The sequence below is a fragment of the Agriterribacter sp. genome (assembly GCF_035444585.1).
In the GTDB taxonomy this organism is placed as follows: domain Bacteria; phylum Bacteroidota; class Bacteroidia; order Chitinophagales; family Chitinophagaceae; genus Agriterribacter.
Genome location: NZ_DAOMOZ010000002.1, coordinates 1 through 57134, shown reverse-complemented (window position 1 = coordinate 57134; position 57134 = coordinate 1). Strand labels below are relative to the sequence as shown.

General features: G+C 42.8%; 40 protein-coding genes. 29 read left to right on the top strand and 11 right to left on the bottom strand.

What is annotated here, in order from left to right; translation table 11 throughout:
• On the bottom strand, positions 1-2278 hold a 2278-nt coding region (sov, locus tag PLH26_RS00480; protein WP_324584003.1), incomplete at its 3' end, for a T9SS outer membrane translocon Sov/SprA.
• Between the two features lie 33 nt (positions 2279-2311).
• The gene (gene ruvA / locus PLH26_RS00475; protein WP_324584002.1) at positions 2312-2896 is read right to left on the bottom strand and encodes a Holliday junction branch migration protein RuvA; all 585 of its coding nucleotides are present in this window, start codon (positions 2894-2896) and stop codon (positions 2312-2314) included.
• Positions 2897-3209: 313 nt separating this feature from the next.
• Between ruvA and PLH26_RS00470 the strand changes: the two genes are divergently transcribed.
• On the top strand, positions 3210-4202 hold the full coding sequence (locus PLH26_RS00470) for a beta-ketoacyl-ACP synthase III (protein WP_324584001.1): 993 nt from the start codon (positions 3210-3212) through the stop codon (positions 4200-4202).
• Between the two features lie 109 nt (positions 4203-4311).
• On the opposite strand, the gene plsX is transcribed toward PLH26_RS00470, so the two are convergent.
• The 3 genes from plsX to PLH26_RS00455 all read right to left on the bottom strand — a co-directional run bounded on the left by plsX (position 4312) and on the right by PLH26_RS00455 (position 6209).
• Positions 4312-5256 (bottom strand): phosphate acyltransferase PlsX, encoded by a 945-nt coding sequence (plsX, locus tag PLH26_RS00465; RefSeq protein ID WP_324584000.1) that lies wholly within the window; start codon positions 5254-5256, stop codon positions 4312-4314.
• A 210-nt stretch (positions 5257-5466) separates the two neighbouring features.
• Entirely contained in the window at positions 5467-5658 is a 192-nt protein-coding gene (gene rpmF, locus PLH26_RS00460; RefSeq protein WP_324583999.1) for a 50S ribosomal protein L32, read from the bottom strand.
• An 11-nt stretch (positions 5659-5669) separates the two neighbouring features.
• Positions 5670-6209 carry a YceD family protein gene (locus tag PLH26_RS00455; RefSeq protein ID WP_324583998.1) on the bottom strand — a complete coding sequence of 180 codons (540 nt, stop codon included), beginning with the start codon at positions 6207-6209 and terminating at the stop codon, positions 5670-5672.
• Positions 6210-6427: 218 nt separating this feature from the next.
• Between PLH26_RS00455 and PLH26_RS00450 the strand changes: the two genes are divergently transcribed.
• Together PLH26_RS00450 and PLH26_RS00445 are read left to right on the top strand one after the other, a co-directional pair.
• Positions 6428-6817 (top strand): hypothetical protein, encoded by a 390-nt coding sequence (locus PLH26_RS00450; RefSeq protein WP_324583997.1) that lies wholly within the window; start codon positions 6428-6430, stop codon positions 6815-6817.
• On the top strand, positions 6810-7430 hold the full coding sequence (locus PLH26_RS00445; RefSeq protein ID WP_324583996.1) for a SprT-like domain-containing protein: 621 nt from the start codon (positions 6810-6812) through the stop codon (positions 7428-7430). Before PLH26_RS00450 ends, PLH26_RS00445 begins: the two co-directional genes overlap by 8 nt.
• Before the next feature lie 18 nt (positions 7431-7448).
• Here the strand turns inward: PLH26_RS00445 and PLH26_RS00440 are convergent, their stop codons facing one another.
• Together PLH26_RS00440 and PLH26_RS00435 are read right to left on the bottom strand one after the other, a co-directional pair.
• Positions 7449-7925, bottom strand: coding sequence for a DUF5004 domain-containing protein (locus PLH26_RS00440; RefSeq protein WP_324583995.1), 477 nt, complete (start codon positions 7923-7925; stop codon positions 7449-7451).
• Positions 7926-8280: 355 nt separating this feature from the next.
• Complete coding sequence (locus PLH26_RS00435; RefSeq protein WP_324583994.1) at positions 8281-10299, bottom strand: T9SS type B sorting domain-containing protein; 2019 nt, start codon at positions 10297-10299, stop codon at positions 8281-8283.
• A 487-nt stretch (positions 10300-10786) separates the two neighbouring features.
• Here PLH26_RS00435 and PLH26_RS00430 point away from each other — a divergent pair, with 487 nt between their 5' ends.
• The 4 genes from PLH26_RS00430 (at position 10787) to priA (ending at position 22312) form a co-directional block, all read left to right on the top strand.
• Positions 10787-17122 carry a fibronectin type III domain-containing protein gene (locus PLH26_RS00430; protein ID WP_324583993.1) on the top strand — a complete coding sequence of 2112 codons (6336 nt, stop codon included), beginning with the start codon at positions 10787-10789 and terminating at the stop codon, positions 17120-17122.
• A gap of 345 nt (positions 17123-17467) precedes the next feature.
• On the top strand, positions 17468-18637 hold the full coding sequence (locus PLH26_RS00425; RefSeq protein ID WP_324583992.1) for an acyltransferase family protein: 1170 nt from the start codon (positions 17468-17470) through the stop codon (positions 18635-18637).
• Positions 18638-18674: 37 nt separating this feature from the next.
• Positions 18675-19748, top strand: coding sequence for an acyltransferase family protein (locus PLH26_RS00420; RefSeq protein ID WP_324583991.1), 1074 nt, complete (start codon positions 18675-18677; stop codon positions 19746-19748).
• 74 nt (positions 19749-19822) lie between these two features.
• Entirely contained in the window at positions 19823-22312 is a 2490-nt protein-coding gene (priA, locus tag PLH26_RS00415) for a replication restart helicase PriA (protein WP_324583990.1), read from the top strand.
• Between the two features lie 72 nt (positions 22313-22384).
• On the opposite strand, the gene PLH26_RS00410 is transcribed toward priA, so the two are convergent.
• The gene (locus PLH26_RS00410) at positions 22385-23407 is read right to left on the bottom strand and encodes an HTTM domain-containing protein (RefSeq protein WP_324583989.1); all 1023 of its coding nucleotides are present in this window, start codon (positions 23405-23407) and stop codon (positions 22385-22387) included.
• A gap of 68 nt (positions 23408-23475) precedes the next feature.
• Entirely contained in the window at positions 23476-23994 is a 519-nt protein-coding gene (locus tag PLH26_RS00405) for a hypothetical protein (RefSeq protein WP_324583988.1), read from the bottom strand.
• A gap of 85 nt (positions 23995-24079) precedes the next feature.
• On the opposite strand from PLH26_RS00405, the gene PLH26_RS00400 reads away from it, so the two are divergent.
• Complete coding sequence (locus tag PLH26_RS00400; RefSeq protein ID WP_324583987.1) at positions 24080-24832, top strand: EcsC family protein; 753 nt, start codon at positions 24080-24082, stop codon at positions 24830-24832.
• Between the two features lie 14 nt (positions 24833-24846).
• Here PLH26_RS00400 and PLH26_RS00395 read toward each other — a convergent pair whose 3' ends face one another.
• Positions 24847-25137: an ATP-dependent Clp protease adaptor ClpS gene (locus PLH26_RS00395; RefSeq protein ID WP_324583986.1), complete on the bottom strand. Its 291-nt coding sequence runs from the start codon at positions 25135-25137 to the stop codon at positions 24847-24849.
• A 193-nt stretch (positions 25138-25330) separates the two neighbouring features.
• On the opposite strand from PLH26_RS00395, the gene PLH26_RS00390 reads away from it, so the two are divergent.
• Positions 25331-27475 (top strand): cation:proton antiporter domain-containing protein, encoded by a 2145-nt coding sequence (locus PLH26_RS00390; protein WP_324583985.1) that lies wholly within the window; start codon positions 25331-25333, stop codon positions 27473-27475.
• A 158-nt stretch (positions 27476-27633) separates the two neighbouring features.
• Positions 27634-28509 carry a cupin-like domain-containing protein gene (locus PLH26_RS00385; protein ID WP_324583984.1) on the top strand — a complete coding sequence of 292 codons (876 nt, stop codon included), beginning with the start codon at positions 27634-27636 and terminating at the stop codon, positions 28507-28509.
• Between the two features lie 4 nt (positions 28510-28513).
• Here the strand turns inward: PLH26_RS00385 and PLH26_RS00380 are convergent, their stop codons facing one another.
• Positions 28514-29419 (bottom strand): transglutaminase domain-containing protein, encoded by a 906-nt coding sequence (locus tag PLH26_RS00380; protein WP_324583983.1) that lies wholly within the window; start codon positions 29417-29419, stop codon positions 28514-28516.
• A 292-nt stretch (positions 29420-29711) separates the two neighbouring features.
• Here PLH26_RS00380 and PLH26_RS00375 point away from each other — a divergent pair, with 292 nt between their 5' ends.
• The 19 genes from PLH26_RS00375 to PLH26_RS00285 all read left to right on the top strand — a co-directional run bounded on the left by PLH26_RS00375 (position 29712) and on the right by PLH26_RS00285 (position 57111).
• Complete coding sequence (locus PLH26_RS00375; protein ID WP_324583982.1) at positions 29712-30293, top strand: RNA polymerase sigma factor; 582 nt, start codon at positions 29712-29714, stop codon at positions 30291-30293.
• A 114-nt stretch (positions 30294-30407) separates the two neighbouring features.
• Positions 30408-31643, top strand: coding sequence for a FecR family protein (locus PLH26_RS00370; RefSeq protein WP_324583981.1), 1236 nt, complete (start codon positions 30408-30410; stop codon positions 31641-31643).
• Positions 31644-31867: 224 nt separating this feature from the next.
• Positions 31868-35206: a TonB-dependent receptor gene (locus PLH26_RS00365; protein WP_324583980.1), complete on the top strand. Its 3339-nt coding sequence runs from the start codon at positions 31868-31870 to the stop codon at positions 35204-35206.
• A 24-nt stretch (positions 35207-35230) separates the two neighbouring features.
• Complete coding sequence (locus PLH26_RS00360; protein WP_324583979.1) at positions 35231-37027, top strand: RagB/SusD family nutrient uptake outer membrane protein; 1797 nt, start codon at positions 35231-35233, stop codon at positions 37025-37027.
• A 22-nt stretch (positions 37028-37049) separates the two neighbouring features.
• Positions 37050-38093 carry a glycoside hydrolase family 71/99 protein gene (locus tag PLH26_RS00355; protein ID WP_324583978.1) on the top strand — a complete coding sequence of 348 codons (1044 nt, stop codon included), beginning with the start codon at positions 37050-37052 and terminating at the stop codon, positions 38091-38093.
• A 9-nt stretch (positions 38094-38102) separates the two neighbouring features.
• Positions 38103-39311, top strand: coding sequence for a glycosyltransferase WbsX family protein (locus PLH26_RS00350; protein WP_324583977.1), 1209 nt, complete (start codon positions 38103-38105; stop codon positions 39309-39311).
• Between the two features lie 15 nt (positions 39312-39326).
• Positions 39327-40820: a glycoside hydrolase family 99-like domain-containing protein gene (locus PLH26_RS00345; RefSeq protein ID WP_324583976.1), complete on the top strand. Its 1494-nt coding sequence runs from the start codon at positions 39327-39329 to the stop codon at positions 40818-40820.
• A 3-nt stretch (positions 40821-40823) separates the two neighbouring features.
• Entirely contained in the window at positions 40824-41990 is a 1167-nt protein-coding gene (locus PLH26_RS00340) for a glycosyltransferase WbsX family protein (RefSeq protein ID WP_324583975.1), read from the top strand.
• Positions 41991-42093: 103 nt separating this feature from the next.
• Positions 42094-43266 carry a glycoside hydrolase family 99-like domain-containing protein gene (locus PLH26_RS00335; RefSeq protein WP_324583974.1) on the top strand — a complete coding sequence of 391 codons (1173 nt, stop codon included), beginning with the start codon at positions 42094-42096 and terminating at the stop codon, positions 43264-43266.
• A 26-nt stretch (positions 43267-43292) separates the two neighbouring features.
• Positions 43293-45464 (top strand): glycosyl hydrolase, encoded by a 2172-nt coding sequence (locus PLH26_RS00330; RefSeq protein WP_324583973.1) that lies wholly within the window; start codon positions 43293-43295, stop codon positions 45462-45464.
• A gap of 53 nt (positions 45465-45517) precedes the next feature.
• Positions 45518-45655 carry a hypothetical protein gene (locus PLH26_RS00325; protein ID WP_324583972.1) on the top strand — a complete coding sequence of 46 codons (138 nt, stop codon included), beginning with the start codon at positions 45518-45520 and terminating at the stop codon, positions 45653-45655.
• 33 nt (positions 45656-45688) lie between these two features.
• Positions 45689-46288, top strand: coding sequence for an RNA polymerase sigma factor (locus PLH26_RS00320; protein ID WP_324583971.1), 600 nt, complete (start codon positions 45689-45691; stop codon positions 46286-46288).
• Positions 46289-46360: 72 nt separating this feature from the next.
• Complete coding sequence (locus tag PLH26_RS00315; protein ID WP_324583970.1) at positions 46361-47518, top strand: FecR family protein; 1158 nt, start codon at positions 46361-46363, stop codon at positions 47516-47518.
• Positions 47519-47703: 185 nt separating this feature from the next.
• Entirely contained in the window at positions 47704-51126 is a 3423-nt protein-coding gene (locus PLH26_RS00310) for a SusC/RagA family TonB-linked outer membrane protein (RefSeq protein ID WP_324583969.1), read from the top strand.
• 22 nt (positions 51127-51148) lie between these two features.
• Positions 51149-52909, top strand: a complete 1761-nt coding sequence (locus tag PLH26_RS00305; RefSeq protein ID WP_324583968.1) for a RagB/SusD family nutrient uptake outer membrane protein — start codon at positions 51149-51151, stop codon at positions 52907-52909.
• Positions 52910-52960: 51 nt separating this feature from the next.
• The gene (locus PLH26_RS00300; RefSeq protein WP_324583967.1) at positions 52961-53929 is read left to right on the top strand and encodes an IPT/TIG domain-containing protein; all 969 of its coding nucleotides are present in this window, start codon (positions 52961-52963) and stop codon (positions 53927-53929) included.
• A gap of 66 nt (positions 53930-53995) precedes the next feature.
• Positions 53996-54961 carry a hypothetical protein gene (locus PLH26_RS00295; RefSeq protein WP_324583966.1) on the top strand — a complete coding sequence of 322 codons (966 nt, stop codon included), beginning with the start codon at positions 53996-53998 and terminating at the stop codon, positions 54959-54961.
• Between the two features lie 109 nt (positions 54962-55070).
• Positions 55071-56204 carry an SGNH/GDSL hydrolase family protein gene (locus PLH26_RS00290; protein ID WP_324583965.1) on the top strand — a complete coding sequence of 378 codons (1134 nt, stop codon included), beginning with the start codon at positions 55071-55073 and terminating at the stop codon, positions 56202-56204.
• A 376-nt stretch (positions 56205-56580) separates the two neighbouring features.
• On the top strand, positions 56581-57111 hold the full coding sequence (locus tag PLH26_RS00285) for a gluconate 2-dehydrogenase subunit 3 family protein (protein ID WP_324583964.1): 531 nt from the start codon (positions 56581-56583) through the stop codon (positions 57109-57111).
• Positions 57112-57134 lie beyond the last annotated feature (23 nt).

Below are 57134 nucleotides of genomic sequence, written 5' to 3'. Positions count from 1 at the left end.
CGCTCAGTCGTACTGCCGTGGCGCCGATGGTGAGATTTTTGTTCGCGAGGTAATCCAGGCGAAGTCCCATATAATTGCGTTGCTGCATGCCAAAAGCCGCCTGGTTCTCGAATTGTACATCTACCGGTATGCCCGAGCTGAGAATGGCCTGGTTAAGTATTTTAACTGTGCCCAAGCTGTAATTTACCTCGTAATCGGCGCCTTCCTGCAATTGGCGCCCTCCGGCAGTAACCGTTACAGAGCCCTGGGGTACATTAAAGGCATTCAGCGATATTTCGGACTGACCGAGTGAAGAAGCCTTCGCCACTCCTTTCATCACAAAGCGGTTAAGATTGGCATAAGTTTGAGCGATGGCCTTAATGGTATCGTACAGCGGGAAGTAAAGATATTTTTGTTGCAGCGCCGGATCGCTGAACGCAAAGGCCAGATCTCGTCCAAAGGGTTCCAGCACGGGAAATATGATCTGGGCTTTGTCGGACATTACCGTATAACCTTCCATAAAGTCAAAAACACCATCGGGCTGGGGGTCGTTCTGATTGTTCAGCCGGTCGAGGTTCAGCAGCGTGAGCAGGGGCACACCCGCCTGGTCGCCTTCCGGTAAGTATCTTTTTTGCCCCCCGCCGGGTTCATCATATAAAACGTTGAGTTGGAAATCAGTGCGGTCTAACGAAGAGAGATAATCACCGTTATCGCTTTTAAGTGTATAAATATTTTTCATCATCAGGTCCCATATCGGGAGCTGCGTTCGGGCCGATGTGGCTTTTAATAATTTCAGGAACAGCACTTTCTGAACGCCGGAGGTGGAATCTACCGGGATATCCTGCGAAAACTCGCCTACCTGGTATACCCGGCCGTTGTAGGAATATTGAAAGGCTACGGCCAACACTTCGTTGGGTTGCAAGGCCCCGTTAAGCGACAGGTAACCCAACTGCGGATTATAAACATACTGGCTTGAATCGAGCTTACGGGCAAAGGTCTTTTCAAAATCCTGTACCTGGCGCAGGCCCATCCCGGTAAGGTTGCCCACTACCAGAGAAGGGTTCCTGTTGGCCTGGTTACCGGTGATCTGGCGGTAAAGGTTGTTGGCGTCGTTGCCCGGCAGCTCAAGATCATTCCCTGATCCTCCCCAGGGTCCATATGGATTGGGCTCGCCGATATCCATCAAACCCACAATATCCCTGGTGTCGGTAGTGGTGCCCATCCTGTTGGTTACCCAAACTTCAAGTCGCATTACCTGCACCTGCGAGCTTATTACCGGCATGGTTTTCATGGCGTCGTTGTACTTTTTGTTGAAGTACTGCGCTAATAAAAAGTGCCGGTTTTCATCATAATCATCACCCCTCACTGTAATTTGTGATGTGGATGCGCCGCCCTGGAGGGCCCTGGATTGTCTTTGCGACTTTTGGGTGGCAAATACGCCGGTTACCCAAAGCTTGCCGAACTGCAACTGTGTTTTTATCCCGAAAAGCGATTGTGCACCCGGTATTAAAGTGCCCTTTGATGCGAAGCTGGTATTGCCCAGCTCAATTTTTTTAATGATCTCATCTGTAGTGCCCGTATATTCTAATTTCAACTGGTTTTCCCAATCGAATGTGGATTGTGTGTTATAGGAAATGGGAAGCTTTACTTTACTGCCAATATTGGCGATCACGTTAAGATTGGCCGCCATGTCAAAGTCAAAGCCGCCATTTTTCCTCGCTCGTTCAGGCAATGTAGGGTTTTTAATGTTTTGCCCCTGGTAACCGGCAGTTATGGTTACATTGCCCTGGGGCCGGATATCTATTTTACCGTTTCCAAACAAGCGGTTGAACAAATCATCGGTAGCGGTGAGTTTGGGGCGGAGGAGGCTCCTGTTCATTAAGCTGATGGTATTGGCACGCTGCCTGAAATAATCGTTTTCCTGCTTTCTTGCCCGTATCCTGTTGAATTCATCAAAAGTGAGGGATGTGGGTTTCCGGTAATATTTGTTGCCTATTTTTTCAATGATGTAATATTTCTTTTCTTTAGGGTCGTAGATCACCGAATCGGTGATGTTGGCGGGGTCCTGCAGATCGAAGCCGCGGAGCCGTGATGAAGTAAGCTGATCGCCCCGCCTGTCTGATATAGGGTATTTTAGCGAATCCAGAAGTGGCAGTGAGTCCTGTGTTGAGGGTACAGTATCTCCGGGCTGGTAAGCATTACCGGCATGCAGAGGTGAAGCATATACCCCGATGCCAAACATTAATAGTGCAGCAACACATACTGTTATACAAAGTATGTTCCGGTTTCTTAAAGCCAATTTTCCCTTCTTGTTTAGTAGGTAAATTTTTTCTCAAATAAGCTGTAATGCTTTTTTAATTAATGTTTCCAGATTTTCGGTAGGGGGGGCGGATGCGGCGGCTTTTTTAACTGCATTCTCTGCCATATTGCGTGCAATGCCCAATGCCACCAGGGCATTTAACGCATCCTGCTCCAAAGTATTGTTTATGAGCGCAGAACCGGTGGTTTCGGAGCTGGTTTTGCCCATTTTATCTCTCAGCTCAAGCACGATCCTTTCTGCTGATTTTTTGCCTATTCCTTTTATTTTTTCCAGGCGCAGGGTGTCTCCCTTTATAATGGCCTGCGCCAGTTCAGCAGGCTGCATAGCCGAAAGCATCATCCGCGCCGTAGAAGTACCTACTCCATTTACGCTGATCAACTGGGTAAATATATTTTTTTCGGCCATGTCAAAAAAGCCATACAGCGTATGTCCGTCTTCTTTCACATGCAGCCAGGTATACAGGGAACCTTTTTCGAGCGATTGTATTTTTGAATATGTATTGAGGCTTACCTGCACTTCATAACCCACTCCGTTAACGTCCACATGCACTACTGCAGGAGATTTATATACAAACTTGCCTGTTACAAAAGCTATCATCTTTTAATCAAAGAAGGCAAAGATAAAGGATTGTGTTTGCAGAAAAAGACCTGATTCATATTTGTAGCTTTATAAAAAATCAATGCACAACAGCGTTTCTTTTTAAAATCGGTATATCCCATGTACCCGCTCAATTTTTAAGCCGGAATTTTTGGAGGAAGCTATTGTTTGTATTTTTTGAGGACGGAATATTTAAAAAGCACTGTAAAGCCGGTTAACTGCTTAAAATATAATTAACCAAAAAGCCGTATCCTGAGATTTGGTTTATCACTATAATTGTATTTTCGTGCCCAATTTTGAAATACAAGTGAATATGAGTTCAAAAATTACTGCCGCCATTACTGCTGTTGGTGGTTATGTTCCTGATTATCGCCTCACCAATGCCGAACTGGAAAAAATGGTAGATACCAATGACGAGTGGATACGTACCCGCACAGGAATAACGGAAAGAAGGATATTGAAAGGTAAAGATCTTGGCACATCTGATATGGTGGTTCCGGCGGTACAGGAAATTTTAAACAAAAGGAAAATAGGACCCGAAGAAATAGATTGTTTGATTGTGGGTACTGTTACACCCGATACAATTTTCCCCTCTACTGCAAATATTGCCTGTTATAAGCTGGGGGCGGTAAATGCGTGGGGATTCGACCTTGCGGCTGCCTGTTCGGGGTTTTTATATGCTTTAACTACGGGGGCTGCTTTAATAGAAAGCGGGCGATACAAAAAAGTAATAGTAGCCGGGGGGGATAAAATGAGCGCCATAGTTGATTACAGCGACCGCACTACCTGCATTATTTTTGGTGATGGTGCGGGGGCTGTTTTACTGGAGCCCGATACGCAGGGATTTGGGGTACTGGACAGTATTTTAAGAAGCGATGGCGCAGGCGGACATCACCTGCACATGAAAGCAGGGGGTTCTCTTAAGCCTGCCTCCATAGAAACCGTTACCAATAAAGAACATTATATATACCAGGAAGGACAGCCTGTATTCAAGCATGCCGTAAGAGATATGGCAGATGTGAGCTATGAGCTGATGCAGCGCAACAACCTCAGTGCAGATGATGTGGCCTGGCTGGTTCCGCACCAGGCCAATAAACGTATCATAGACGCTACAGCCAACCGCATGGGACTTCCGCATGAAAAGGTGATGCTCAATATTCAAAAGTTCGGCAATACAACTGCAGGCACTATCCCGCTTTGTTTGTGGGAATGGGAGGAGCAGCTAAAAAAAGGTGATAATATTGTACTGTCTGCTTTTGGCGGAGGCTTTACCTGGGGAGCCACATTGGTGAAATGGGCGTATTAAATTATTTATGGTTTTTTGTTTATGGTTTATTGTTACGCTCATGTGGGCTATGGAATATTTCCGGTAACCTCACCTGTACTTATTGAGACAGCGACTGGTCTGAAATCCATTATTGTGATCTGAAGCTTTTCCTGATCTTTTCAATAAGGTCTATTTCAATGATTTTTTGAGCCAGCAGGATCATGTTCTTAAAAGATGGCCCGCGTGATATGCCATGCCCGATGATCACAGGCTTATTGACACCCAGTACCGGAACTCCGCCATACTGCTCAAATTCGAAACGATCAAAATACGCATCATGAATATTGCGGCGTTTTACTATGTCGTAAACGCTCTCGGCCATTTTAAGCATTACATTGCCTGTAAAGCCTTCACAAACGATCACATCTGCTTTGTCTAAAAAAACATCACGTCCCTCAATATTGCCAATAAAGTTGATTAAAGCGTCTTCCTTAAGCAGTGGATAGGTGGCCTGCGCCAGCAGATTACCTTTGCCTTCTTCTTCACCGATATTGAGCAGGCCTACCCTGGGGTGCTCAACATTCCATACATGCTGTACAAACAGGGAACCCAGAACGGCGAACTGGCTAAGGTTTTCGGGCTTACAGTCGGCATTGATCCCTGCATCTAATAAAAGCCCGAGACTGCCATTTTCCCGGGGCATATAGGCGCCTATGGTTGGGCGGCTTACGCCTTCTATGGGTTTAATGCTGTACAGTGCCCCAACCAGCGTAGCGCCGGTATTGCCCGCGCTGATGAAGGCGTCTGCTTTTCCGGAAGCCAGTAAATGAAAACCGATGGCTATAGAAGATTGTTGTTTTTCTTTAAGCGCTTTTGTGGGATGTTCGTGCATGTCAATTATCTGTGCTGCATGAACAATGGTAAAGTTTTCCGGCTTTAAGGGGTATTGCTGTAAAAGCGCCTGCAATTGAATTTCATCTCCGATCAAAAAAAGATGGGCAGGGGCGGGCGCTTCCCACAGGTATGCCGATGCTCCTTTAATGGCTTCAAGGGGGGCGAAGTCGCCACCCATCATGTCTAAGGCGATGTTCATGCAGCAAATTTGGGGAAAATCTGAAAAATACAAATCCCAAATCCAAATAATAATAATTTATCCGGAATTGGGAATGATGCCGGCTGTTCGGTTAATTGTAATACGTTGTATTGTTGTTAGAGGTGAAATGTAAGAAGTGAATAGTAATTCATCCCTATCTCTTTCACAAAGGATACAACCATACTTATGGGTAACTTATTATCGGGAAAGCTATTTGACCGGCGATTTTTCTACTACTACTTTGCCTTTGTAATAGAGCTTCCCTTCGCTTACATGCGCACGGTGGCGTACATGCGTTTCGCCTGTAGCGCTGTCTTTGCTTAATGTCACTGTCTCAGCGGTATAATGTGTTCTTCTTTTTGCGCTGCGCTGCTGAGAGTGTCTGCGTTTTGGATTGGGCATAACACTAAATTTTAATTGTTTCTGAATTTGTCCAGATCTTTCCAGATCGGGTTTTCATTTTCTGTTTTGCGTTCGTTCAATTTTCTGAGCATATCCAGCGCTTCCCGGTTACATTTTGAACTGCCGTCCGATTTTTTTTCGCAGGTGCGTTGTAATGGAATGCTCAGGTTGATAAATTCATATATCCAGCCTGCCACATCAATATGGCTTTCGGTTCTTGATATATAATATACATCCGGATCCTCTTCAGAGGCATTCATTTCATCGGGGTCGTCTGCCATTTTCACCAATACTTCAAAATCATCCCACAGATCTTTTTCCAGGGTATTGCCACACAAGTCGCACAACAAGGTAACGGTTCCCCCGATCTCAAATTTAAGCATGAGAAAAGAGGTTTTTTTATCCAGGGTCAATTTTACGGTAACGTGGGTATCTGTAAAATCCTGTGGCTGGTGCTCTGCAAAGAACCTGTCATCGATCTCGTAAACATATTCATGCCTGCCCGGCTTTAACCCCACAAAAGCAATCTCATATTCATGCCGGTTTATCATGCTTTCTGTTTTAAGGTTTGCAAAGGTAGTAAAATCAGTTGAAATAATGCAATGATAACGCATACCGGGAGTAATATTTTCTTTACATTGAAATTCATTGATTAATAGTATGTTATATAATGTATTTTCCCAATATAAACATACAGAACCACAACATCGCCTGCCGAAATTGGCTTTCGTTCAGCTTGTTGTAGATTTGCCTCCGGAGTACTAAAATTATGAGAGGATTAAAACCCTTTTTGCCTTCGGGTTTACTTTTTTTGCTGCTCAATGCACTGTTAATGCTTTTTCAGCAAATGCTCACCGGGTATGGCTTTAATGTGCGGGTGCTGCTGTTGGGAAATGTGTTTTTATTCGGGTTAAGCATCATTTCGTTTTTGCTTCAGCAAAAAGCCGCGAAATCTACTTCGCCACAGCTCCTTATCCGTTACTTTTATATTTCTTTCCTGGTAAAGCTCATACTGGTGGCTGCAATGGCTTTGGTATATGCAAAAACCACCGCTAAGGTAAACAGGGCATCTGTAATAGCCTGTATGGTGTTTTACATGTTGTATACTTTTATTGAAATAAGCATATTGCTCAAAGCCGGTAGGCAAAAAAATGCGTAAAAAAAAAGAAGCCCCGCTTGGTACTTTAAATCACTATCTGCCCCCCGGCGCCTATCATACGGTAATGCAATATCTGCAGCATTACAAAGTGCATCTTACCATTACCAAAGAGCGGAGAAGTGTTTTAGGAGATTACCGGTTCGCTGTGCACGGCAAAAACCACCGCATTAGTGTAAACGGCAATCTGAATGCTTTTGCATTCCTGATCACTTTATTGCATGAGCTGGCGCATCTCATAGCTTTTGAAAAATACGGAAACCGGATCGCATCTCATGGTAAAGAGTGGAAAATGGTATATGGAGAGATCTTACACCAATTTTTACTGCTTGATCTTTTCCCGCCCGATATTGCCGGCGAAATAAAAACAACCATGCACAGTCCTGCGGCCGGCAGTTGCGCCGAAGATGGTTTGATAAGAGTGCTGAGAAAATATGATCAGAAAGGAAACAATAAAAAGCTTGTGGAAGAAATTGATGTCAACGGGTCATTCCAAACAGATGATGGCAGGATATTCAAAAGAGGTGACCGGTTGCGGAAGCGGATCAGGTGCTTAGAAATAAAAACGGGCAAAATATACTTATTCAGCCCGGTATATGAAGTAACGCCTGTATAAAATTCCTGTTCTCCCGGGTTAAGCCTTTTCCAGAAATACGGTATAAGTTCCATCGGCACCGGGTATCCCCGTACCCGTAATGGCATAAGCTATCGTTAACGTTGTGGCATTTACGTCAATAAGCGTTAAAATTAATGGGTCGCCGGTAGTTTGGGCAAATTCAATTTTGGTTTCATTATCGGTCAGCTTCCATGTGCCCGATTGAGCAGTGGAGGGATCGCATACTTCGGCGCCTTCGTCAATGGTATAGGTGTCATCTGTCTTGAGCGTAAAAATATTATCTTTCAGGCATACGATCTGGGAAACAGGAAAATCAATAACGCTGGTTCCGCCGGCATTTTTTACATCGGCTACCTTCCATTTATTAGACAACAGCTCTTTTTTGGTTGGCGGGGCGGGTTCTTCATCTTTTTCTTTTTTGCAGGAAGCAAATACAAGAGCAGAGAACAACAGGAGGAACAATGCGTATTTTCCAAACAAAAGGCTCTTCTTCATAAAAAGGGTTTATAACATTAAAAAAGCTGTACCGTTTTGCCATGCGTGGCATAAATGAGTGTAAAGATAATGAGACGGATCAACTCAGCATAGCCATAATCCCATAAAGAATAAAATAACTTAAGGCAACAAAGGCGAAGAAAAGTTTTTCTGCATTTTTCATAAATGGCACGGTTTATAATTAAAAATTAAACGGTTTCCCGGTAATTAATGTTGTACAAATAGTGGGTTTTTCTTTGAAAGCGGCGATGCACACCCTGAGGCTAACCGGTTTTACATAGCAACGGGCCATATAATTCATATTCCATGCCAGATATGAATGATCACAGGTGAAAAGAATGTAAAAAAAGAAAAATTACCTTATGAGTGTGGTGGTTCCTTTTAAATGGAACACGCGGCCGGTATCGGTATGCATGTATTCTAATGTCCATACATAAGTGCCGCTACCCAGCATTTTTCCGTTCATTGTGCCATCCCATTTTTTAACGCGGTCAGTAGTTTCAAATACTCTTTGTCCGTACAGGTTATATACCCTGAAAATAAGGTTGGCGGCTTTATAAGCGTTTAGGGGATAGAGGTAATCATTAAGATTATCGCCATTAGGGGTAAACGCAGAAGGGATGTCAATATAACAACTGCTTACCAGTTTAACCTTTTTCACTGCAGTATCCATGCAGCCGTGGTTATTGGTAACAATAAGCCGGATATCGTATTGCTGGTCTGTTAGTGGTGCAGAATAAGATTGTGCGGGAGGCAATTTGAGAATGCTGTTTGTACCATTGCCCAGGTTCCAGCTCCAGTGCAAAATATTACCGATACTGGCGTCTTTGTATATTACCGGATCCCGGGGGCATATAAATTCCGGAGCTTCAAAATCCGCTTCCAGCTCGTTATCCAAAAAAACATCAGCAGATACGGTATCGCTGCAAACGCCATTTGAAACAATGAGCGTTGTATTCTTATGACCCGGAGTTGGGTATGTTTTCTGAAGCTGGCTGCTGTTACCTGAAGTATGATCATCAAACAGCCATTCCCATTTGTTAACCCCGTTAGCGCCATTATGTGAATAAATAACGGCATCAGCTTCACAGTCATATAAAATAGAGAAGTCAAATGCAGCAGAAACAGTATCTTTTGTGGAGAAGCTTAAAGCGGCTCCGGCAGGCGTTTCTTCTCCGCATTCATCAATAATGGTATTGCCGTCACTTCCTTTCTTCAATATTATCGTGTAAGATCCATTTGTTAATGCAGGAGCCGAGAGTTTTACGTGAATTACACTGCTTAGCCCCTCATCATTGCATTGGCCGGAAGCGGCAGCAATGGTTATGCCCGGCGATCCGTTTATGATAAAGTCGCTTCCGTCTGCAGCGATTGAATTACAACGTATTGGTTTTTTAAACACCAGTTGTAGGAGGTTTGGAGAGCAGCCCGGGGTGGTTAAGCTATCCATTGGGGTTGGCTGAACGGGTAAAACGCTGAATGGAATGCTTTCTCCTTCTTCAATGCCGCGGTCGCAATTGTCGAGCAGGGTATTGTTATCTGACCCCTTTTTTATGGAGAGTGAATAATCGCCCGGTGGCAGGGGGTTGTTGAGGGTAATGGTAACAGAGTCCATATCAAAACCGGTAAGACAGGCTGCTGCAACTGCTCCGGTAACGGCAGTGCCTCCATAGGAAACAGAAAAGTCGCTGCCGTCAGCCGCAAGGGTATTGCATCTCATTTTTTTGTTCAGCTTCAAAATAATATTTCTTCCATCGCAGTAAGCCCTTGCATCTGAGAGATGCGGAACTTTTGGATCTGTTATATTGGCTGTACCACCTTCAAAACTAAGTTTATACCCGCTTTGATTGGTTATGGTGAAATGACTCACCAGCAAAAGATACTGGTGTCCTTCAATAAGTGCGGGCATTTTACTTGTATTGGGATAATCAAACCCGGCGCAATTTGTAAATGAGCCGGCATTGGTTGCGGTGCCGGTTGCACCGGGATGGGCCGACCAGTTGCTTGCAACATATAAGCTACGGTCTGTATACACATCGGCCGGATCGCGACCTGTAATATCGAACAATTGCCAGTCATAATCATCTGATGCGGTGAGCGGAGTAATGGTGAGCCCGAGGGTACCTGCGGAAAAACAGGTGAACTTATACCAGAACGGGTTAAGATCACCGTAGGCCGCATTATCATTTTCACAGCCCGGAACAGGGATTGTGCGGCCACCGCAGGCAGGAACCGTTTGTTGTGCAAAAGTAGATGTGCCACATACCGGGAACGCCGTACCCGGATTTTGCCCCAGGTTAGTACAGACTTGCGCAGAGACACTGCTCAACAGGGTGATACAGATAAAAATAAGAAGAACAGTTTTCCGGCGCATTGTCGACAAATGGTGATATTATTTACAGTGAGATGAGCAATAAATATGGAGAAACGCTGCATTCGCTTGTTGTTTACAATTATACCGTTATAGCTACAGGTAACAAAATCAAATTATACTGTTTTGATCTGTGGGACTTTAAATGATTTCTTTGGCCGGCAATGAATGAGCATAGTTTTGATAAATGATAAAGGGGAACGTCCTTAATATGTTGGTTTTGAATGCATGCTTGTTAGATAAAAATTATTATGTTAAGATATTGCGTAATCAAAAATACTTTTATACCTTGCAGTCCCTTGTGATGTTGTAAAGTCTGTTTTCGGCATCAGTCTCTTTCCAATCGTCTTTTGACAAACCTGTTTCCATTTTTTTTCGTATAATAGTTAAAGAAGATCAAAGCCGTTGATTTTATCTTATAAAAGGCCAATGAAATTCTTCTACACCCAATCTCCTCCCTGGAACCTCTAAACAGTTACAAAAAACTAATATGAACCGATTCGTACGCAATTTAGTTTGGGGTTGTCTTTCGTTTTTTATGACAGGCGCGATTGTGTCAACCAGGGCGCAATCTGTTTTTAACCCCAACGATCCCGTAGTAGTTTACAATCCTTCCAACCCTCCGGCTGAACCAGCTTTTGGTCAGCCTGGTAAGTGGGTGAAGAGGAATCGGGTCAACTGGAATACATCTTCATTTAAAGCTTATATATATAAGGGAATACAATTTAGATTAAAATGGCCTAAAAATTACGACGCTTCGGGAAATACTAAATATCCCTTGTTCATCTTTTTTCATGGCAGAGGTGAATGGGGATCCAAATATGACAATGAATACCAACTATACCATGGCGGAGAACTGCATAAGAACGCGGTAGATAATGGGCAGTTCAATGGATTTCTTTTGTATCCGCAATCTACCAATCCGCAAGAAACCTGGGTTTCGGAACAGCGACAGTATATAATGGAGCTGGTAGAGGATTTTCTTATACCTCAGCTTTCTATTGACCCGTTTAGAATATCAGTTGACGGGCTTTCGGCGGGAGGGCTCGCGACCTGGAAATTTTTTCAGGCGTATCCTAGATTGGTTGCTGCCTGTTTGCCGATAAGCAATGCATCGACCAGTTTTAACAGTTTTATAATAGACAATAAGTTTACACCAATCTGGCTATTCCAGGGATCCCTGGATCAAAATCCCAAGCCGGCTTCTTCTCAATATCTTAAAGCAGTTGCAGATAATGCAGGGGCTAATTTCACTTATACAGAATATCCGAATTTAGGGCATGGTTGCTGGTATGCTGCCTGGGGAGAACCGGATTATTTTCCCTTTTTAAGTCGTGCAAACAAAGCCAATCCCTGGCCTTTATATGGCAGAACTGAATTTTGTAATACAGGACCCGGATCTATCAATACAATCATTGGTGTAACTGCGGGGTTCAACGAATATCAATGGCGGAGGAATGGTGAGTTGCTCACCGGCCTGGGAACCTCCTCTAATACGCTTACAGTGACGGATGTTGGTGTTTATTCCTGCCGTATCCGAAAAGGAACAACCTGGTCGGAATGGTCACCGATACCGGTTGAAATAAAATACAAGACAACTACTATACCACCAACTATAAAAATAAGCGGGCTGGCAAGCAGAGTGTTGCCCGCTCCGGATGGAAAAACAACAGTGAATCTGGAAGTGCCATCAGGATATGGAGCTTATAAGTGGGAAAAAGTAGGAAGCACCACTACCATTGGTACAACTAATATACTTAGTGAAGCGAACGTGGGTGATTATAAAGTTCAGGTTACAGAACAGTTTGGTTGTTCGGGGGCATTTACAGAGCCCTTTAAGGTTATTAATGCTGATGGTCCCAACAAACCGGATCCCGCAACGGGGTTGATCGTTAGTCCACTTTCCTATACTTCTTTGAAATTGAACTGGAGCAGTAATCCCAATCCGGTTTACCCTCAAACCGGATTTGAGATATATCAGGCAACACGGTCCGGAGGACCTTATCAGTTTGTAAGTCTTGTTGGCGGGGATGTATTTTCTTTTGTAAAGGAAGGACTGGTCCCTGGAGTTAAATATTATTATATCGTTAGAGCTGTTAATAATACTGCCGCTGCCCCGGTATCAAATGAAGCTTCTGCTTCTACCCAAAAGGATACCGATCCACCAACAGCTCCCGGAAACTTGCATCTAACGGGATCAACCAGGAATTATATATCTCTTGCCTGGGGTGAATCAACAGATGATGTGGGTATGGATCATTATGAGATTTATATCAATGGTGTCAAATCCTATGTTACGTCGGAGATGGAGTATACGGCATATGGTTTGGATTTTGGTAAGACATACAACTTTTTCGTTAAAGCAGTTGATATTGCCGGCAATAGGTCTGCGGCCAGCAACCAGGTAACTGCTCAACCCCTCGCTAAAGGGCTAACTTTCAAACACTACACGGATAGCTGGGATAATTTGCCGGACTTCAATTTACTTACGCCCATTTCCACCGGAGTAGTGCCCAATGTAACGCTGGCAAATGCCAGCCAGGCTGAGAATTACGCTTTCCTTTGGGAGGGATTTATCCATATCCCCACCAACGGGTATTATGTTTTTAGCAGCACTTCGGATGATGGCAGCAAGATATATCTTGATCTCAATAGCAGTCATAGCTCATCTCCTTACAATCATTCGGCAACAGCGCTTGTGAATAATGATGGGCTGCATGGCAGTCAAACGGTAAACAGTTCGCGAATTTCACTTTCGGCCGGCGTATATCCGATAGCTATTACTTTCTTCCAAAAAGGAGGTGGGGCAAACATGGAAATATCATGGAGAAGGGTTAGCCAAAATGGTTTTACCACTTTTTGGTCTGGCACAATCCCTGATTCAGCCTTTGTTGATCCTCCGACTACTCCCCCTGCGGGAAGTCTTCCTCTAAAGCCATCGGATCTGACAGCTACAGCGGTCTCTTTTAAAAGGATTGATCTTACCTGGAGCGACAATAGCAACAATGAGAAATCTTTTGAAGTTTACCGCTCTACAAATCCTTTGGAAGAGTTTGTTACAATCGGAGTATTGCCTGCAAATTCCACCAGCTTTGCAGATACATTGGCAGAGCCTTCTACGACTTATTATTATAAAATAAGAGCGACAAATCAATATGGGGAGTCTGACTTTGATAAAATCGGGCCGGGTGTAAATTATGCTTACTACGAAAGAACGGGAATGTCAGTGATACCTGATTTCACTTTTATGACACCTTTGAAAACAGGGAGGGTAAGTACATTTGGCCTTGGGATGCAGATGCGGGAGAATAATTTCGCATTGAAGTTTGAGGGCTCTATTAATATTGTTACTGGTGGAAACTACACATTCTATTTAAAGTCTGATGATGGGTCAAGATTGGATATTGATGGTGATTTGGTGGTGAATAATGATGGCGCGCATAATGCTGATAATGAAGTATCCGGGTCGGTCATGCTCACTCCCGGCACGCACTCTATCGTGGTAACATTTTTTGAAGCAACGGGGGATGAGGTATTGATTGTGAAGTATCAGAGTGCTGGGATTGACAAACAAGACATACCGGCTGATGTTTTAGGAGATGTTCTCGCAAGCGCAACAACTTTAGCTTCACCTCCCGCACCATCAGCTCCTGGTAATTTAACTGCTCTGGGAATAAGCAATTCCGCTATAAAAGTGGGATGGATAAACAGTACTACAAATGCCAATGGTATTGAGTTATTCAGATCATATAATAACAATACAGATTATGTGTTGCTGGCGGTGCTTCCTGCAAATGCAACATCCTATAACGATACGGAGTTGTACCCCAGTTCTCTATTCTATTATAAGGTAAGAGCGGTAGGTGAAGGTGGCAATTCTGCTTACAGCAATGAAAAGGATGCCAGAACTTTAGGAGTTATACCCTCTATATTGCCTATTGAGAATGTATACATGCGGTTTAACAGTACGATGAACCTGAAAGTAGAAGCAACATCGGGTTCGCCTGTGGATATTACTCTCCAGGTAAGCAATCTGCCTGCATTTGCCGTGTTTAATCAAACCGGTAATGGAAAGGGGGTAATTACTTTTAGTCCCTCTGCATCTGACGCAGACCGGACGTACACCAATATTTCTGTGACTGCATCCAATCCGCAGGGGAATGCTAAATCGATTCAGTTTAATCTTACAGTTAACGATAATTACGTGCCGCGCATTAACGCTATCCCCAATGCAACTGTCAAAGAAAAAGAAACATTGTCGGTTAATTTGTCTGCAACAGACGAAGATGCGGGTGATCAGCTGATGTGGTCTTATTCCGGACTTCCCGGTTTTGGAACGGCGGCCTCCTCAAACAGGTCGGCCGTATTAACTTTCAAACCACAGTACGGAGATGAAGGAGAATACCGTATAAAAGTATATATTAGCGACACCCGGAACGGCAAAGACACAACTTCGTTTATTCTAAAGGTTACTCATGCGGATGTGACCAATCCTAATGATGGAACGGCTCCGCTTAATCCTAAAAATGTATCAGGACTGTTTGTAGACACCTTAAACGGTGTTAAGATAACATGGGCAAATGCAGCTTACAATGCGCTCAGGAATGAAGTTTACCGGTCAACTTATATGACGGGGGGATATACCATATTGAATCCTGGCGCAACCAATAAAGATGATACGTCTTATGTGGATTACAACGTTACCGGAAATGAAACTTTTTACTATCTGGTACGGGCAGTTAATGCTAATGGTGGCTCCAATTCTTTAATAATTAGGGTAATCACACCGAACAGGGCACCCGTTATTACTGCGGAAGATAAGTATCTGAAAAGCAGTACTGTAGTTGACATGAATGTTGCAGCTACAGATGATCCCGGAGATGTAATTAAATTAACTGCCTCTAACCTCCCATCTTTTGCCACATTTGAGGATAATGGCAACGGTAACGGAATTTTTCATCTTGCTCCAACCGGTACTCATATTGGTACATATAGCGGTATAACAATTACTGCAAGCGATAACCACGGAGCCACATCTTCTAAAACGATAAAACTTATTGTTACAGATAAGTATATTACTTCTGTGTTCGTTAACTTTAACAATAAAGACTATCCGATTAGCTTTAGTCCATGGAACAGTTTTAATGTAGCGCAAGTGGGTTCAACTTCAGTCATCGCAAATACTGCAATTTCCAATCTTAAAAATGAAACCGGTGAGGCCACTACAATGAGTGTCCGGTTGCTTGATAAATGGGCGCAACACTATAGTGGAGTGGTTACAGGCAACAATTCAGGAGTATTTCCGGACAGTATTATGATGAGTGGCTATTACTTTTATACACAGGCCTCAGCTCCCCAGAAAACAATTAGGATTTCGGGGCTGAATAGCAATAAGAAATACAATATAGTCTTTTTCGGTAGCAGAAATTATTCGAAGCCTCAGGTCACCTATTTTACCGCAAATGGGCAAACTGTTTCGCTTGATGCAACCAGTAATGCTACCAATACAGCACAAATGAACAGTGTAATTCCTAATGGAAGCGGAGTTATTGATGTAGTTGTTAAGGGGGATGCAGATAAATACGCGGTAATCAATGCAATGGTTATCCACGAATATGATAATAACGTCATTTTCGCTCCTATCAATTTGAATATGACATCCAGTACAAAGAATTCTATCAATCTCTCATGGAAATACAATTCCGATAATGCAAGCGGCTTTGAAGTGTGGCGTTCGGATGCAGCCAATGGAACCTATCAGCAAATAGCAACGGTTCCGGCAAGTGTACTTACCTATACTGACAATGGATTGCTGGAAAGTACTATGTATTATTACAAAGTGAGAACATTATCGGGCGCTACATATTCCGAGTTTAGCGACTATATAAGCGCTTCAACCATTAACTACGCTATTGACATTAATTTTAATGATGGATTTGCCGGCCCCAATGAATCGGCGCCGTGGAATAATACCAATGAACTTTTAACTCCCGGCTTTACGATGAATAACCTCATTAACCGTGATAACCAGACTACGGGAATAGGAATGACGGTTTTAACTAATTTTGCCGGATTTAATATTAACGGGCCAACCACAGGAAACAATTCCGGCGTGGTACCCGACAACGTGATGCTTTCGTATTATTATATGGAATACGGGGCTTTTCCGAAGTTGAGAATTAGCGGATTAAACCAGTCAATGCGTTATAATTTTGTATTTTTCGGAAGCCGAATTAACAACGGGGCGGGACAAACAACTGCGTATACGATTGGGGAAGAAACAGTTCTTTTGAACTGTAGGGATAACACAAGCAATACGGTACAGATAAATAATGTCAAGCCGGATGCGTTTGGGAATGTTGATATTGTAATAACATCTGCACTATCTTCCGGGAATGGCTATTTAAATAGCTTAAGTATTCAGGAAACACTTTCACCTTCTTCAGAAGCTGATGGTGGCTCTTCAGGAAGAAAATCATCAGTAAACACACCAACAAATACCGCATCTGCTGAAGACACTATGCCAAGTAATGGTTCCGGTAAAACTTCTAAACAGGGAGAAATCATTATTAGCTCTTTCCCAAACCCGTTTGTCGATGATATTTTACTGAATATTTCTGTGAAGACTCCTAAACCTAAGTTACGGGTGCTATTTAGAAACTTATTGGGCGAAACACTCTATTCTACCACTTTAATGAATGTTCCTGCAGGCAAAAGCCAGTACAGATTAAATGTGAATGGACGAAGGTTAGCACCCGGAATTTATGGATTACAGGTATTAAGTTCGTCAGATATGGAAAGTGCAGCTATTAAAGTCATAAAATAAAATTCCTGTTTAACTGATTTTGAATAACAAACCATCCGTATAATTATGATAATACCCACAACATCAACAGTGGGTATTATTATAATAGATTGTCTGTGTTGTAAAAATGTATGCTCCTTACATACTTTATAAAATATGTGGGCGTTTAGTCTGGCTAAATCTTGTTTTTGATTTTGTCGGAAGCGGATTGTATACTTTTTTTAGACATCAGCATGTTAACGGATCAGCATTGACCAGGGTAATCAAAAAATGATCGTTTTCTCATAAACCAACAACTTTAACCAATTTGTCCATTTTTATGCGCGAACGTTTATTACAGTACATTTAATATTCAAAAACGTTACGATGAAAAATGGTCAAAGGATTCATGGAATTGATGCTTTACGTGCAATTGCAATGTTGTTGGGCGTGGTATTTCATGCTACGCTCGCCTACAAAGTTACCCCCCATGGTCCCGGCGTTCCGCACGACAATGAGTTCAATCACTGGTTTTTTGATCTTTTTGCTTTTTTTATTCACTCGTTCAGAATGCCTCTGTTTTTCCTGATAGCAGGATATTTTTGCCGTTTTTTGTATTATAAAATTGGTGAAAGGGAATTTGTATATCATCGGTTAAAAAGAATTGGTATACCATTCGTTGTGGGTATTTTTATAATTGTCCCATTAAGCTTAATGCCTTTAAATATGTACACATTTGTATATAAGCAAAATCTATCATGGGATTTGGCGCTTAAAAAGAGTGTAGGTAAGTTGTTTACAATAAATGGAATATTCCACCTTTGGTTCCTGTACGACCTGTTGATTTATTATAGTTGCACTGTAGTGGCTATGAGAGCAAAAAGAATTGTTTTTGTAATGAAAATATTCGAAAGACTATCAGCCTGGTGGCAAAAACTATCTTTTAATTCTATTATGTGGCCGATATTGCTAAGTGTTCCAATTTGGATAATATTATTTTTTGAGCCGGATTTGTTTGTGTTTGTAGATGTGCATATTATTCCCAGGCACTTCACTTATATTTTCTTTTACGGATATTTATTTCTTTTAGGCTGGTTATTGCATAAGCGATCGGATATCTTTACATTGTTGATACGACAGAAGGCCTTTTTTTTAGGGACGGGGTTGGCGTTATGTTTTTTACTATTTTATGCTGAATGGAATAAGGAGGTATATGCGGTGACCAGTTGGTGGTATATGGCGAAATTTTTAGCTTGTTTACAAGTGATGTTCCTTATACTGGGATCTGTAGGATTTTTTCTTTATTATTTTAATGCCGAAAGCTATTTTTGGAGGTATGTTTCCGATGCTTCTTACTGGGTTTATTTGACACATGTCTTTGTAGTGGTATGGCTACAGTTATTATTTCTAAACAGTGGGATACCCGGTCTGCTTCGTTTCCCGTTAGTTTTGCTCATTACAACTATTATTACCTTTTCGACATACCATTGGTTTGTAAGGTACACGATAATTGGTAATATTTTGAACGGTAAAAGGAATCGCAATAAATCCCGTTGAGTATAAAATTCTTATTTTTTTCAACCTTTGATCTTTTATGAAAGCAGATAATCGGTATGTGCCCTTTTTGGATGGGTTTAGGGGGTATGCAATTTTATTGGTCATCATAGGTCATCTTTATCGAGACCTCATTAAAGTGGCTCTTTTAGGAGTGACATTGTTTTTCTTTGTTAGTGGGTTTTTGATTACTAAGCTATTGATTGCTGAGCACCGTAAGAGACATACGATTTTATTAAAAGAGTTCTATCTTAGACGTGTGTTCCGGCTTTATCCGGCTTTATTATTCTTCCTTCTGATTACCATTGCATTCATTTTGTTATCTGGCCAAAGCATTCTTGTCCCGGATATCATGTCGGGGCTGTTTTATTTCACTAATTATTATCTGGTTTATTTTAAACCGGTATTGCAATCTGTCACTTATCCTTTGGTGTCTGAAATTTTATGGTCACTTTCGGTTGAAGAGCATTTTTATTTATTTTTCCCGGTTTTGTTTCTAATGTTTTTCAGCGATGGCAATAATAAACTGCTTTATGTTCTTGGAATGCTGCTGATCTTATTTTTGTTTTCCCGGGTTATTACATTTTTCCAAGGCGCCGATCTATCAGAAGTTCGCAAGATCATTTATTACACCACACACAACAGAGGTGACTCGATTTTATTTGGTTGTGTATCAGCATTGCTCATATACAGGTATAATGCAAAATTTTATATTAAATATCTTAGTTCAGGATGGCTGTTTATTTCCGCTCTGGTATTATTGGGTTTAATTGAAATTGTCCCGTCACAACTGTTTCAAAATACTTTTAAATATTCTTTTCAGGGAATAGCATTCTCCATAATTGTACCTTCTTTCTTGTTTGGAAATTCGGGGAACGGCATTAGAAAGTGCTTAGAAGGAAAAGTTATCGTATTTGTTGGAAAACTCAGTTACTCATTGTATCTTTTTCATTGGCTTGCAATTAAAATTATTACATTCTATGTACCTCAAAAGGGGCTTATAGCTAATCTGTTTATTGTTGTTCTTTCACTGATACTTGCTCTGCTATCATATTATAGTGTGGAAAGGCCTTTTCTGTCACTTCGGCGAAAATTTGGCTCACATGCAAAATGATAAAGTATTCGGGTCTAAGTAGATAGTTAAAACATAGATCGCTCACTTCGCTATTGAGCCTTATCTTTATCCTCATGATCAGCGTTTATCCCGATACAGATGAAATGATCTCATTATTCCCTCTTTTTGCTGAGATCATCATCCCTCTCGCGCTGCCAAAAAACTATACCTGGCGAATACCCCAACATTTAAAAGATAAAGCAAAAACAGGCTGCCGTGTAGAAGTTACGCTGGGAAAAAATAAAAAATATGCAGGCATTATTAAACGGTTGCATAAAAGTAAACCCGTTGCCTTTGAACCCAAGGATATTTTGAATGTGCTGGATGCAGAGCCCATCGTGTTTGAGCAGCAGATGAGGTTGTGGGAATGGATAGCACAATATTATATGTGCAGCGAGGGTGAAGTGATGGCCGCTGCGCTCCCTTCATATTTTAAGCTAAGCAGTGAAACCATTTTAATATGCAATGAAGAATACGGCGACGATTTTTCTGACCTCGACAATGATGAGTATGTTGTTGCCGAGGCGCTCCATATAAAAAAGGAATTGCGACTCACGGAAGTACAACACTTGCTCGACTCTTCGCATATATACCCGGTAATTAAAAGATTAATTGAAAAGAAAGTATGCTTTGTATGGGAAGCCCTCAAGGATTCTTATAATGTAAAAAAAGAAACCTACGTTATTCTCAATCCTGTATATGAAGATGAAAATACGCTGGCCGGTCTGATGAACAATTGGGGACGGGCGGCCAGGCAACTGGAGCTGCTCCTCAGCTACCTCCATCTTATAAAAACGGAAGGGGAGGTTACCAAAGCGGCCCTGCTTAAAAAAGCCGGCGCATCGGATGCACAATTGAAAGGGCTGGTTGAAAAAGATATTTTATGGCTTGAAAAGCGGGCCGTTGACCGCTTGCGTTATCTGCCGCTTCATATTAACGTGGATTTTAGTTTGACTGCTGCGCAGCAGGAAGCATATGAAAAATTGAATGCGCTCTTTGCAGAAAAACAGGTTTGTCTGCTACACGGCATCACCTCAAGCGGGAAAACCCAGATCTATATAAAAACAATAGAGCAATACGTTCGCCGGGACAAGCAGGTGCTTTATCTTCTGCCGGAAATTGCACTCACCTCCCAGATCATACGGCGCCTGCAAAAACATTTTGGCGGGTATATCGGGATTTACCATAGTAAATTCAGCCAGAACGAAAGAATAGAAATATGGAATAAGATCAAAAGCGGGGAACTGAAGATCATACTGGGTGCACGATCTTCTCTTTTTCTTCCGTTTACGAATCTTGGTTTAATTGTGGTAGATGAAGAACATGATGCATCCTTTAAGCAGCACGACCCGGCACCCAGGTATAATGCGAGAGACAGTGCAGTATATTACGCCGGGCTTTTTGAAGCAAAAATTTTGTTAGGCAGTGCAACGCCATCTGTTGAGAGCTATTTTAATGCATTACAGGGTAAATATGGCTTGGTAGAGTTGAACGAAAGGTATGGAGGAATGGATCTCCCCGGAATTAAAATTATAGACACAAAACAAATTGTAAGAAAGGACAAATCCAAAATTATCCTTTCGCCACAATTAAAGGAGGCGATAGAAAAAGCATTGGAGAAAGACAGGCAGGTTATACTGTTTCAAAACCGCAGAGGGTATTCACCCTACCAGATTTGCGCTGCCTGCGGATGGATACCGCAATGCCGGCACTGCGATGTCAGCCTTACTTATCATAAGCTCAGCAACAAGCTGGTTTGTCATTATTGCGGAACAGTATACCCGAATGTAACTGCGTGCGCCGCATGCGGCAGCTATACTTTTGTGCAACGTAATTTTGGGACAGAAAAAATTGAAGAACACCTGGAAGAGGTGTTTCCGAAAGCCAGAATAGCAAGGATGGATATTGACAGTGTGCGGGGCAAACATGCACATGATGGTCTTATACAATTGTTTGAGCAGAAACGAATAGATATTCTTGTGGGCACCCAAATGGTGGTAAAGGGATTGGATTTTGAACATGTTGGTATTGTTGGTATCCTGGATGCCGACAGTGTTTTAAGTTTTGCCGATTTCAGGGTAAATGAACGGGCATTTCAGTTGATGGAACAGGTAAGCGGCCGTGCGGGCAGAAAAAACGAAAAGGGCAGCGTATTGATCCAGGTGGCCAATACCCGGCATCCGGTGCTTCATTTTGTACAACAGCACGATTATGCTGCATTTTTCAGGTATGAGACAGAAGGCCGCGAGCGATTTTTTTATCCCCCGTACTCACGTATTATACTTATTACATTCCGGCATAAGATAAAAGAGCGGGCTTCGGAAGCGGCTCAATATTTTGCCATGGAACTACAAAAGGAGCTTGGAAAATATATGGTTGGACCGGCTGAGCCTCCTGTTAACCGGGTGCGGAATCAATACCTGATGGAGTTGTTGTTAAAAATTCCAAAAGATACGATTTTGCTCAATCGTTGTAAGGCTATTTTAAAAGATCAGATAGGACTGCTGCATCAAAACAAAAAATTCAGAAGTGTGGTAATAATACCCAATGCAGATCCGCTGTAATTCATAATTTAATTCTCCCCGGCTGATCCGGATTTTTTTTCACAGCATATCAGGCAACAATTATTTGTGGGTTTATATTTTATTGACGAATGTTTTAAAATTTAATAACAAAGGATCAAACCTGCGTTTTATGCCTGCGCTACTATGGTTGTAAACCCACTTCCAGTCAATTAAAAAGAAGCATATTATCTGGTAATTGACAAATGGCAGGTTCATTAAAACACCAATTGACTTATGCATCAAGATTGCTCCAAGTAAATAAAGTATCCTCGGCCAACCGCCTAACAAAAGAATAAAGCCAGATAGTTCAAAAATTACTGTTAGTACAGATACGCCGGAAATCAGGTATTTGTTTGAGGCGATCCTGTAACCCAGTTCTCTCCAGAAATCGCTTCTTTGCCGGTTACCATACGAATAACTGTAAACACCGAAGCCATCTTTCCATTTTTCTTTTTCGGAAACATTGGGTGGAGAGATATACATAGGCTTATCACCTGGTGTATACGGACTGGCACTTCCGTCAAGATAATGGGTTAATGTTTGCCCGTCAAGCCACTTCCAGCCTCCGTACCTGATTTTGGAAAGTCCGGCTGTAAAATACGTACATGCCAATATGATAATAATTAGTTTTACTCCCCATACAGGTACCGATGGGCCAATAAGTGCATCGAAAAGCTGTGCTTTTTTATGTTTTATTTTTTTATAAAACCATTTTATAACATTCCAAAGAGAAAAACTTGTTGAACCCGGAGCAACAGCTAATATAAGTATAACCTGGGTAGCGAGGCTTGCTTCGTGATCAAAAAATCCCCTGGAAGATAGAATGTCCGAAATGTAAATAGTGAGTATTCCAAAAATCAGTAATGCAGGGCGGGTAAAAATCCCAACCAATGCACAGAGAGCGATAGCATAATATAGTATGGCAAAGGAAAAGGCATACCCCTGGGGCAGAGGAAAAGGCAGATGAAGAAATTTTATAAAAAAGCCAGGCGTATGCAACACATCAAATTCTTTATCAATGTAAGTAACGTCTTGCATGAACCGGTAAACCCGGAAACTTTGAAGCATACTGTAGGCCACCAGCACAATGCGCATCAATCCGAGATTGTGATATCGGGTTGAGGCGAAAAAAAAACAATTCAATCTTCCAATAAATCTGGAAATTATTGATTGGCTTTCCATGTTGAAATAAAATTTTTAGAAATAACATTGTACTCGCCAACAATGTGACTGTCTTTTAAATCATACTGCCGGTTGTATTGATCGATTTCCAGGCGGATGGTTTGAATACCGGAAGTATCTTTATTGAGAAATTTAAAATATGCAGAAAAAAAGCGACTCATCCGTTGTTCAAATCTTTCCCGGGAATCATTCTGATAATATCCAAAGCAGGAGTTTTTTTCTGCCGAACCGTATATTTTGAAGAACAGACGCTGGGTGCGAAAATATAATGGAGATTCAGTTTGGGAATAAGTTAAAGAAGGGTAAAGTATTTTTTGACCATTTCCATTATCGCCGATAAATTTAAAATCGTAAAAATATGTTTTGGGGCCTATATAGTGCCCAAACATCGGAGCTTGTGTAAATGGAAATGATTCACGCCCTTTGAATATTACATACAGATTAGGAATGATTAAAGAAACAATAACGATTCCTGCAAAAAATTTTTGAGACGCTTTCATAATCAAGGGCTAAAAACGTATTATCTCATGTTTTAAATTTAGAATAATTACAGTAATAATAACCAATTTTTTGATCATTTTATAGATGAACCGGTACTACGATAAAAAAGTATTGCGGGAACTGAAGCTGTGGCAATACCGGATGTTGGCCAACCCGTCTTTCTTTGACCGCCTTTCAAAGCGTTTTCAGAATAAGATGAACAGTTTTATTCCTGAAAAAATACACCGGGCCATTACGGTTACCATTAAACAAATGGTACGGGGTGTTCTGTATGGCGCAAATATCACAACTGCCAAATTTAATAAAGATGTATCCCTTCAGGTAAGAGACGCTCTAGCAGAAGAAAAAATACGGCTGTACCAGAAAACAGCCGCTGCTGAAGGTGGAATTACAGGAGCTGGTGGAATTTTATCAGGACTGGCTGATTTCCCGTTGCTTATAGGGATAAAATTCAAGCTTCTTTTTGAGCTGGCTACTATTTATGGCTATGATCTTAAGGATTATAAAGAACGGCTCTATATCCTGTATATTTTTCAACTGGCTTTTTCCAGCCCGCAGCATCGTAAAAACATATACCAGCGGATGGTAAGTTGGAAAGAACAACGGGAGCATTTGCCCGAAGACATCCATGAGTTCAACTGGCGAAGCTTTCAGCAGGAGTATCGTGATTATATTGACATCGCCAAAATGGCTCAGCTGGTGCCTGTTATTGGTGCACCGGTTGGGGCAATTGTTAATTACAGGCTCATTAAAAAACTGGGTATCACCGCTGTCAATGCCTACAGGATGCGCGCTGTCGAATTTCCGGGAAAACCGGGGGATGAACCAACCGGCTGACCAGCTCAGATTAACTAATCAGCCATTACTTCAATTGTAGCTCCTATACCTCTTTCGGTAATGGCGTCGCACTGGGGCTTAAGCTCATCGTATTCGCCCTGTTTCACCCCGTATTTTCCTTTAAAATGTATAATATACGCGCATTGTTCTGCCTGTTCATGGCTGTGTCCGCAAACTTCCTGCAGTGTTTCGATAACCCATTCAAACGTATTAACCTCATCATTCCATACAATAAGCTGGTATGGCTTTTCGGTTAAAACCAGGGTTTCTTTGTCTTCTGCTGTTGATGTGTACCCTGCCGGCATTGTTAGTTATTTTTCTTTTCAAAATTAGCATTTACCAGCAATTTGCAATCGCATTCGTTAAAAACAATAAATTGCCTTCTAAAAACCAATATATAACCGGTATAGTATTGACATTGGATACATTGTTAAATACTCCACCAACATTTGTATTTTTGAAATGTTTCCGGGCAATAACCGGCAAAAGACCCTCATTATGACGATGTTGAATGGTTTTACTTTTCCACTGAACGACCCGATCCCCATTTTTGTGATCGTATTGTTTATTATTTTACTGGCGCCTATTTTACTCCGGAAATTACGCATACCCAGCATTATTGGCTTAATACTGGCAGGTATGGCGATCGGCGACCATGGTTTTAACCTGGTTACCAGTGGCAGCATAGACCTGTTTGGCAAAGCGGGATTGCTGTATATCATGTTTCTTGCCGGACTGGAGCTGGATATGGCCGAATTTAAAAAAAACCGGTATAAGAGTATGGTTTTCGGCTTTTTTACATTTGTCATTCCGCTAAGCCTGGGATTCGTTTTATGCTATTACCTGCTGCATTTTAATTTTATGGCTTCATTGCTGGTGTCCAGCATGTTTGCCACTCATACGCTCGTGGCCTATCCCCTGGCCAGCCGCATGGGAATTGCTAAAAATGAGGCTGTAACGATTACGGTGGGGGGAACTATCATTACCGATACGGCAGTGTTGCTGATCCTTGCCGTAATAACCGGATCTATTGAAGGTGATTTGAACCAGCAGTTCTGGCTTAAACTCGGCTTTTCTTTCCTGTTATTTTCTCTGGCGGTGCTTGCAGGATTCCCTTTTGTAGGCCGCTGGTTTTTTAAGAAGATCAAGGATGATCAAACCACACATTTCATATTTGTATTTGCCATGGTCTTTCTCGGGGCATTTTTTGCTGAGTTAGCCGGTGTTGAAGGCATTATCGGGGCTTTTCTTGCCGGACTGGCATTGAATCAATTGATACCTCATACTTCGCCATTAATGAACCGGATTGAATTTGCGGGCAACGCTTTATTCATACCATTTTTTTTAATAAGCGTGGGCATGCTGGTAGATCTGAAGGTTTTGCTGAAAGGAAACCAGGCGCTTATCGTAGCCGGAACCCTCACTGTTATGGCACTTTCCACCAAATGGATCGCGGCGTTCATCACCCAAAAAATATTCAGGTATTCTGCAGCACAGCGCAATGTAATGTTCGGGTTAAGTACTTCCCATGCAGCAGCTACCATAGCAGTGATCCTTATTGGGTATAATATGGAGATCATTGATGAGCATGTTTTGAATGCTACCATTATCCTGATACTGGTAACCTGTATGGTGGGCTCCTTTGTTACTGCCAATGCAGGTAAAAGGCTGGTAGTTGAGGAATCCAACAGCGTTCCGGATATAATAAATATCCAGGAACGCATGCTTATTCCTGTTAATGATTCAAATCAAACGGACAGTTTACTGGATTTTGCCGTAATGATGAACGCTTCGCAGAAAAAGATCCCTGTATACATGCTTAGCGTAATGCAGGATGAGGACAGGCTAAAGGAAAAGGTAGTATTGAACAATAAGAATCTTGAAAAGGCAATAAAGCATGGCGCCGAAACAGATACAAAAGTGCAGGCAGTTACCAGGGTTGATCTGAATATGGCCGATGGCATCAGGCGGGCGGTAAAAGAATTGCTCATATCCGATGTGGTGATGGACTGGCCTGATAAAAGCAGCACCGCTACCGGATTCCTGTTCAATTCATTATTTGGTACAACAACGCAGAATGTTCTGAATGGTGTATGGGAAACGGTTTTCGTATGCCGCTTCCGTTACCCTCTTAATGCAACAGCCAAAATAATTTTGGTGCTAACCAAAAATGCAGAGTACGAAATAGGCTTTCAGCATTGGGTAAAAAGAGTTGTTGCATTGTCGAAGCAGGCAGGCGCCCGTATGCAGGTATGCTGTACCGCTGATACACAAAAAGCTTTTGCCGGAGAACTTGATAAAAGCAAGGTGAGTGCAGAAATTTCATACCACCCTTTTGAAGATGTGGAAGATTTTCTTGTGCTGGCGAGAGAGATCCGCAGCAATGATCTTATTATAGCCGTTAGTGCAAGAAAAGGAACAGTTTCCTACCATTCTTATATGGAAACGATGCCTTCAAAATTGCTGAAGCATTTTGAAAAGAATAACCTCATACTTTTATATCCCGAACAACGACAGTCGGAGTATCTGGAAACAGGTGTACAGCCCGAAGACCTTGTACTTACACCGATACAGGATCAGATAGATAACTTAAATAAACTGGGCAGAGCTGTAAAAAGGATCATCAGGAGGAAGCAAAGGTAACCGGTGATTGGAGTGGGGTAGCTTGGATATTGAATGTATTTTGTGTAATTTACATATAAAAAAAGTCGGTTAGAAACAATTTTAAACGCGCCTGTATGATGTTTCAAAAATAATATTTATCATTGTTTGCCTTTGCTTAATAAATTTGATGTCATCATATGAATTTACAACCTGTTCAGCGAGTAGAAGGTTTAACAAAGCAGGAGTTTACTGAAAAGTTTGTGAAAACAAAAACTCCGGTTATTCTTAAAGATTTTATTAAGGGAAGTCCCGCTATAGATCTTTGGAATTATGACTATTTTAAAGCAGTAGCGGGCGATCTTATCGTGCCTGTGCACGGCAGCGAGAACGCTCATCCCGATATGGTACACAGCGCTCCAATGGCTAAAATGAAATTCAGTGAATACCTGGATCTTATCCAACGCGAACCTACGGAATCGCGGTTGTTCCTCTTTAACCTGTTAATAGAAAAACCCGAAATAAGGAAACAGTTGGTATTTAATAAAGTTGCCGACAATATTCTTACATGGTTGCCACTTATGTTCTTTGGCGGCGGTGGTTCCAGTACCCGGAATCATTTTGATATTGATATGTCTCATGTTTTTCTCACCCAGTTTCACGGCGAGAAGAAAGTGACCTTATTTTCCAATAACAATTCTCCGCTGCTGTATAAACTGCCTTATAATTTTCATGGTATCGGAGACATGAAAAATATGGATTTTAAGAAATTTCCTGCTTTAAAATATGCTACCGGATGGGAGTGTGTAATACATTTTGGCGAAACCATATTTATGCCCGCCGGTTACTGGCATTATATACAATATCTAACGGGGGGATATTCGGTAAGCGTACGCGCCTTGTCTTCGGCCCGCGACAGGGTTACAGGTTTCAGTAACCTTGTGTTTACCCGTAATTTTGATAATGCCATGAGAAAGCTGCTGAAGGACAAGTGGTATAATTATAAGGTAAAGGAAGCATACAACAGGGCCGAGAAAGCCATTCAGCGGCTGGAGCAATATAATAGCAACGTCTAACTGCTCAAAATTCTACGATCGCATATGCTTTGTTGTCTACATACGGCCCGCCGGGATGACGGGCAGTGTAATCAAGATTGATCCAGAAATTGCCCCCTTCTTCGCGGTAATAAAGTCCCGTAAAGTTTTCTGCGGCAAATAAATGGGTGATGGCTTCCTGCATTTCTGTAAAATTTTTTTTATCGCCGCAGTATAACTCCGGATATACATGATTTTCTGTCAGCACCATTCTGCATTTTGCCCCAATGGCTTTAAGAGCAGAGATCATCATGATCGTATGATCATCACAATCGCCCCCCATGCCGTTCTCAATGGTTTCCCTGGCAGAAGCGAAATATTCATCCCTGTTGGGATCTGCCACATATTTGAAATTATTATTGATATACTTGAACAGGGAAAGGTACCTTACTTTTGGTCCGTATTTTTTATGGTAATCATCGAAATATTGTATCGAGTGCTTTACGGCAAAATTCCTCGTAACCGAATCCCTGGGATTGATCTTCGATTTTAATCCCTTCACTGCTTTTTCCACGCCCGTATCAAATATGTCGGGCTTAATGAGATACAAGTCTTTCTCTTTGTTATCTCTTATATCCCAGCTTTTTACCACCAGATTTTTATAATCAAGGATCATATTGCCAAGGTTGTAGCCTTCGGTAAACTGACTGTACACAACAAATCCTGCTATTAAAATAAATGCGGGGATGATCAGCGGTCTGAATATCCATAAAATGGCTCTTACCAGAAAAAAAGCGGCGATGATGGATATCAACAGATCTACATTCCAGTAACCTATGATAACCGGAGGAATAAAGCGGTTGATCAGGGGCGCCAAAGGAAGTATAGTCAACAATCCTATGGTGTTTAATACCAGGCTTCTCGCAAAAAAATGTGTATTTTTTTCACTCATTGCTGTAATAATAACGCAAATTAGGCAGGAACTTATTATACAGCTTGTTAAAAAACGGATGATAAAGATATGCACATTGTTGATGGCAGCTTACAGCAAGTTTCTTCCCCGGCTTTATTCATTCAGGTAGGCACAGACCGGTTTCAAAATGAAATTGTATTAATTTCGGATATAATAGATGAAGCATAGCAGATCCCGGTAATGGTAAGCTGTTCTCCCCCTAAGGTGCAGGACGGTTTTGCAAAAGAAGCTGTTTACCTTTAAGACATCATTAACGATCCCTTGGGTTATTATGCCTGCCCATAATGTACATAGCGATACCAAACTGCTGCAGTCGTTGAAGTCTGGCGACCAGTCTGCATTTACAACCCTCTACGAACGGTATGCAATATCGTTAACAGGCTATGCCGCCTCCAGGTTGGCTTCTCTCGAGGAAGCCCGTGACATCATACACGATCTTTTTGTATATATCTGGGAAGAGAGGGGCAGTATTACCATCACAATTTCTTTCAAATCGTTTCTTTTTGCTGCTGTCCGGTATCGCATCATTGATCATATCCGCAAAAATATAACACGCCGTGAGTATGCGGAGATGGCACAGCAGCTTACCGATGATTTTATCAGCAGTGCGGAAGATGAACTGGCTGCTAAAAATCTTAATCAAACGCTGGAACTTGCAGTAAACGACCTTCCTTCCCGTACCAAAGAAGTTTATCGGTTGAGCCGTCATGGACAATTGGCTGTGAAAGAAATTGCGTGCCGGCTTCATCTTTCTGAACAAACCGTAAAAAACCAGCTTACCACTGCACTTAGTTATTTACGTGCTTCATTGGAAAGGCTGGCGGTATTGGCAATGATATTATTATTGCATTAATGTAATGATATTATTATTTTTTATTTTTTTATAGTACTGTTGCTTTCCTCATCCGACTACTTCTTGTATTAGTTTCCAAAACCAGTTTCGCAGTCATATAATGCCATAGCGCAAATGAGTATTTCGCAGATCAAAAGTTTATTAGATAGTTTTATTGCAGGTAGCGCTACGCAACGAGAGCAACAACTGGTAGAACAGTGGCTGGAGGAAAATGACCAGCAGCGTACAGCATGGCATAATATGGATAGCAAGGCGCGTGCAGCCTGGATGCTGGAGCTTTATCGTGATATTGAACATGGGATTGAGCGTAAGCATGTTGCAGAAGAAGGGAGTAATGTGCGTGTGATCCCGCATAAATGGTACAGGAAGTTCAGGCTTCCCGCGGCGGCAATGCTTCTGATAAGCATAGGTGTGGGCTTATATTATTTTTTGCTTTCGGGGCAAAGAGCGGCAGCACCGGAAAATGTTGTTATGCAGCAACAGGAGCAGGATGTATTGCCGGGTACCAATAAAGCGCTACTTACGCTGGACAACGGAAAAACAATATTGCTTGATGATTCGCAGGATGGCGTACTGGCAAAGCAAGGCGGTACTGCTGTGAGCAAGAAGGGAGAAAATTTAATGTATGAGAAAGGGAGTGATGACAAACCGGGAGTGTTTAATATATTAACAACACCACGGGGCGGCCAGTACAGGCTGGTATTATCTGATGGAAGCAAAGTATGGTTGAATGCATCCTCGTCTATACGTTATCCCGTTTCATTTACAGGTAATGAAAGAAAGGTGGAAATAACCGGAGAAGTATATTTTGAGATAAGCCATCTTACTGCTGAAGCCTCAAAAGGAAAAACAGCAGAAAAAATTCCCTTTAAAGTGAAAATAAATTCGCCCGGTGTAAATGGGGGAGAAATTGAAGTGCTGGGCACTCAGTTTAATATCAATGCTTATGCCGACGAGAATGCAATAAGAGCAACGTTGCTGGAAGGAAGCATAAAATTAACACCGGTGCAGTCGGGAGAAAAAGCGGGAGATGCTGTTATAATTAAGCCGGGTGAGCAGGTTAGGATTGGGAAGAACGGTTCGTTGCGGGTAGTGAAAGACGTTGATCTTGAAGAAACGGTAGCCTGGAAGAACGGGTTATTTATGATGAACAGTGCGGTAATCCCTGACGTGCTTAGACAACTGGCGCGCTGGTATGATGTTGATATCGTTTACGGCAATGGTATACCGGAAGGGCACATTACCGGCGATATTCCGAGGGATATGAATTTATCGGAAGTATTAAAAGTAATGGAATTAAGCGGAGTTCATTTTAAAATTGATAACAAAAAAATTATCGTGAACCCGTAAAGGATAAACTGTTATTGATAAAAGGCCAACTGAAAAGCCGAAGTCCCGCGGCAACGGAACTCCGGCAAGTATTCAGGTTAACCTCTTAATAATAATCGTAGCGGATCATTTTATTATTCACTTAACCTAAACTAAGCAAAACTATGCGATTGATTGCTTTTCGCAAAGCATTATCCTGTAAAATACAGCGATGCGTGCTTTTTTACTCCAAAACATGGCTGGTTATGAGATTGACCATCGTTTTACTGATTGTTTCCTGCCTCCATGTACAGGCCAACGGATACGGCCAGAATATCAGCCTCTCCGTGCAGGATGCTTCACTTGAAAATGTTTTAAAGAAAATTAAAAAACAAGCCGGGTATCACCTTGTATACCGCGAGGAATACATGAGCCAGGCCGGCAAAGTGAGCGTAATCCTTAAAAATGTATCCATAACCGAAGCGCTGGATGCCTGTTTTAAAAACCAGGTGCTCACCTACGAACTGGTAAACAAAACCATTGTTGTTAAAAAAACCATTTCTCCTTTAGACCGGTACGCTGATAAAAGGCTTGTAGAAGAACCTCAGGATATTGTAATAGTGGGGGTGGTAACGAACCAGGACGGGGACCCGCTTGAAGGAGTAAGTGTTGTGGTAAAAGGCACTAAAAATGGGGCGGTTACAGATATAGATGGCAGATTTCAGCTGTCTGTTGCCTCTGATACAAATGCAGAGCTGGTCTTTTCCTTTGTGGGTTACCAGGCGAAAACGGTTAAGGTAGGAAGTCAAACCGCCTTTAATATTATGCTGGATCAGGTTGTTTCCGATTTAACAGATATAGTAGTGGTGGGGTATGGAACGCAAAAAAAGCAAACGGTTACAGGATCCATTGCATCTGTTAAGGGTGAGCAATTAACGGCAGTTCCTGTAGCGAGTACTGCCAATAGTTTAGCCGGGCGGCTTCCGGGTTTGATTTCTTTACAATCCAGCGGACAGCCGGGGGCTGATGCGGCAAATTTGAGCATCAGAGGTTTTGGCGGAGCGCTTGTTATTGTGGATGGAGTTGAATCAAGCTTTAATAATATAGATGCCAATCAAATTGAATCTGTTACTATTTTGAAAGACGGAGCGGCCTCTATTTACGGCGCCCGTGCTGGCAATGGCGTAATATTGGTTACTCTAAAGCGTGGAAATAAAGGTAAACCGGTTATTACCTTGAATTCCTCCAAAACTATACAAGGCATTACCATTATGCCAAAACCAGCGCGTGCAGGACAGTATGCCGAGATGAAATCTGAAGCCTGGCTCCAATCAGGACAGCCGGCTGACCAGGTGCCTTTTAGGGAAGAGCAGATTCAAAAATACTATAATGGCACAGATCCGTTGTATCCCAATACAAATTGGTATCGTGAACTGATCAGGGATTGGGCCCCTCAGCAACAACATAATTTATCTGTAAGGGGAGGAAGTGAGCGGATCAAATATTATGGCTTAATAGGGTTCCTGGATCAGCAGACAATATGGAAGAAGAATGGGGGAGATTATAAAAGATACAATATTCAATCTAATATTGACGCGGCAATTTCGGATAACCTGTCTTTTCAACTGGATGTTTCTTCCATTTTTGAAAGTCGTAAATTCCCCTGGCGGCCGCAAAATGCCGGAGCAAATACGGTATGGCAGGATTACTGGGCCACATTACCCATATATCCGCCCACATTGCCTGACCCCACTAAAATTTCTTTTGCCAACGGTGGAGGTACGGGAGGTGCTCACGTCATTACCAATAGTGAGATAGCAGGATATGACAATACTGAATCTCAAAATTTAAGAGGGGCTATTGCATTAAATTATACTTCTAACGCTATTCAGGGATTATCAGCCAAGGCATTCCTGAATATTGTACAGGATTACGGTAATAATAAACATTTTACGAGACCGGTACAGTTCTATACCTACGATCCTGTAGGTGATACTTATACATTAGCGGGTGCATTAGGCTCAACCGCCTCTCTTTCCCAGGTTAATAATAAGAACAGGGTGATAACCGGTCAGCTTTCACTGAATTACAATCGTACTCTTGGGAGATTCCATCATCTGAATGCTTTAGCTCTTTATGAGGCGATTGATTATAGCAGTGATTATTTAAGTGTGGGCAGAATTAATTTTCTTACCCCTGCCATAGACCAGTTATTTGCCGGAAGCACCTCCGGTATGGTAAATAATGGTTCGGCATCTGAAATGGGAAGAAAAAGTTATGTAGGCAGAATAAATTATTCGTATAAGAAAAAATACCTGGTGGAAACCATTCTAAGAGCTGATGCTTCTGCTAAGTTCCCTTCAGATAAGAGATGGGGTTATTTCCCCAGTGTCTCTCTTGGATGGAGGCTGTCCGAGGAAGACTTCATCAGGGAGATAAGCGATAATCTAAGTGATTTGAAACTTAGAGCAAGTTATGGAGAGTCGGGGAATGACGGAGTCGGCAATTTTCAATATCTCGCAGGATATCAATATGGACTTTTACACATCTTAGACAATAGAGTTCAACAAGGCATTGTTTCGAGCGGGTTGGCTAATCCGAATTTAACCTGGGAGAAAATTCGTATCTATAATGTTGGATTGGATTTTTCTTTATGGAATAGAAAATTATATGGAGAGGGTGATGTTTTCTACCGGGAACGTAAAGGTATACCGGCTACAAGAATTACTACTTTGCCGACTACATTTGGAGCAGACCTTCCCCCTGAAAATATAAATAGTTTAAATGACAGGGGATTTGAATTAAGATTAGGCACATCAGGGAGAAGTAAAAACTTTGAATGGGACGTAAACGGGAATATTTCCTGGTCAAGGGCAAAGTGGGACCATTATGAAGAGCCGGACTATTCCGATCCGGATCAGGAAAGAATTTATAAAAAATCGGGAAGGTGGACTGATCGTAATTATGGTTATTTATCCAACGGGTTATTTACCAGTCAGGAACAGATAGACGGATTAAAATTTAACCAGGATAACCAGGGAAATGTATCACTTCGTCCGGGTGATATATGGTATACAGATACGAATGGAGATGGTGTATTAGACTGGAAAGACCAGGTAGAAATAGGGAAGGGTACTGTTCCCCATTGGATGTTGGGCTTTAATGGTAATATAAGGTACAAAGATTTTGATCTTTCTGCTTTGTTCCAGGGGGCGTTGGGATACTATAACTACATTGTATTAACGCATGGCGAATTACCGCCTGCAATCGTTTATGATCTGAGATGGACACAAGAGACTAATGATCCCAATGCACTGGTACCACGTTTAGGAGGAGCAGCCACTAATGGGTTATCATCGGATTATTACTACAAGAAAGCCGGATATATGAGATTGAAGGCCGTTGCCCTCGGCTATAACCTGCCCAGGCAATGGTCAGAAACGGTTAAATTAAAGCAGGTAAGGATATATGTTGCCGGCAATAATTTGATAACGTTTGACGGTTTAAAGAAATACGGTACCGATCCGGAAGCGCCATCTGGTAATGCGGGATATTACTATCCTCAGCAAAAGACGGTAACCTTTGGCGTGAACATATCTCTATAGAAATAATCGTAAAAAAAATAAGTCATGAAAATTACAATCCGAATATTTTTAATATTCTTTATAATAAATGCATCCTGTAAAAAAGGCGTGTTAGATAAAGTGCCTTTGGACATGATCTCTGACGATGTGGTGTGGAAAGATCCGGCATTAATTAATGCATACCTTACTGAATGTTATGCGGGAACCTATGTTTTTACTAATGTTTCTACGGATAATTCCTGGGATAATTTATGGAAAGGTGATGCGGGACCTGCGCCTATGTGGATCAACGAGGTAAGTGATGAATCCCGAACAGCATGGCTTAGCGATGCATATCCATATAAGTCAGGTAATTTAAAAATTAACGGTGGTCTGTTAGAATGGTGGGAAAACGCATATAAGGTTATTCGTAAGCTGAATCAATTCATCCAAACCGTGCCCGAATCACCGCTGGAGGCGGATCTGAAAAAAGTGAGAATAGCAGAAGCGAGATTTTTAAGAGCGTATAATTATTTTGAAATGGTAAAGCGTTACGGTGGTATTCCTTTAATTACCGAAGTTCAGGATCTGAATAGCCCTCAGGATATATTGTATCCGAAACGCGCTAAAGAGCAGGAGATATATGATTTTGTGTTGTCCGAAGTCAACGGGTTTTCAAATGACCTTCCGGAAACCTCTAACGATCTCGGCAGACCTACAAAATATGCCGCATTAGCTTTAAAATGCAGGGCTGCTTTATACGCCGGAAGCATAGCGCAGTTTGGAACAGTGCAATTAGACGGAGTTGTGGGTATTGATGCTTCGGCGGCCAATACCTATTATCAGGAAGCATATAATGCCGCAGAGCAGATTATAAACAGCCATGTTTATTCATTGTATAAAAAATACCCTGATGATAAAGTCGTTAATTTTAGAAATATTTTTCTTGAGAAGAATAATGCGGAGCAAATTTTGGTAAAGCGGCATGATGAAAATAATGGAATGGGAAATACTGGGAACGGATGGGGCTATGATTTTTTTCAATGTCCTTTGCCCAATGGTTGGGGATCGGGTAATCAAAATGCAGTTTATTTAGAAATGGCAGAGGAGTTTGAATATATTGATGGACGTTCTGGTACGCTGGACCGGAATGTCATTCAGCAGGGATTGTGGACTACGGAGCAATTGTGGGGGGATAAGGATCCGAGATTCTTTGCAACTATTTATACTCAGAATACAACATGGCAGGGAAGCATACTGGATTATCATAAAGGGATACTTAAGCCCGATGGTACGATTCAGACGGACGGATCATACAATGGTATCCTGGCTAATGGTGTTCAAAACAAAACCACCGGTTTTGGTGTAATGAAATATTTGGACGAGAGCCATGGCAACCTGATAGGATCTAACGGGGATTGGGCCACTTCTTCTACGGATTTTATTGTATTCCGTTTAGGGGAAATCTTATTGAATTATGCGGAAGCTGCCTTATATCTTGGGAAATCGGATGATGCATTAGATGCCGTCAATCAAATCAGAGAACGGGCAGGGATCGCAACACTGGCCTCTGTTGACCAGGATAAGATAAGGCACGAAAGGAAAGTGGAGCTTGCCTTTGAAGGGCATCGTTACTGGGACTTGCGCAGATGGAGAACTGCCGTTACTGATCTTTCACGGAATTTTTCCGGGTTACAGTATATCCTGGATTATACCACAGGCAAATATAAATTATTGATTATTGAAAATGTGGATGGAACGGTTGCACCGCCTGCATTTTATCCGCAAAATTATTATTTGCCGATTACGCTTACCCGTACGGGTAATAATCCAAACCTTGTAGAAAACCCCGGCTATCAATAAATCATTCAAACTGATGTCCATCATGAGTAAGGCATTGTTATTTAGGATGTTTGTCGTCTTCAGTTGTCTTATATCGTGTAGTCCCCCTTCACCCCACAGGCAGGGCACGCTTGTAGGCGCTATTCGATGGGATGCATGGGTAGGGGATTTGAATCCTGCGGGGCTGGAAGTAGAGCGTGCGCTGGGACCAAACCAATATCATTATCGTGCTCCATTTTATAGTAAGGAAATTTCGCATGATTCTATCCAGTGCAGGGGAGCCACCCAGGATATTGTGGATAAGGAAATAGCTTATGCCAGTGATGCAGGGCTGGATTATTGGGCATTCTGCTGGTATCCTCCGCACAGCGGGCTGGACACTGCCAGACAACTTTACCTGGCCAGTAAACACCGGGATAATATTAAATGGTGTGTAATACTGGGTACCAATCCGTTTGATTATGACACGGATGCTGTATGGTTGGTTGATAGGTTTAAAGAGAAAAACTATCAGAAGGTGTTAAATGGAAGACCATTGGTGTATGTCTTTCCCTCTGCGAAGACTAACCCGCATGAGCTTGCTAAACTGAGAAATCTGAGTAAGGAGGCAAATATAGGAGAGCCGTATATAGTAGTGATGGAATTTTCTGTTAAAGCCGCTGTTGCAATGGCAGATAGTTTGCAGGCTGATGCAATGAGTGCATACATCAGTTGGACGGGTAAGAATGGAGAACCGTATTACCCGGTCATTCCCCGTGCCGATTCTCTTGGATGGGAAGGGTATAAGGCTACGGGGCGAAAAGTGGTACCCTGGGTAACTACGGGACACAATACGAAACCGCGTATTGATAATCCGGTATCGTGGACAACAGTTCCTTCTGATGGATGGGTAAGTGATGGAACACCCGGGCAAATTGCAGATAACCTCAGTAACGCCTTGAGGTGGACAATGGTGAACAGATCAACGGTAGAGTCCAATACAGTGCTGATGTATGCCTGGAATGAATTTGACGAAGGGGGATGGGTATGCCCTACATTGGGGAACAATACCAGCCGGTTAGAGGCAATTCGTAAAATATTAAAGTAACAAAAAGGTATGAGACAACGGAGAACGATTTTTTTTGCAACGATAGCTCTTTTTGCAATAAGTGGCTGTGCCGATAGCCCGACATCCAACAACAAAAAGAAAGATGACTACCAGGTGGGGGTATATTATTTTCCTAACTATCATGTGGATAAGCGCAATGAAGCGTATTTTGGAAAAGGGTGGACGGAATGGGAGTTGGTGAAAGCGGCAAAGCCCAGGTTTGCCAACCATGAACAGCCGAAAGTACCTGTTTGGGGATATACCGATGAAGCCGATCCCAAACAAATGGCACAAAAAATTGCCGCTGCGGCATCCCATGGAATAGACGCTTTTATATTTGATTGGTATTATTATGATGATGGACCGTTTTTAGAAAGGGGGTTAGAGGAAGGCTTTATGAAGGCGAAGAACAACCATTTACTGAAGTTCAGCCTGATGTGGGCTAACCATGATTGGGAAGATATTCATCCCTATACCCAGGGTCAGCCGCACAAGATTGTATATCCGGGAACGATTACCCCGGCCACATGGGATAAGATGACGGATATGATCGTTGATCATTATTTTAAACATCCCTCTTACTGGCTCATTGACGGCGCACCCTATTTTTCTATTTATGAATTAAGTAAGCTGCAGGAATCGTTTGGCAGTGTGGAAGCAACAGCGGCGGCGCTTGCTGCGTTCAGAAAAAAAACAATCGCCGCCGGGTTTAAAGACCTGAACCTTAATGCCGTTGTTTGGGGAAACCCGATACTTCCGGGAGAAAAATCCGTTACAGATCCGGCAGCTTTGGTAAAGAAGTTGGGATTTGACTCTTTTACCTCTTATGTATGGATCCATCATGTGCCTTTGAATGACCAGGTTGTACCTTATGATACGGTAAAAAAAGCATACCTGCAATATGCAGAGCAGGCAATAGCCACATTTTCTATACCCTATTACCCCAATGCATCGGTAGGCTGGGATCCGTCACCACGTACCAATCAGAATACGCCGTTTAATAATTCCGGTTACCCTTATACCAATGTTATCGGAGGTAATACTCCCGAGGCGTTTAAACAGGGGCTCATAGACGTAAAAGAAATGATGGATAAGCACAATCAAAAAGTCATTACCATTAATTCATGGAATGAATGGACGGAAGGCAGCTACCTGGAGCCGGACGTTGTACATAAAATGAAGTATCTCCAGGCGATTAAAACTGTATTTGGAAAATAAATGAAACCATCCCTCATGAAATATATATGTTTATTGATTGCCGTTACGATAATATCCTGCTCTGAATTAATTGCACAGGAAAAAATCAACATTAAACGAAACAGCTTTCAGTCAGATCAGCCTATCATCAGGGCAAACCGCCCGTTTCACTTCAATGTGATAGTTGAAAACCCGGAGAAGCTGAAATATGAGTGCAGGCTGATCCTTCCGGGCGATGGCAGCCGCATGGGAAAGGAAAGGATTACGATGCTGTCCGACTCTTCCAAACAACACAGTTGGGAGGTAGTATGCCTTCAGGCGGGACAGAAAGATTTTGTGGTAGAAGTGCTTGTTAACGAAAAAGTGTTTTCAAGATCAACCGTTAACCAGGTAGTGATGCCTGCCAGGAAAGTAGAAAAACAGGCTTATATCCCTGCGCCCAGGCCTGCCAAAACAAATATACTGGTGGGAGCGCATAATTGCCCGTTGTGGGAAACGGGGCGTCATGAACTCTGGAACCAGGTTGTGCACAAACACCAGGAACGCACACCCGCTTTGGGAATTTATTCTCAGGATAATCCTGAAATAGCCGATTGGGAAACCAAATGGGCAGTGGAACACGGTATTTCCTTTTTTATCTATTGCTGGTATCGCACCAGCCAGAACGGGCCCATTACAACGCAGTTCGAGAAAAGTGTTTTTGATGAGGCGCTCTTTAGATCGAAGTATGGCGATCAAATGAAGTTCACCATTATGTGGGAGAATCAATCCAAAGGTACATCAGGCATTACTGATGAGAAAGACCTGATGGAAAACCTGGTGCCTTATTGGATCGAGAAATTCTTTAAGAAAGATAATTATCTCAAGATTGATAATAAACCCGTGCTCTATGTCTACCGCCCGCTCTTTATTTCGGATGACCTTGGGAGCGATGAAAAGGCAAAAGCGGCACTTAATATGATGCGTGAAGCATGTAAAAAAGCAGGTTTCGACGGCTTAATTATCATGGGAGAGGAACGCGGGTTTAATCCTGAAGCACTTACCCGTTTTAAAGCTATGGGGCTTGATTATACCTTTCAATACTGCTGGCATGTACCCAACAGCCCTTCACCGGAGGTTGCTATCGAAAGCCAGATGGATCAAATCAGGAAGATGCATACCATGCATGATGTAATTCCCCAGGTTGTTACACTCTCGCAGGCATGGAGCGGTTGGTCAGACGAAGGGAGCATGTGGAAGCTTCCCCCGAAGGACTTTGAAGTGCTGCTCCGGAAAGGAAAAGCCTTTATCGAAAATAATTTTTCGAAAGATGAGCTGGGTAGCAGAATGATTATTCTCGACAACTGGAATGAATGGAGCGAAGGGCATTACCTGGCGCCCTATCGCGAATATGGTTTTGGGTACCTGGATGCTATCCGTAGGGTGTTTGCTAAAGATCCTGAAAAACATGAAGACCTGATCCCGGAAGACATTGGGAAAGGACCTTATGATATGCCGATGGAACTTTTTGAGAAAAAAGAAAAAAAATAATGAATGAAAAAGATATCGTTGGTTGCATGTTTAACCATATTCGTCCTGGCAACAGCAAATTCTCAAAAGAAATATGATATCGCTGCTTTTGTATGGCCGTCGTATCATCCTGATGACCGGGCAAAAATATTCTGGCCGGAAGGTATGGGAGAATGGCAAACGGTAAAGTCGAACAAAGCCAAATTTCCAGGCCACGAGCAGCCCCGTTATCCCCTTTGGGGATATGTGAATGAGGCCGATCCGTATGTAATGGAGATGCAGGTATCGGCGGCTACACGCCACGGAGTGAACGTATTCATTTATGACTGGTATTGGTATGACGGTATGCCTTTTCTTGAAAGCTGCTTGAACGATGGGTTTCTGAAAGCAGCTAATAATAAGGAAATGAAGTTTTACCTGATGTGGGCCAATCACGATGTGAACATGACATGGGATAAACGTTTGGCCGGGCAGCCCAATAACAGCCTTATATGGAAAGGCGGGGTGAATCGTAAGGAATTTGAGGACATTTGTAAGCGGGTGATCGAAAAATATTTCATCCAGCCGAATTATTATACAGTGGATGGCAAACCCAGTTTTATGATTTATGAACTGCAAACTTTTATAGATGGTATGGGTGGGTTGAAGGAAGCCAAAGCAGCTTTGGACTGGTTTCGTGCTGAAGCAAAAAAAGCAGGTTTTAAAGGGCTGGACCTTCAACTCACCCTGCGGTCAGATATGAACGGGAATATTACAGGTATTGCCGGCGATAATGTTGGTACACAACTTAGTGTTATTAAGGAGTTGCAGTTTGATGGCGCCACGCATTACCAGTACGTTCATTTCCTCAACATTGACCGCGACTATTTGGAAATACAGGCTGATGCAGTAAAAGAATGGGAAAGCACCGGGGAAAGCTTACCGGTGCCCTATTATCCGCATGTATCTGTTGGCTGGGATAATAATCCCCGGTTTGAAACGCGGGTGGGGGGAATTGTTAAAAACAATACACCCGCTAATTTTGAAAAAGCGCTTCGTGATGCAAAAGCATATGTAGATGCTCACCCTGAACAAGCTCCGCTGATCACCATCAACAGTTGGAATGAATGGACGGAAACGAGCTACCTCCAGCCGTGTACGATGTTCGGGTACGGGTACCTGGAAGCTGTGAAAAAAGTGTTCAAGCCTTAAATGCCTGCTTACTTCACGAAAACAGTAGAAGATGAATTGGATCTTTTTAAAACAGAACAATGTTTCAATCGGGAACCAACTTATTTGGGTTAGAACGAAGTGTATGCTTTTTCTTTGTGCCGTTGGGATGTTGATACTAACCAGCTGCAGATCATCTGTGGAATCCATTGATCCGGAACCCGAATTGCCTATAGATATACCTGAAGGGGATGTGTCGGTAGCTGCTTACTATTTTCCTAATTGGGGGCCGGTAGCTGAATCCGAATGGCAGCTCATTAAGTTTGCCAAACCTCGTTTTGATGGTCATCAGCAACCTAAGGTTCCGCTGTGGGGATACGAAAATGAAAATGAGCCCACAGTGATGTCTAAAAAAATAGAGGCAGCGGTCAGCCATGGTATTGATGCCTTTATTTTCGACTGGTATTATTTTGATCAGCCACATGGAAAATATCTTTATAAAGCGCTGGAAGAAGGTTTCCTGGAGGCAGGTAATAATACAGACATTAAGTTCGCGCTCATGTGGTGTAATCATGATGTGGGCGATATGAAGGGTGCTGTAAGTCCGGCCACCTTCACAGAGATCATGGATTATATAATAGAGAAATATTTTAAACATCCTTCTTATTGGTTAATTGACGGCTGTCCTTATTTTTCTATCTATCAGATGCATACGTTTATCGAAACCTTTGGGGGAGATGTTCAAAAAGCTGCTGAAGCAATCGAGCTTTTCCGGTCAAAGGTTAAAGCAGCCGGGTTTAAGGATCTCCATCTGAATGGCGTATTGTTTGGATTGAATAACTATATGGATGTAGCTGTTAATAACCTGAAGATGAACAGCACAACCTCTTACGTGTGGATCCATCACAATGCCTTACCATCTTTCCCCGCCACAAAGTACGAGGTGGCAGCCGACCAGTATTTTCGCAATATAGAAAATGGCGGTGGCGCAAACGGGCTGGAGAAACCGGCAGCATCTATTCCGGTTCCCTATCACCTCAATGTAAGTATGGGCTGGGATTCTTCACCCAGGTGCAGGAATGCCAGTGACTGGATGGAACGGCGTGATTACCCTTATGGCGCTGTGATAACAGATAATACGCCTTACCTGTTTAAAAAAGCTTTGGCGAAAGCTAAAAAAATAACAATGCAAAAGCCCCCGGGTGAGCGCATTATTACTATCAATTCATGGAATGAATGGGGAGAGGGGTCTTACCTGGAACCGGATACCCGGCATGAGATGAAGTACCTGGAAGCAGTCCGGGATGTATTTAAATGACATGCTGCCCTTATAATTAAGAATTCATGAAACTTCTATTGACGGGTTTTTGCCTGAGCATTGTTCTTTTCGTCGGCCACGCTCAAACAACCGGCGACAGCATGGCCGAAAAATTCAGAAATCCTCCTTTGCCGTATCATATGAACCTGAATGTTCATCGTTCACCTTACGAACCTGAAAAGCAGGATGCGCTGCTGGATTCTTTATTGCGTTGCGGATATGGTGGTATGGCCACTAATGTCAACTGGACAAAAGATTATTTGAAGAATGGTGAAGCGTTTTCGTCTTTCTTCCGCTTTGTTCGTTCAGCCAGGAATAAAGGCATGGAAATATGGCTGTACGACGAAAAAGGATATCCTTCCGGAATGGCAGGTGGTCACATCCTTTCAGAACACCCCGAATGGGAATCTGAAGGTTTGTTTTTTAAGGATACGGTAATAACCGGTCCGGGGGAAATTTGCATGCAGTCTCTGCCGGGAAATCCTGTTATCGCTGTTGCGCTTCCGCAAAAAAGCGGAGTGGCACAACTTAACAAAAGCGAAGATCTTCGCAGCCACCTAAAAAACAGCATGCTTGAATGGAATGCACCAGGGGGAAAATGGAAAGTTGTGCAGGTATCATCAGGAACGTTGTATCATGGTTTTCAGGCGGGAACCAACAGGGCGGGAGAAGTGCTCCATTATCCCAGCCTGCTGCTGCCGGAAGTTACCAATCGTTTTATTGAATTAACCCATAAAAAATACGCAAAGGCTTCAGGTGGACTGCTTGGCGATTTATTCTTTTCCACTTTTACAGACGAACCCTCTTCTATGGCTATGCCTTATAACAACCTGGGCTACGGGGTATATCCCTGGAAAGATAATGTCAGTAAAGAGTTTAAAAAGCGTTACGGCTATAGCCTGGAGGATCGTCTTGTCCCCCTGATGCTGGACAGTGGAAGTGAGGGGAAAAAATTACGAGTGCAATATTTTAGCATTATTTCGGATTTTATGAGTTCGAATTACTTTAAAAAGATCAAAGAGTACTGCCACACTCAAAATATGAAAACAGGAGGACATCTGTTGGTGGAAGAGTCTATGATGGCATGTGCGCCGCTGTATGGAGATATTATGTCATGTTTTAGACAAATGGATATGCCCGGTATTGATGTGCTTACCGTTATGCCAGACTTTACACGGCGGTACATGATCTCCGGTCGTATGGCTTCATCGGCTGCCGAGCTTGAAGGCAATTCAATGGTAATGTCCGAAGTATGTCCTGTTCCTGATTATGCAATCCATTCAGGTAAAGAAGCGCCAACCTTGCATGCCAAAGGGGTAATCAACCGCCAGTTGGTTGCGGGAGTGACCAAATTCAATAATTATATGAAGTTGCAGCATGAAAATGATGCAGGTAAGACAGCATTCAACACCTATGTCGCCCGTGTCAGCATGATGACGTCAGGTGGAGTTCGTGCATCCCGCATAGCGGTGTATTACCCTGTGGAGACCCTATGGTCGAAGTATCGCCCACAACCTTCATCATTGCGTGGCTGGGATGATGTTCAGGGAGGCGCTGATGAGGCCCAGCAATTAGATAAGTTGTTCGTTCGTGTAAGCAACCTGTTGTATGAAAACCAATGGGAGTTTTCCTATATTGATAACCAGGGCATATGCGAATCTGTAGTTGAGAACGGAAAATTGAGCCATGGCCAGTTGAGCTGGGATGTATTGATCTTACCCGGAGTGGAAACCATTTCTGAAGAGGCAATGAAAAGAATATCAGATTTTTGTAACAAAGGGGGCAAAGTGATTGCTATATATGCTACCCCCGAAAACTCATTTTCTGCTTTCCCTTCTCCCGTAATAAAAAAGTATGTTATTGATCTGCTGCAACCGAAGCCGGGCAAACACAGCAGTTTCTTTTTCGAAAAACGTTTTGAGCCTTATGGTTTGGATGATCTTTTAAACCGTCTGATAGAGAAAGAGATCGTGGTTTTTCCAAAAGAAAACGTTTTCTGTAGTCAGAAGATAGTTGCAGGTAAAAATATTTACCTGATTACTAATGACAATTCGCATCCCAAAGAGTTGGACGTAGCAATAAAAAAAGGTGGGTCATGGATGTGCTGGAATCCTCAGACCGGAGAAGCAAATCGGTTCTTACGGAATAAGAAGGTACACCTGGGACCTTTTGAAAGTCTGATTATACGGGAAGATTAAGTATGCTACCGACACTTGTTCAGAAAAATTGAGGTTGGAAATACTGGACGACGATGTCGCGTAAGCCATATATAGGAACGGAAGCCAACGGGCAACAACTGGATGTGCTTATATATTGCCGGGGAGTAAAAACAGGGTTGAATGATGCCGATGATTTCTTTGCTAAGGACTTCTTGTGGAATTTTTTATAGTATTGCGGTCAAAATATACAAAGGAGTTATTGATTGTCGTCTTTTCAACCATATACGGAAAAGGAACTGCTTAAACGTGTAGCCGAGGGAGATGAGGAAGCATATAAGTTGGTGTTTGATCGCTATTGGAGTAAGATATACCATGTAGCGCTGAGCTTTTTAAAGGCTCCTGATCAGGCGCAGGATGCTGTGCAGCAGGTATTCATTAAGCTTTGGGAAAAAAGAAATAAGCTTCCCGAAGTGGAAAATCTGGATGCCTGGCTTTTTATTGTAGCCCGTAATACTATTATAAATATCCTGGAGCGGATCGTTTCTTCAAGAAAAGGCATTCAGCAGATAAAAGACGTGGTTCCCGAAGATTATCTTACTCCTTCCAGCATGCTGGAATACAAGCAGGTTTCGGAAATCATACAGGATGCCGTCAACAGGCTGCCTCCCCAGCAGGCATTGGTTTTTAGACTGAGCCGTGAGCAGGGGCTGACCTATGCAGAGATAGCGGAGCGGTTGCATATTGCTCCGGCTACCGTAAAAAGTCATATCATACGCGCCCTCAACAGCATCAGGGAATACGTATATCGCCGCACCGATCGTACTTTAATGGTTATTTGGCTGCTCGCGGCATTTGTGAAATAATTTTTTTAAGCTCCACTGCACCTGTTTTCATTGATAGCTGTCTTTACTGTTCAACAAGCAAGCATTTTTATTATGTCCGCGAACAAATTCCAGGAGTTGATTGACAAATACCTGACCAATGCTATACTGGCAGAGGAACAGGAGCAACTGTTTGATATGATTGAAAAGAAGGAATACCGGGCTGACCTGGAGAAAGTTGTTAAGGAAGCGCTGGATATATCTTTTGAGGTGGAAGAGGATGAAGCGCTCCGCGAACGTATTTTCGGGCTTTTGCAGCAACGTAAAAACCGGTCAACAGTCTTCAGGATATATTCTCTCCGCCGCTGGGGCTGGAGCGCCGCCTCAGTTGTATTGATCCTGGCGTCTGTGCTGGTATTCCGTACAATCAATAAAAAAAGCAATGCACCTGCTCCCGCAATTGCGACGGTTGTTGATGTAGAGCCCGGCAGGGACGGCGCTATCCTTACGCTTGCGGATGGTACCCATCTGCTGCTCGACAGCCTGGATAATGGGGTGGTAGCCACACAGAATGGAGTGCAGGCCGTTCTTAAAAACGGACAGCTTGCCTATGAAGTAAAGGAGCGCATTGCCGGAGAAGTAGTGTATAATACCATGACCACTCCCAAAGGAAGGCAGTATCATATGACATTGCCGGATGGCACCCGGGTTTGGCTGAATGCCGCTTCCTCTGTTTATTTTCCTACTGTATTCAGCAATAAGAAGCGCGACATAACGATCACCGGCGAAGTATACCTGGAAGTAGCGCCCGACCCCCGGCGCCCCTTTACGGTAACGGCAGGAAAAACCACTATCGAAGTGTTGGGCACTCATTTTAACGTGATGGCTTACGAAAATGAAGCAGTAATGAAAACCACGCTCGCTGAAGGATCTGTTCAACTGTCTCACGGTGAACATAAGCTGACCTTATTACCCGGGCAGCAGGCCCAGGTAACCGGGGATATTACCCGGCTGGTGAAGGATGTAGATATGGACGCTGAACTGGCATGGAAAAACGGGTGGTTCAATTTTAAATACATGGATATTCAAACCGTGATGAAGCAGGTGGAACGCTGGTACGATATTACTGTTGAATATGAGGGGCGTATTCCTGAAAAACGATTTAACGGTGAGCTGCCCCGAAATGTCAAACTGTCTGAGCTGTTGGAAATTCTACGGTTTTCAGAAGTGAAATTCGCATTGCAGGGCAAAGTATTAACAATAAAGGAATGAAGTGTAATACTGATTTTCAATAAACTAATTTATAACCAAAACAGCCATTATGATTTGACCTTAGTTTTTTATTCTGCATATCCCATAAAAACGGGCAGTGATTAGAGCCACTACCCGCTATACGCAGGGATTTGTACACATGATGTTTAAAAACCCCTAACGTTTACAACTAACAAAGCAAAAGTATGAATTTTAAACCTAAAGGGACGGGATCGGTATTTCCGGTCAATCCCTGTATTGTCTTAGCCATGAAACTAACTGTTGCTTTATTGATCATTGCTACTTTACAGGTAAGTGCCAAAACTTACAGCCAGCAATTAACGATCAATGAAAAAAATCTCACAGTTTCTCATTTCCTGCAACTTATTAAAAAGCAAGCAGGGTATAGCTTTTTGTATGATGATCTCCAGTTAAAGGATATCAGGATCGCAAGTATTTCGGTAGTGAATGCAGGTGTAGAGCATACGCTGGAGGAAGGCTTCAAAAACCTGCCGTTAGCGTATAAAATATTTAATAAAACAATTGTAGTAAAAAGGGTTAATAATAAAACAGCTTCTCCGCAGGAGCAGGCGGGTCAGCCACCTGCCGACATTACGATCACTGGTATTGTAATGAACCCTGACGGTGAGGCATTGAGTAATGTAAGTGTGGTGGTGAAGGGAAGCAATAGCGGAACCACTACCGACGGCAATGGCGTATTCTCCATCCAGGTTCCAGATGGCAACGCGGTGCTGGTGTTTTCGTACGTAGGCTACGATAGCCAGGAGATGGTTGTAGGAAACCAGAGAACTATCAATCTGGTATTAACTCCTTCCGCAGGCTCTTTGGGAGATGTGGTGGTAGTGGCATACGGTAAGCAGAAGAAAATTTCGGTAACAGGCGCTATTGCTTCTATTTCAACCAGGGAGATCAAGCAAAGTCCCGCAGCTAATCTGGCGGTTACACTTGCGGGCAGGCTACCTGGCTTAACTGCCTTGCAAAGAAGCGGCGAGCCCGGGCGCGATGCCACCGCATTATTTTTAAGAGGGATCGGCACGCTCAACGGAACCGCGCCTATTATTCTCGTGGATGGTGTGGAACGCGAAATGACCTATATAGATCCCAATGAAGTAGAAAATGTAACTATCTTAAAAGACGCTTCATCAACCGCTTTGTTTGGTGTACGCGGCGCTAACGGGGTAATATTGGTTACCACTAAAAGAGGAGCGAGCGGCAAGCCAAGCATCGGATTAACGTATGAATACGGGTTGCAGGGATTTACCCGGTCGCCTTCAATGGTCAATTCTTATGACTGGGCGCGACTGAAGAATGAAGCCTGGTCCAATGATAACCCGGGTATTGATCCCGACGATCCCGTCAACCAGCCGCCGTATTCAGAATATGCTTTGGACAGGTTTATGTACCGAGAATATCCTGAAGCGTATCCCAATAATAACTGGCAAAAAATGCTCATCAATGAGTATGTGGCGCAGAAGCGTTATAATCTTAATCTGTCGGGCGGTAGCGAATATGTGCAGTATTTTGTGAACGTTGGCTTTTTAGACCAGGGCGGTCAATGGAAGGTTGACCCCAGCGTTACAGATTACGACCCCTCCAGCTTTTTAAGAAGGTATAATTTCCGTTCTAATATTGATGCTAAACTCAACAAGGCGGGTACTTTGAGTACTTTTTTAAATGCGGCAGGTTATTTTGAAAGGGTAAACTCGCCGAATGCCAATACGGATGAAATATTTCGCAGAACGTATGCTTTTTTCCCGGTAGTATTGCCTGGCCCGTTAACGCCCTCCGGCGAAGTGCTGATAGGCCCGGGTAATTATAACGAGTCGCCCTGGGCAATGATCAACAGGAGCGGTTACCGCCAGGAAACGAGGAATAATATCACCGCGTCATGGGGATTAAAGCAGGATTTCGGATTTTTAACACAAGGGCTTTCCGCCAAATTTATGGCTTCATTTGACACCCGTACTGTTTATTCGCTCACAGCCGGGAAAGATTACCAGCGCTGGATACAGATCATTGACCCTAACACGCCTAACCATGAAGGGATGGATAGTGTACAGTATACCCGCTTATTCCTGGATAGAGATAACACGCCATTGAGTATTGGCAGTGGATCTAATTTTCAGTCTTTCTTCAATTTCCAGTTGTCTGTTGACTACAGCAGGGTATTCAAACAAAAGCACGCTTTTACGGGGTTATTGCTGGCACAGCAGGAAACAAGGGTGTTACCCAACGACAGATTGCCCTATAATCTCAGGGGGATATCCATGAGGGCAGCGTATGCTTATGATAGTAAATATTTACTGGAATTCAATGCAGGCTACAATGGGTCGGAGCAGTTTGCCAAAGGTAGGCGTTATGGTTTATTTCCTACCGTATCCGGAGGCTGGGTGGTATCTAACGAAGACTTTTTAAAATCCAGTGAGATCATTTCATTGCTCAAGATCAGGGCATCTTATGGAAAAGTAGGAAGCGACCGGCTGGGCGACAGGCGCTTTTTGTACTTAGATGATATACAACGTATTGGTGGCGGTGGCTTTAGCCCGTCGTTAGGACGTGGTGGATATATAGCCGAAAACTATATCGGTAACCCCAATATTCAATGGGAGATAGCTAAAAAAGCCAATATTGGTTTGGAACTGGGTTTTCTGCATAGCGATCTTAATATCATGATTGATGTGTTTAAAGAAAGAAGGGATAATATTTTGATCAGCCGGCAAACCATTCCTATGGTGTATGGTATTGAGCCCGGTCGTATGGCACCTGTAAATATGGGCGTTGTGGAAAACAAAGGATACGAGATTGAGCTGAACTATCGTAAAGCGATTAACAGAAACTGGTCGGTGCTTTCAAAACTCAATTTCAATTTTGCCCGTAATAAAGTATTGTTCTCTGATGAATTGCAATATCCTGATGATTATGCTTACCGGTATCGCCAAACAGGGTCTCGTTTGGGGCAGATATTTGGTTATAAGCTGCGCGATGGGTATTATACAAGCTACGAGGAAATTGCTGATGAAGGTTTAAGCTATACAGGCTATACGGTCAGACCCGGTGACTTTAAATATGTGGATACCAATGGAGACAAGGTTATTGATGAGCGGGATATGGTTCCCATAGGTTATTCTGCCATTCCGGAATACACCCTGGGAGCAGCTTTTAGCATTACATATAAAAACTTTGATGTTTCCTTTTTATTCCAGGGCAACTTCAATGTATCCCAGCCCCTGTCTGGCTATGGTACCATGAGCACTTCCGATTTCAGGCAACGCCATTTATATGCATGGACTGTGGAACGGGCAGCGAAAGGTGAAAAAATACTGTATCCCCGGTTAACAACAGGTGGCAGCTCAAGCGAGAACGACTTCAATGAATTCTTTATAGAGGATCGCAGTTTTGTACGGTTGAAAAATGCGGAAATAGGGTATCGCCTGCCGGAAAAATGGGTGCGTAAGATCGGTAGTAAGGAAGTGCGTTTTTATGCCAATGGGTTTAACCTGGTCACATGGGACAAAATGCGTACAAAAGATTTTGATCCTGAAATCAATAATTCCCTCAGTTACCCGGTCTACCAGGTGTTTAATTCCGGAGTGAATATAACTTTTTGATTAATCCTTTTACAAACATAAGATGAAAAATATAGCACTTAATATATTGCTGATGGCGGCATTGCTGATCGGCGCCTGCAAAAAAGATCCGCTGGATCTTATGCCTGATGGCCGCATAACCATAGACCAGGTTTTTAAAGATGAGATGATGGCTTCGGAGTATGTAAACTCTATCTATTCCAATATGCAGCATTATGGTACGGCTTATGATTATTGGACCATGTTGGCCGGCTATTCGGATGAAGCTCACGATAACGATTACCCGCAGGATATGGGCCGCGCCCCGGCCCGCTGGTATGCCGGTGAGCTGAGACCCAACTGGAACCCCATGGATATACCCGGAACGGTGGGCAGGAACGACCCCGCGTCCAATGGTTATTATTATCGTAATGCATGGAAAGCCATTCGTTTGGCCAATGTTTTCCTGGCAAATATTGACCAAACAGTATACGCCAATCCCAATACCAAGTTGCGGCTGATCGCGGAAGCTAAAACACTGCGTGCCTTCTTTTACCTGGAACTGATTAAGATGTATGGCGGAATGCCTGTGGTAGACAAACCTTTTACAGAAGAGTTTAAATTTGAAGACCTCCCGCGGCAATCGTTTAAAGAGTGTGTTGATTTTATAAAACAGGATTGTGATGAAGCGATAGCGGAAGCGGCCTTTCCCTGGCGCATTGTAACTGAGCCGGAAAGAGGGCGGTTTACCAAAGCGGTTGCACATTCCGTTCGTTCACAAGCCCTGCTTTTCAGTGCCAGTCCTTTATGGAATCCGGAGGGAGATGAAAGCCGCTGGGCTATGGCTGCCGACTATTCAAAACAATCGCTGGAAGCGCTTACGGGAGCCGGCTACCAGTTATACCCACAATACGAAGCCTACTTTTTCGGGCGGTCTGATCTTAGTCCTAATCCTGGTGATAAGGAAACGATCTATGAGATCAAAACATTTAATGGTACCCCGGATTTTAGTCACCTGATGTTCCGGATGCATGCCATTCCCACGTTAGGTGGTGATAAAGCAGGATGCAGCCCCTCGCAGGAACTGGTGGATGCTTATGATATGGACAATGGAGAAATACCTATTCTCGGCTACCAGGATGAAGATCATCTTCAGCCTATTATCAATGCTGCTTCGGGTTATGACGAAGCGCATCCTTATGTAAACCGCGATCCCCGCTTTTATGCAACAGTTTGGTATAACGATGCTTATTATGGTGAAATTAATGGCCAACCATACCGCATTCAGTCTTATGTAGGCGGAGCAGACGGTATTTCAAACCTCATGCAAAGAACGCATAACGGATATTACCTGCGCAAGTTTCGCGATCCCAAACAATTAGATCCCTATACTGGTACGGCTTTATTTAAAAAATACAGGCTGGGTGAAATATACCTGAACTATGCCGAAGCAGCTAATGAAGCGTATGGCCCTACGGTTGAAGTTTACGACGCTGTTAATACAGTTCGGGCACGGGTCAATATGCCGCCGTTGCCTGCAGGGTTAACCAAAGAACAGATGAGAGAGCGTATTCACAGGGAGCGCAGGGTGGAGCTATCCTTTGAAGAACACAGGATATGGGATGTGAGACGATGGAAAATTATCGGGCAAACAGATAAGCTGACTACAGGTGTTGAATGGACAAAGACCGGAGAGGGGCAGTTTACCGGTAAAAGAATTGTGGTCGGTAGAAGAAAAACGGCAACAGATAATTATCTGATCATCCCTATCCCGTTAAGTGAGCTGACCCTTATGCCCCAGTGGCAGCAAAACCCGGGTTGGTAAGTACGGTATAGTGGTATTATTTATTGTTCATTTTTTTTGAAACAGAAGTATATGGCTATCAAAAATTATATAATCATTGCATTGCTGGTGGTTGCAACTGCAGGCATGGGTTCCTGTAATAGAGAGGATAATGACCTGCCGGTTAATAATGCACCGATCCCTAGAATATTGGCATTTGTTCCTGAAAATGCGGCTCCGGGCGATTTACTGACAATTAAAGGATTGAATTTTTCTTCCGACCCCGAAAAGAATATTATCAGGTTTAATCAAACTGTTATTCCTGCAGAATCAGTGAGCGATACGGCTATAATCGTAATCGTTCCAGACCTGGCTGTAAAATCTGCCGGTGTAACAGTGAGGAGCAATGGTAAGATTTCCAACAAAAAAAATCTTAACCTGGTGAAGATAAAAAAGTTCCAGGACGATTTTGACCGTGCAGATATAGATCTGGTTGATAAATCCGTTGTGCCCAATCCAATTGGCGGGGACTGGGAAATTGTGACAGGGATGTTTGCTTTGGAAGACAACCGGCTGGCTACGCATGTGGGCGGACTGGAAAGTTATATGCTGTATCGTGCTCCTGAAGTGGATATGAAAGCCGGCAGTGATAATTACTTTAAGCTTGCCGCCGATATTACTGTTTCCGGGGGCGGTTCATTTGGGGGTATAATATTTAACGCGCAGGAAGACAATAAAAGATTTTATCTTTTAAGAACTGCAGGAACATTAGTGCAGTTATTGAAAACCGGTGCTAACGGGCTGGGCGACTGGGCTGCTATTATGATGAGCGATAATTTTGAAGGCTTGTCCGATGATAAAAAATATCATGTGGAAGTTTCTTCATCAACTGCAGGAAAAATTACCATTAAAATTACCGACCCGGACAGCAATGGCATTATTATGGATCGCAGCTTTACTGATAACGATCCTTATGTGGGCGGAGTTCCGGGCTTCTATTATTTTGGGTTGGCTAATCCTACCAATATTTATTTTGATAATTTACTGCTTGAGCTGCAATGATTTTTTTACGAACATCAGCAATGCCTGCCTTGCCTGCCGGTGTTGTTGATGTATTAAGATATTAATATGAAATCTTTTGTTTCTATACTTGTCGGTTGTATGATGCTGGCATCCTGTTGTAAAAAAATAAATTCAACTACTTCCGGTACGGGCGATCCTGCAGCTACACCGGTTTCTTTATTGGGCGATCATAGTTTTGAAGCAGGGCTTTATTTAAAAGGAGATGTGAGCGGGGCGCCTTCAGTGGGTGAGGTGTTATATCCTTTTGGTAAAAAGAGCAATAAGCCCACCTGGCAATTGGCTGAATGGGCCAGTAAATATTTGTTGCATCAAAGCGACCTCGTAGAAAAGGATGGAGTTAAGTTATATGAAAATGCGGGCAAATTGGTTTCGTTTGAACGGGAAGATAATACCACCAGGATCCGTATGGATGTGAAAGCCTCCGCTGAATACGATCATCCGCGTAAAAGCGGGGAAGGTTGGCCGCATTTACTGATTGAGCAGGAATTTGCGGAAAAACCATTTTTGAAAAACATGGATCAACTTTTACTGAACTTTGAAGGGCGATTGGTTGAGTGTGTTTCAAAAATGCCGGCCGGCAGTTTTGATACAGGACTACATACCGCTCAGTTCCAGTTATTCATTACCCTGCAAAACCTTAACCCGCAATCGCCGAGCTACGGTGAACTGGTGTGGTTTGGCGTGCCTTTTTATGATTACCGTAGCAGGCAACAGGAAGTATACGCGGCAAAGGATATCGGGAAAGATGATGCGACAGGTATGTTCATATACAGTATTGCTACCACCGATTTTATACAAGGCAGTTTTCACGATGGCAACTGGATAAAGATCGGGAAGGATTTGAAGCCATTGATGGTAAAGGCGTTTGATATTGCAAAAGAGCGTGGATATTTAAAAGGCGCTTATATAGATGATATCCGTATCAGTGGCATGAACCTCGGCTGGGAAGTGCCGGGTACTTTTGACGCGGGATTTGAATTCAAAGGTTTCGACCTGAAGTATATACGGTAAAAAGATAAGGCTGACAGAGAAGTCTGGGTTCCGAACCTTTCAAAGGTTCGGAACCCCTATAGTGATATTCAACGATTGTTTATATTGTTTTACAATTCATTCATGAGATATGCATAGAATAATAATTGCTGTTGGATTCATGATATCAATATGCCCGCAATTAGCATTGTCGCAGAATGACCGTCCTGCCCGGGAAGGGTATGTGAATATGCATCATTTTCTGCAACCCTTCTGGAAAGCCGATACGATATATAGTGAAGCCGTTCAGCCCATAAAAGACGGCGATAAAAATGCGGAGGGACGGTTACTATTCAAAGCAAAGAAGATCATTACGGTAAAAGATACCTACCTGCAAAAGGAATATAAAAAAGGAAAGGACTGGAAATATAAGAACGGAAAGATTGTATTGACAGCAAAAAGCGCTATCCCCTGGTTTACCCGAAACGAATTGATATTTGATCAAAAGAAGGAAGGAACTTCCTTACCGGCGAAAGAACAAGGGCGTTTTGTATTATTCAGCGAACGGGGATTGTTGCAATCCCGGCAATTGGCCGTTACGTATATTAAGAAAAAGACCAGTACCTGGGAAGGCCCCCGGCCGGCTTATGCTGAAAATCTTTTGCCGGCTGCTTTTGCCAAACTCAACACCAGGCAGCCATTGAAAATAGTGTTTTACGGTAATAGTATCGAAACGGGAGCTAACTCCAGCGTCACCTTAGACCAGGCGCCTTTTTTGCCAACCTGGCCCGAAATGGTTGTCTATAACCTGCGTAATCATTATGGCAATGCTGTTCCATTTAAAAATGTATCAAAGGGAGGAATGTCTGCTAAATGGGGTTTGGAAAATACTAACACCCTGGTGAATGTAGAAAACCCGGACTTAGTGATTATCGGTTTTGGCATGAATGACGGTACAGGCAAAGTGCCTCCCGAAATTTTTATTGAGCAGATCAAAGGTATTATACAAACGGCAAGGTCGGCAAATCCTCAATGCGAGTTTATAGTAATTTCAACGATACTGGCCAACCCCGAAGCTGTCCACAGCCAGATCCAGCGGGAATATCTAAAGCCGGTTACCGCATTAACCGGTCAGGGTATCGCCATTGCAGATATGACTTCCATTCATGAAGAGCTGCTGCGTCATAAAGCCTACCAGGATATGACCGGCAATAATATTAATCATCCCAATGATTATCTTGCCCGATGGTATGCCCAGGTTATAAGTGCTCTGCTGATACCATAAAGCTGAAGCCGCTTTATTTGATCCGAAGTTCTGCTGTATAATGCCCGTATGACCAGCCAGTATACATTGCCGTTGACATAGAAAATTTTCATGCTGATGAATAAGCTGTTTTTATGTATTTGGAGATCAAAACTGCCCCCATTATAAGGAACTGGCGCAGTTGAAAGCTACGATATATTGCCGGTAAAAAAATAATCGCCTGGTGTTAAAAACCTCGATAGAAGTGCATGGGGTAGTGATGTATGAGATCGTTGGTATTCAATAAAACTGCAATGTGGTTTGCATAGTAAAAAATAAAAATATCGGTTAAAATGCCTTTATTCTTTAAATTCGGTATTTGCAAAAGGATAGTTGAAAGCCTTTAAACAGGAGAATAATGAAACGACGTTCTGCCATAAAAAACCTCATGATCTTTGCGGGAGGGATATACCTGCTGCCATCCTGCGCGGGAGACGGCAAATCATCCATTGAGCTTAAAAACCTCGACATACTGGTAGGTGAAGAAGCCTTGTTGGGAGAGGTTGCCGAAGCAATGATCCCCAAAACGTCCGATGCACCCGGAGCCAGGGATCTTAACCTGCATTTGTTTACTTTAAAAATGGTGGATGATTGTCATAGCGCCAAAGATCAAAAAGCTTTTAAAGCAGGGCTTGCCTCTTTGAATAAGATCTCGCTGGAAAAAAACAACAAGCCCTTTAACCAGTTAGATGCTGTTGCCGGAGCCCGGTTTATTGAGAGTACGCTCAAGGATACCGGTAGTGATCCTGCGCTTCGCACTTTTTTTGAGATCACCAAACGAAGAGTGATACAGGGGTTCACCAATTCAAAATATGTAATGACAGACCTGAAGCAATATGAAATGGTTCCGGGAAGATATAACGGATATTTTCCCGTAGGTAAGGGTTAATAAAACGCAATAAAAATTATGCC

Bases quoted from the DNA above. Each gene is read 5' to 3' on its own strand.
- ruvA (WP_324584002.1), bottom strand. From the start codon at position 2,896: ATGATAGCTTTTGTAACAGGCAAGTTTGTATATAAATCTCCTGCAGTA.
- PLH26_RS00470 (WP_324584001.1), top strand. From the start codon at position 3,210: ATGAGTTCAAAAATTACTGCCGCCATTACTGCTGTTGGTGGTTATGTT.
- plsX (WP_324584000.1), bottom strand. From the start codon at position 5,256: ATGAACATCGCCTTAGACATGATGGGTGGCGACTTCGCCCCCCTTGAA.
- rpmF (WP_324583999.1), bottom strand. From the start codon at position 5,658: ATGCCCAATCCAAAACGCAGACACTCTCAGCAGCGCAGCGCAAAAAGA.
- PLH26_RS00455 (WP_324583998.1), bottom strand. From the start codon at position 6,209: ATGATAAACCGGCATGAATATGAGATTGCTTTTGTGGGGTTAAAGCCG.
- PLH26_RS00450 (WP_324583997.1), top strand. From the start codon at position 6,428: ATGAGAGGATTAAAACCCTTTTTGCCTTCGGGTTTACTTTTTTTGCTG.
- PLH26_RS00445 (WP_324583996.1), top strand. From the start codon at position 6,810: ATGCGTAAAAAAAAAGAAGCCCCGCTTGGTACTTTAAATCACTATCTG.
- PLH26_RS00440 (WP_324583995.1), bottom strand. From the start codon at position 7,925: ATGAAGAAGAGCCTTTTGTTTGGAAAATACGCATTGTTCCTCCTGTTG.
- PLH26_RS00435 (WP_324583994.1), bottom strand. From the start codon at position 10,299: ATGCGCCGGAAAACTGTTCTTCTTATTTTTATCTGTATCACCCTGTTG.
- PLH26_RS00430 (WP_324583993.1), top strand. From the start codon at position 10,787: ATGAACCGATTCGTACGCAATTTAGTTTGGGGTTGTCTTTCGTTTTTT.
- PLH26_RS00425 (WP_324583992.1), top strand. From the start codon at position 17,468: ATGAAAAATGGTCAAAGGATTCATGGAATTGATGCTTTACGTGCAATT.
- PLH26_RS00420 (WP_324583991.1), top strand. From the start codon at position 18,675: ATGAAAGCAGATAATCGGTATGTGCCCTTTTTGGATGGGTTTAGGGGG.
- priA (WP_324583990.1), top strand. From the start codon at position 19,823: ATGATCAGCGTTTATCCCGATACAGATGAAATGATCTCATTATTCCCT.
- PLH26_RS00410 (WP_324583989.1), bottom strand. From the start codon at position 23,407: ATGCGCATTGTGCTGGTGGCCTACAGTATGCTTCAAAGTTTCCGGGTT.
- PLH26_RS00405 (WP_324583988.1), bottom strand. From the start codon at position 23,994: ATGAAAGCGTCTCAAAAATTTTTTGCAGGAATCGTTATTGTTTCTTTA.
- PLH26_RS00400 (WP_324583987.1), top strand. From the start codon at position 24,080: ATGAACCGGTACTACGATAAAAAAGTATTGCGGGAACTGAAGCTGTGG.
- PLH26_RS00395 (WP_324583986.1), bottom strand. From the start codon at position 25,137: ATGCCGGCAGGGTACACATCAACAGCAGAAGACAAAGAAACCCTGGTT.
- PLH26_RS00390 (WP_324583985.1), top strand. From the start codon at position 25,331: ATGACGATGTTGAATGGTTTTACTTTTCCACTGAACGACCCGATCCCC.
- PLH26_RS00385 (WP_324583984.1), top strand. From the start codon at position 27,634: ATGAATTTACAACCTGTTCAGCGAGTAGAAGGTTTAACAAAGCAGGAG.
- PLH26_RS00380 (WP_324583983.1), bottom strand. From the start codon at position 29,419: ATGAGTGAAAAAAATACACATTTTTTTGCGAGAAGCCTGGTATTAAAC.
- PLH26_RS00375 (WP_324583982.1), top strand. From the start codon at position 29,712: ATGCCTGCCCATAATGTACATAGCGATACCAAACTGCTGCAGTCGTTG.
- PLH26_RS00370 (WP_324583981.1), top strand. From the start codon at position 30,408: ATGAGTATTTCGCAGATCAAAAGTTTATTAGATAGTTTTATTGCAGGT.
- PLH26_RS00365 (WP_324583980.1), top strand. From the start codon at position 31,868: ATGAGATTGACCATCGTTTTACTGATTGTTTCCTGCCTCCATGTACAG.
- PLH26_RS00360 (WP_324583979.1), top strand. From the start codon at position 35,231: ATGAAAATTACAATCCGAATATTTTTAATATTCTTTATAATAAATGCA.
- PLH26_RS00355 (WP_324583978.1), top strand. From the start codon at position 37,050: ATGAGTAAGGCATTGTTATTTAGGATGTTTGTCGTCTTCAGTTGTCTT.
- PLH26_RS00350 (WP_324583977.1), top strand. From the start codon at position 38,103: ATGAGACAACGGAGAACGATTTTTTTTGCAACGATAGCTCTTTTTGCA.
- PLH26_RS00345 (WP_324583976.1), top strand. From the start codon at position 39,327: ATGAAATATATATGTTTATTGATTGCCGTTACGATAATATCCTGCTCT.
- PLH26_RS00340 (WP_324583975.1), top strand. From the start codon at position 40,824: ATGAAAAAGATATCGTTGGTTGCATGTTTAACCATATTCGTCCTGGCA.
- PLH26_RS00335 (WP_324583974.1), top strand. From the start codon at position 42,094: ATGCTTTTTCTTTGTGCCGTTGGGATGTTGATACTAACCAGCTGCAGA.
- PLH26_RS00330 (WP_324583973.1), top strand. From the start codon at position 43,293: ATGAAACTTCTATTGACGGGTTTTTGCCTGAGCATTGTTCTTTTCGTC.
- PLH26_RS00325 (WP_324583972.1), top strand. From the start codon at position 45,518: ATGTCGCGTAAGCCATATATAGGAACGGAAGCCAACGGGCAACAACTG.
- PLH26_RS00315 (WP_324583970.1), top strand. From the start codon at position 46,361: ATGTCCGCGAACAAATTCCAGGAGTTGATTGACAAATACCTGACCAAT.
- PLH26_RS00310 (WP_324583969.1), top strand. From the start codon at position 47,704: ATGAATTTTAAACCTAAAGGGACGGGATCGGTATTTCCGGTCAATCCC.
- PLH26_RS00305 (WP_324583968.1), top strand. From the start codon at position 51,149: ATGAAAAATATAGCACTTAATATATTGCTGATGGCGGCATTGCTGATC.
- PLH26_RS00300 (WP_324583967.1), top strand. From the start codon at position 52,961: ATGGCTATCAAAAATTATATAATCATTGCATTGCTGGTGGTTGCAACT.
- PLH26_RS00295 (WP_324583966.1), top strand. From the start codon at position 53,996: ATGAAATCTTTTGTTTCTATACTTGTCGGTTGTATGATGCTGGCATCC.
- PLH26_RS00290 (WP_324583965.1), top strand. From the start codon at position 55,071: ATGCATAGAATAATAATTGCTGTTGGATTCATGATATCAATATGCCCG.
- PLH26_RS00285 (WP_324583964.1), top strand. From the start codon at position 56,581: ATGAAACGACGTTCTGCCATAAAAAACCTCATGATCTTTGCGGGAGGG.